We start from the raw sequence: 55,579 nt of genomic DNA on the forward strand, positions 1-55,579 counted from the left end.
AAGCATGAACTGGATTTGAAAATAAAAGAGAGCATACTGGTGGTTAACCTGCTTTGGGTGTTGCTGGGCGTTGCCGGAGCCATACCGCTGTTTCTTTATACAAATGTGTCGCTTGCCTCTTCGTTTTTTGAAGCTATCAGCGGATTTACAACAACGGGAGCAACAGTTTACAGCGATATAGAAGCTCTGCCCCATTTGATACTTTTTCACAGAAGTCTGATGCACTGGCTTGGAGGGCTTGGAGTCATTGTCTTGGGTGTCGGGCTTTTGTCGGTTATCAATCCTACAGGAAGCCTCTCTCTTTTTAAAGCCGAATCAACAGGAATTTCTCTTGAAAAACTGACACCAAAAATAAAAGATACAGCGCTGCGTCTGTGGATAGTATATGCGCTGCTGACACTGGTTGACATGCTGCTTTTGAAGTTTTTCGGTATGAGTTGGTTTGATGCACTCAACCATGCTTTTTCGACAGTTTCCACGGGAGGGTTTTCTACAAAAAATGATTCTCTGGGCTCCTTTGGCAATGACGGCATTATTTGGACAACGACAATTTTTATGATGCTTGCAGGGATAAACTTTTTAGCCCATTTAAAGCTTTATTTCAGGGATGTCAGCGGGTACAAAACAGAAGAGGTCAGATGGTATTTAATAATTTTTTTACTGCTGAGTCTTGCTTTGAGTCTTGTACATGTAGATATCAGCGGAGACTCTTTTTATGATGCCCTCAAACACTCATCTTTTACGATTGCTTCTGTTATGACAACAACAGGATTTGCAACGATAGATTACGGCTCCTGGTCGCATTTGGCTATAGCGATTATATTTTTAGGGCTTTTGATGGGAGGCAATGCCGGCTCAACGGCAGGGGGTATTAAAATCATCCGGCATGTAATTATTTTTAAAACACTCTCTGCGGAGCTTAAAAGAATACTGCATCCAAATATGATTATTTCTGTTTTTATCGACGGGCTCAAGCAAAAAGAGCGGATTTTGTCTTCAACCTTTGGTTTTTTTACGCTTTTTATGATTACTGTAGCCGTTGTAACCGTCTATATATATGCCCGGGGGTACGATGCCATGACTGCAGTTTCTGGTGCATTTGCCATAGTGGGCAATATTGGTCCCGGATTCTCTATGGTAGGCCCTGCAGATAACTTTTCTTTTTTCTCTGATTTTGATAAAATCTTTCTCTCAGTCGCTATGATTATAGGCAGACTGGAGTGTTATACTGTTTTTGTCCTGCTAAGCAGTTCTTTTTGGAAAAAATTCTAATACAATCTTAATAAAAAGTGTTATAATCTCTCTAAAGACTTTAAAGTAGAAAAACTTATGATACAAAAACATATAACAGAACAGACAGCTATTTTTTTCAGTGTTACAAAATGGGTTTTTCTCTCATCAATTATCGGTATAATGATTGGGGCGACAGTTACAGGCTTTTTAAAAATCTTAGCCTATAGTGAAACAGGCCGTTCTTTTTTGCCGTTTGAATACTACTACACACTTCCTTTTGCCCTTGTTCTGACTGTATGGCTGGTGAAAACCTTTGCCCCGAGTGCAGAAGGGCACGGGACGGAAAAAGTTATCTCCGCAATTCATAAAGATAACGGAAAAATAGATGTTTCTGTCATTCCCGTAAAAACACTTGCGACCGTTTTAAGTATTTTTGCAGGGGCTTCTGTCGGAAAAGAGGGTCCTGGCGCGCAGATTGGTGCAGGGGTTGCCTCTTTTGTTTCAACACTTCTGAAGTTTCACAAACAAGACAGAAAAAAGCTTGTTGTATGCGGGATCAGTGCCGGTTTTGCCACAGTCTTCGGTACCCCGATAGCCGGAGCAATTTTCGGTGTTGAGGTGTTGATTATCGGTGTCATTATGTATGATGTGCTTTTGCCTTCGTTTATCGCAGGTTTTGCCGCTTTTACAACAGCCCAGTTCCTGGGTATAGAATATACCTATTATGATCTCCATTTTTTTCAGGATATCTCTTTGGATATCTGGCTGATAGCCAAAGTGGTCATTGCCGGACTCTTTTTCGGTTTTGTCTCTGATGTGGTGATAACAACAATCTCCTACAGCCATACATATGTCAAAAGCATCAAAATAAATACCTACATCAAAGCTTTTGCGGGCGGTAGTTTGATAGTCGCGCTGACCTTGATTTTCGGTGAGCAGTATATAGGTTTGGGAATGAGTACAATTGCAGATGTTCTCAACCCCCATACCGCTGCTTCGCAGGATATTCACTGGTATACATTTCTTTTAAAAACAGTATTTACTTCTCTTTCTCTTGCCGCAGGAGGAAGCGGAGGTGTCATTACGCCTATTTTTTACATCGGGGCAACAAGCGGGCATTTTCTCGGCTCCATCATCTCTCCCGAACATATTACGCTTTTTGCAGCTCTGGGCTTTGTAAGCGTTGTTTCGGCTACCACAAATACACCTATTGCCTCAACGATTATGGCCGTAGAACTCTTCGGGATAGATATTGCACACTATGCGGCCCTTGCTGCAGTGATCAGCTTCTTGATTTCAGGGCACAGAAGTATCTTCTCTTCACAGATTTTAGCCATGCGAAAATCTGAAATGCTGAGTGTGAAAATAGGGGAAGAGGTAGAAAACATAAGTATTTCGCTGGAAAAACACGAGATGGATAAAATAGAAAAATTTCGAAGAAGACTGAATAAAAAACATAAAAAGCGCTGAGTGTTTTGGAGGGATGATTTGTTTTACAAATCATCCGATCTTAATCGCAGACCTTTAATGTGAGAAACAGGGTAGGCAAAGGTAAGGCCTCTTCCATCTCCTGTGATATCGAGTTTTGTGATGATTTCTCTTATAATTTTGTCTACATTCTTTGTCTGGGTGATAAACATCAGGTTCGCATCAGTCGCACCCGCATGGAGTCTGTCGTAAAAATTTTCCATATGTTCAAGACCCATACCGTGTGCACTCATGATAGTTACCCCTCTTGCACCCGCATCTCTTGCTGCAATAAGTGCCTCTTCCTGTTTGTTTTTTGGAACGATTACATGTACCGCAGAAAAGCTCATAAGTGATGAGTGCAAAGTCTCTGTACCGTCTACTCTTATGGTTGAAAGCTCCATGTTGTGGACATCTTCAAGTGCATGGCGAATCTCTTCTATGTGTATTTCCTCTTTCTCTTTCTCCCCTTTAACTCCCATTTTCTCTGTAATAATTCCATAGAGCATAACAGTAAGCATAGGAAATAAAGAAGCAAAGGCAATGAGCCCGAAACCGTCTATAAGCGGGTCACGTCCGTCTATATTTGTCGCAAGTCCAAGTCCTAGTGCTGCAACAAGTGGGACAGTAACGGTTGACGTTGTGACTCCACCACTGTCATAGGCGATGGGAATAATGTACTTTGGTGCCAAAAAGGTGAGAATGATGACAAAAATATATCCGCTTATGATGTAGTAGACTATTTCACCGCCGGTAACGATTCTGTAAGCTCCGAGTGCAATGCCTATAGCAACGCCCAAGGCTACAAAAAGACGAAGCACAAAGTCATTGATTTTACCGTCGCTGACCTCTTTTGCTTTTCTTGCGATTGCGGTGAGAGCCGGTTCTGCCATTGTGGTAGAAAAACCGATGAAAAAACCGAAAGAGTAGATGATAAGGTTGTTGTCATAGCGGGTAAGCTCAAATGCCATTGTCTCGCCGACAGAAAAAAGACCCATCTCCAAACCGACTATAAAGGCATCAAGCCCTAAAATAACCAGTCCGAAACCTATCATTACATGTTTGAGATTCTCTATAGGTTTTTTTAGAATAATGTACTGAAAAAAGAGAATAATCGCCAAAATAGGTAAAACATCTGTGATGACACCAAGTAGCCCTTTTAAAACAGTTATGGCACTGAAATCCAGGTTAACCGTCTCAATCTCTTTGATAACAGCAGGCACCACAGTTGCCGAAGCATCTATAAACTGGTAGACAACGATACCGTAAAACTGCACAAATATCATAGGTGTGAGCGAAGCAAAGGCGATGAGCCCAAAGCCGTCAAGCACAGGATTGCGCCCTTTGATGGTGGAAGCCAGTCCTATACCAAGGGCGGCAACAAGCGGAACGGTAACAGTAGAGGTCGTTACCCCGCCCAAATCATAGGCAAGACCTACTATCTCTTTTGGGGCAAAAGCAGTTGCACTGACAACCAAAATATACCCTGCAATGATATAGTAGTGGATAGGATGCCCTTTAATGATGCGCCATACCCCTAAAACAATGGCAAAACCGACAGAAAAGGCAACAACGGTTCTAAGCACTGTAGCGTCAATGCGTCCCGCACTGATACTGGCAGCCTTGTCTGCGATGACGATGAGTGCTGGTTCGGCAATGGTTGTTCCAAAACCTATCATAAACCCGAAAATCAAAATCCAAAAGGTTGAACCTTTATGGGCAAATTCACTCGCAAGTCCCTCTCCGACAGGGAAAATTCCGACTTCAAGACCAAGCAAAAATACGGCAAGCCCCACACCGACGATGCCTAAACCTATGGCAGTGCTCAGCCAGTTTGGCGGGACACTCTGGATGATGGCAAGCTGGAAAAACATAATCACAAGTATGATTGGCAAAAGGTCACGAAAGGACTCTTTTAGAAGTTGTAAAAAAGTTGAAATGCTCAGCACGTAAATTTCTCCCACATTATTTTTTTGCAATAATATCGAAAAATATTATAAAACTGCTATAATTTTAAAATGAAAACATTATTTATAGGTGGCATTAAGAGTGGCAAATCCCGTAGTGCCGAAAATTACATAAAAAAACTCTCAGACAAAAAACCGGTCTATCTTGCAACGACAGAATTTATAGATGATGAAATGCAAGAACGCATAGCACAGCACCAACAGCAACGCAAGAGTGATTTCATCACAGTCGAAGAGGCGATAAATCTCAAAGAAAAAATAGCTCTGCAGGAGGGTGCGGTACTTGTTGAATGCCTGAGTATGTGGATAAACAATATGCTCTACCGTGAAAAAAGTTATGCACAGATGGAAGCGGAAGTGGCAAACATTTTGGAGTTAAAACAAGACATCGTGTTTGTTATCAATGATGTGAGTTGCGGCATTATTCCTGAAAATAAACTTGCCCGGCAGTTTGTAGACATCAGCGGAAAACTTTCTCAACTGGTGGCGCAAAAATGTGATGAAGTCTATCATGTTGTTGCCGGCATCAGTACACAGATAAAATGAGCAGGCTCTTCAAAGGCTTTGCCCTGGCTGTTTCAATGCTTAGCATTGTTCCTTTTTTCAAAGTGCATGATTTTTACAAAGGCATAAACGGTTACGCGGTGATGTTCTATCCGCTTGTCGGTTTTATACTCGGTTTGCTTTTGTATGGTACTTTTTTGTTACTTACTCCTTTTTTCCCGCCTTTACATGTAAGCATCATTCTCTTTTCCTTATGGGTTTTAGTGACGGGTGCATTGCATCTTGATGGTTTTGCAGACACTGTAGACGGCTTGTTTGTTCCCAAAGAAAAGGCTTTACATGTAATGAAAGACCCTTATAACGGCGGAATGGGTATGATTTTTACGGTAGTGTTTTTGCTGCTAAAAGCATCTTCTGTAGCGGCTTTGGATGCAATGTATCTTTTGCCTGTCTTGCTCTTATGCTTTCACGTTTTACGGCAGTTGTTGCAATCTGTCTTTACCCCTATCTTTCTGCAAACGGAATGGGAGCTTTGGCAAAAAAAGAGTTTTCGCAAAAACAGTTTTTCGTAAGTGCGGTATATGTTACAGGAATGAGCATACTCTTTCACAGTTTTGTTTTGCTGTTTGTTGCTTTGTTTGTGCTGTTTGTCTGCAAACATTTTTTTATAAAACGATACGGCGGTTTTACCGGTGATATTTACGGTTTTTGCATAGAAGTGACAGAGCTTGTGCTTTTAAATGTCATTATAGTCGGTTTGGTATGAAAATAACACTTGTGCGTCATGGTGAAGTAGAAGAGGCATATATCGGTAAATATAACGGACATAACGATATAGGACTTTCAAAAAAAGGGCATGAGGATGCCAAAAATCTGGCAAAAGCCTTTACATGTAAAGCCTTTGATTTGGTCTACTGTTCAGACCTCAGACGGGCAAAAGAAACACTTGCTACTTTTTCTCAGGCAAAAAATGCCGTATATACATCAAAACTGCGGGAAAAGTCATGGGGAAGAGATGAGGGAATGGGTTTTGATGAAATCAGGGCGCAGGGTATAGAATATGAAAACTTTGCACAGTGGATAAAAGCCCTTGACGGCGAGCCTTATGAAAAATACATGCAAAGAGTCAAAGCATTCTTTTTCAAAGAGTTGCCTGTGCAAAAGGGCGAGAATATTTTAGTGGTCACGCATGCGGGAGTCATTAGAACTTTAATGGCAATAGTACAAAATCTCTCACTCGAAGATGCCTTTGCAATTGCGCTTCCTTATGCATCATATACTGTTTATGATACAAAATTACAAACTTTTAGCACTATTAAAACTTAGCTTCGCTATAATACCGCTCTTACAACAAAGGACAGCTGGCCGAGTGGTCGAAGGCGCTCGCCTGGAACGCGGGTGTAGAGCAATCTACCTAGGGTTCGAATCCCTAGCTGTCCACCACCGAAACATCAAATGCAATCAAATAAAATACACAAAAGAGCCTAAAAAACGGACTTTTTAACACTTCACTATAAAATACGATTAAATGCAAATAAATAAAATTAAAGAATTTTAGGGAGCGTTTTAGGGATATTTTTCTATAATGCTAAAATGATTTGAAGTAATCTGAAAAAAGTTATCCCTAAAAAGGAAGTTATCCCTATGGCGAGAAAAGCAACACCATTAACAGATACACAAATAAGACAAGCTAAGCCAAAAGAAAAAGAGTACAAACTTTTTGACGGTGGAGGGCTTTACCTCTCCATAAGCCCTAAAGGTGGTAAATGGTGGAGAATGAAATATATGTTTGAAAAAAAAGAGCATAGAATAGCACTGGGAACTTATCCTAATGTATCGCTGCGTGAGGCAAGAAAACAAAGAGACACTTTAAAAGAGAAGATAGTTATAGGGATAGATCCAGCTGCTGAAAAAAAAGAGCGTAAAAAGCAAATCAAGCAAAATGAGGAAAAGAAACAAAACACATTTAAAAAAGTGGCACTTGAAAAATTGCAAAGGCAATTAGAAGAGGGCATAAGTGAGAGCCACTACAAGAGAACATTACGAGGCTTTATAAATGATACTTTTCCATTTATAGGCGATATGCTTATAGATGAGGTTGTAGAAGATGATATTTTAAACATCATAGAGACTATGCATAAAAGAGGGGTTAAAAACTCTATACAAAAGGTTTACAGCGCTATTAACAAAACTTTTAAGTATGCGGTAGCAAAAAGATATACTAGGCGTAACCCTTGCGTAGGTTTTGATTTAAGCGAGATTATTGGCAAGGTTGAGGTAACAAACTATGCAACATTTACAAATGATACAGATATTAAGAACCTCATCATAAGCACACAACAATACCAGGGCGAAATCTCAACAAAATATGCCCTTTTATGGTTACTTCATACGGCAGTGAGACCGACAAACGCAAGGCTTGCATTGTGGGAAGAGATAGATACAGTAAAAAAACAGTGGATAATCCCCGCTAAAAAGATGAAAACAAAAAATGAACTCATAGTGCCTTTATCTTATCAACTCTTAGACCTTTTAGAAGATATTAGACTTTATAACGGAGACAGTCCTTATCTGTTTCCAAGTATAAAAAGTAAAACAGTGCCGCTTAGTGACGGCGCATTATTAGGAGCTATTAGGCGAATGGGTTACACTAAAGAGGAATTTACACCTCACGGTGCAAGGAGTATGTTTAGCACAATAGCACATGAAAAAAGCCCATTTAATCACGAAGCAATCGAGACGCAATTAGCGCATAGTGTAGGGAGCAGTGTAAGCCAGGCATATAACCGTGCTAAGTATCTTGATGAGAGGGTGGAGCTAATGCAGTGGTGGAGTGATTATCTTGATGAGGTGCAAAAATGAAAGCAACAGACATCAAACGAGGGATAAAACAATACAAAGATTTAGAGGAAATAAAAAATAAAGAAGAATTTTTACATTGCTTTGTCTATGAATTGGCAATTAGAGACATTAAAGAACTATTGATTAAGCGAATTAACGAATTTTATTTGAATGGTAGTGAATTATGTTTACATGTAGATACGAGAGAAAATTTACTAAATGAACTAGCAAAAAGTGATGAATATAATTCATTAAAAATTGAAGTTGCAAAACTTGAAAATTTAACAGGAATAGGAAAGCTTGTAGTATATAATATTTTAAAATTAGAAGATGATTTAAGGTATTACAATGGTTTAAATTTAGTTGATTTGTATATTGATTATACTTTCTTTAACGATGACTTTAGAGAAAAATTCTATTCTATATCAAATACAAAAAAAGAAGATACACTGATTTTAAAAAAAGATTTATATGATGGAATTATGAAAAGTGAAGCATATTTTCATAGTGAATATATAAGAGTAAAAAAATTTTATCCAAAAATGAAAAATGAAAATTTTAGAGATATAACAACACACTACGCATTAAGATATAAAAGACCTATGTTTCACGGAACTATTTTAAGTAATAATAAAAAAGCAGACATCACAATTAATGCAGATTTGCCAAAAGATTTGATTATGAATGAAGTTGAGAAGCTTGTAGACATCATTAAAAACGATAGTAAAAATATTGATTCGAATAAGGATAAAGTTTTGCATGCATATAGTAGCTTGTATGAAAAAAATGTAAATATTGCTTACAAACAAAAAAGGCTATTGGTAGACCACCACAATCCTCTAAAAACTCAATTTTAATATTTGAGCGATAGAGTCATCCAAATCCCATCTATTGTTGATGAGTTGTTCTTGTATAGATTTTGCACCATTAAGGTGTAAAATATTCAAAATCATACTTCTAAGAATAGTCATTAAAAATGGATTTAAATGACAATTATGAGCATCTTCTAAAAGTGAATTATCTTTGTATTGATGCATGGTTTCCACTTTCCAATGGTGTAAAATTTTATTGTGAAAGAATTCTGCACTTTCATGAAAATTTGCAATACAGAATTGAATTCTAGTGCTATTAGTAATCTCGCCAGTTTTATGATTTGTTGACTCTACTTTTTTTATAACTTTTATTATTGAGCGAATATGAGTTATGCCATTATGATAAAAAGTAGTTGGTTGATATACAAACACCTTCCTATTAATCCATTCATTAGATTGTTGGACAGGTTTAGCCTTGTAAATATTTCCTGAATTCCACGAATTCAAAAAAATTAAAAGAAGACCACCTATACATCCCTAAAACAGGGAGGCTGTGTTGTAAAAGTGGGTGGCACAAACTTTAAGAGATATTTTTTTATAATACCTTTATGTATATCAGAAAAAAGAAAAATACAAGTGGTTCAATAAGTATCCAGATTATAAAAAAGATAAAGGGTAAATCTAAAGTAATTGAGAGTATAGGATGCTCAAAAGATCCAGATAAAATAGAAAGACTTTTAAAAAAAGCTCATAAACGAATAAAAGAGTTAGAGCCTACACTATTTGATAGTGTAAAGCAAGAGGAACAAAAACTAAAATTTTTGCCAATATCAAATGAACAAGTAATACCCATAGGTGATGAGTTATTTTTTGGTGCGATATTTGACAGGATTTTCAATAAAAAAACTATTTTTCAATCAGTTTATAAAGCAAATGATAAACATGAGCTTTTTAAAGCACTTGTTATCTCAAGAATACTCTACCCAGGCAGTAAACTTTATCTGAGTGATTATCTTTTTTATTTTAAAAAGAAAGAGATTAGTGATGAAGCGATATACCGATTGGTAGATAGTCTCTATAAAGATGAAGTAAAACAAAGAATTGAAGAAGCTGTATATAAAGATACACTTGCAAAAGTAGGTGGTAAAATAGCAGTATGCTTTTATGATGTAACAACTCTGTTTTTTGAAAGTGAAAGTGAAGATGATTTAAGACGCATAGGCTTTTCCAAAGAGGGCAAATTGGCTCGTCCTCAAATACAACTTGGACTATTTACAACCTTACAAGGCTATCCACTCTCCTATGAGGTGTATCACGGTAAAAAATATGAAGGGCACACACTTCTTGAAGCACTACTAAACTTTCAAAAGAAATTTAAACTTAAAAACAAACCTATTGTAGTAGCAGACAGAGGAATGCTCAATGATGCAAATATTGCTTTTTTAGAAAATAATGGATACAAATATATACTCGGTGCAAAAATTAAAATGTTACCAAGTGGTATCAAAGATAAAATTATAAATCTGACGTTTATTGATGATAACGTAACCCATGAAATAAATATCCACAAAACCATAACATAAAACAAGATAAACAAAAACATTCTCTTGATATATCCCAAAGGCTCATCCTGACATATTCATCACAAAGAGCGAAAAAAGACAAATACCTAAGAGAAAAAGCTTTAGATAAACTCAAAGCAAAAATAGAGTATTCAACAAACCTGACCAAAAACGATTTAAAACTCTCCCATTATGCAAAATATTTGGATATTGTAGATGACTGTAAGGTGGAGTTTAGACTCAATCATAATAAAGTTTTACAAGATAGTAAGCTTGATGGACTAAAAGGGTATTTAACAAACGATACTACACTTTCCCATAAAGATATAATAGAACATTACCAAAATCTCTGGCATATTGAAAAAGCTTTTAGAATCTCAAAAACAGATTTGCAAATACGACCAATACATCATAGGTTAGAACACCGTATAAAGGCTCATATCCTCATTAGCTTTGTAGCTTATGCCATATATAAAGAGTTTGAAATAAAAACAAGAGAGATTAAAAAAGAGTATCAAATATCATATAAAATTTTACGAGATTTAATTAAACATGTATTTGCTATAAAGTTCGATGATGGTGAGATATTTCCCATTAAGCTATCAGAAGTCCAGCAAAAGTTTTATGATGCTTTACATAGCTAAATTTTAAAATATTTTAAGGTTACTCAAAAGTGGGTGGCAAATCGTGGAAAACAGGAGTTGTTCTTGTATAGATTTTGCACCATTAAGGTGTAAAATATTCAAAATCATACTTCTAAGAATAGTCATTAAAAATGGATTTAAATGACAATTATGAGCATCTTCTAAAAGTGAATTATCTTTGTATTGATGCATGGTTTCCACTTTCCAATGGTGTAAAATTTTATTGTGAAAGAATTCTGCACTTTCATGAAAATTTGCAATACAGAATTGAATTCTAGTGCTATTAGTAATCTCGCCAGTTTTATGATTTGTTGACTCTACTTTTTTTATAACTTTTATTATTGAGCGAATATGAGTTATGCCATTATGATAAAAAGTAGTTGGTTGATATACAAACACCTTCCTATTAATCCATTCATTAGATTGTTGGACAGGTTTAGCCTTGTAAATATTTGTCGGTTTTATATCTCTTGAAATTTCATCTATTTTATCAAGTAAGGTTTTTTGATTATCTTTTACCTTGGCAATATATTTTGAACCACTATTTTCGATAGCATCAAGAGTTTTTTTGGGTATTCATTGCATCAAAAGTAAAGATAAATTCATCTCCCAATTCCCCTATCATAGCCTGAAGGGCAGGTATTTCATTCGACTTCTCTGCTATTTGTTGATGAGCAATTATTACCCCTATCTCAGATAAAACAGCACCAACTACTTCTATTGATCTCTTATCTTTGTATTTGCTGCCATTCATAACCTTGCCATCTACGCTCAGGTGCTTTCCTCTTGTATCGACATAGGTTCTTATCCATTTCCTAAAAACAACTTCAACTTCTTGGCTATCAACTTTCGCTAACACATCAGAAACCAAACTTTTCTTTGGTGTTAATATAAACTCTACACCTAATAATCTTTTAACTTGTTCTTTTTGAATATGCTTCTCTATCCAAATAGATATTTGCTTATAGTCAGTTGCTCCCATCAATCCAGCCAATACTGAAAGATATAAAATATGTTCTAGTCGGTGTCTTTTACCTTGAGGTTTCCGATAGTCTGTCACCTCTGAAAACAATTTTAAAAGTTGATTTGATTGGGCTTGATCTGCATACCCTCTTATAGAACGCTTTTTCGCTAATTTTTCTCTTGTTTTTGTTGCCATATGTAATCACTTTAGTTTTTTAGAGTTCAAGCAATTATTGTTCTTCTTTTAAATTCCTGTTTTTTTAGGATTGGGGTGTTGGTAGACGGACTTATTATCTATGATTATTTAGAATTAAGAAATAAAGAACGAGAAGACGAAAATATAAGAATTGAAGAAAAAAAGAGTGCAGAAATCAAATATATAAAAGGTTCAACAGAACTAACTACCAAGGAAAAAAAAGAACGGATTAAAGAGATAAATAGAGCTTATGCACAAATAACACGAAAAAAGATAAAAGAAGAGATAGCAAATGAACTAAATTATTCTATTGATACGGTTGAAGCATATTACAAGGCAACAGCCAAACTTATAAAAGATAAAAATTATTTAAAACTGCTAGAGGGCGAAGACAAAGAACTCCTGAAAAATTTCAAATAAAACTCTTAACATAAAACTTGATAAAAGAGAGGGTATAAAAAAACGCAAATTTTTGTACCCTAACTAACATACAAAATTAACATACAATTCAAACAAGATTAATCAAACACGCTAAAAACAAAATTTAAAGTGTGTTGCCACCCTTTGGCAAGGGCATACCATTTTGAGAGAATGGCTTCTAATAAGGAGTTTTCATTATGGAAAAAAGATATTATAGAGCGAAAGAAATCGCCGTGTATTTAGGTGTAACTATTACGACTGTATGGAACTACTCAAGCAAAGGGCTACTAACGCCTATCAAATTAACTTCTAATACGACAGTATTCGACATTGAAGAGGTTGAGAAGTTTATAGAAAGTAAAACAGCAAAGGTTGCGTAATGAGAAAAGCAACTTTACAGACGCTTAAAGCGTTATATGAGGGTATTGAGGTAAATGCAAGCAATAGTTTAAAGTTTGGTACTACAAGAATTACAAACGAGATAGCAACACTTAGAAATGAGCACAATATAAAAATTGAGACTCAAAAAGTGAAGCTTGATAGTAAGAAGTGGTACGGAAATTATAAGCTTGTTAGAAGTAGCGAAAATTTGCAAAATGTAAAAAGGCTTTTAAAAAGCCAAGATACAAATGAAGCTAAAGGGAGTAATTGACTCTTTGAACTTCATAAGCAGTGATTTAGAGAGTTATTTTGTAGATGATGATTATATCATAGAAGCAGTCAAAAGTACAGGCGTGTTTTATCCTGAAGTGTGGCAAGAGACATTTAAGAAACCGCTTACTAAAAACATAGTGGAAGCTAAAATCTTGCATACTTCATCAGGATTAACATTGCCAATAAAACGCTTTAGCCGAAGTCAGGCAAAGCAAACTTTAGAGTTTGCAGGGCTACACGGATATAATGAAAACTCTAAGCTTTTGCGGGTGTTGCTTATGAGCTTAAAGGATAAATTACAAAACGAAGATATAGCAAGAGTTGATATAGCGATAGATTTTCTAGGCAAGATACCAAACAAGGTTATAAAAAAACTTTGCGAGGACAGAAAGCCATTTAGATACTTTAACACTACTTACTACAAAAGCAAGAGTGAGAAAAAGCAAAACAATCGCTTAAATATCAAAACCTATAATAAATCACTCACTAAAAATGAGACAAAAAATATTCAAAGATTAGAGTTTAGTTTTTTAAGTAGTTACATACAGAAAACAAAGCTTAAAGATATAAGAAAACTTTATAAGAAAATGGAAAAAACAATCAAGCGATTTAGCGGCTTAAATGTGCAAATCCAATTCCTATAAGTTATATCATAAGTTTTTTTCGCAAAAACCTCAACAAAGCCCAAAATATAGGGCTTTAAAGAGGGTTAAAAACTGAACGCTAAAAAATGGGTGTTTTTTCACTTGATTGTGAGTGATTTTTTACAAAAAGAAAATGCAAATTTTGAGATTTATTTTTCAAAAAATAGCATTAGCAAGAGAAAGAAAAAATAAGGAAAAAATACAATGAAATTGATAGATATAGCCAGTGAATTTCAAGCCATTTATGAAATGGCAAGTGATACAGACGACATCGAGACAATAACAAAGCTTTACAATGAACTCAACGAAGATTTAGAAGTGAAAGCAGATAGTGTGAGAGTTGTATTAGCAAAGCTAAAAAGTGATAGTGATTATCTTACAAGTGAGATAAAGAGACTACAAGAGAGAAAAAAGAGCATTGAAAAAAATGCAGAAAATTTAAAATCTCTTTTGATGTGGACCTTACAAAAAGTTGGGATACCAAAGTTAAAGACTGCAAAGGCTACTTTTTACTTTGCTACTTCTAAAAGTTTACAAGTTAGTGATGAGGTTAAATTATCTTCATTACCTGATGAATATATCCAAATTGAATATAAGACAAATAAAAAAGCTTTAAAAGAAGCGATTGAAGCAGGCAAAGAGATACCAGGCGTAACTATTGTGGAAAATGAAACACTAAGGATTAGATAATGCAAACCTCAACAAGCAACGAGATAATAGAACTTGATCCAAACACGGGAGAAATAAACTTACCAGTACAAAGCGACAGTTTCGACACGATAAAGCAGGTAAAACTAAAAGCAAGTAATGTGATAAGTCATAACGACTTTGTAAAGATAAACGGCAGATATGAGCCGACAAAAGACGGACTTACAAAAATATTATCATCTTTGCCTATATCTTACAGTTGGAAGATATTAAGTGATGAAGTGTTAAGCCTGGACGGCGGAGCATACGCAAAGGTAAAAGGAGTATTAAGCATACACATAGGCGAAACTGTGCGAGATATTGAGGGTATGGGTGTTGTAGAGCGGAATGAATTTAGTAGCGGAATGAAGTACAGCTTGCACAATATGCTAGCAAAAGCAGAAACAAGAGCGTTAAAGCGTGCTATTGATGTAGCCTTTGGCAGCATAATAAATTGGTTTGTTAAAACACAGCTTGAAACACAGCCAACGACACAAAGGCAATAAATGCGACAGATAGAAAGCCAACATCAAAGAGCATTATTTGAATGGATACGCACAAAACAAGCAAGAGATAAACGCTACTCAAAAATCTTTGCAATTCCAAACGGTGGTAAGAGAGATATGAAAACAGCGGTTAATCTTAAGCGCGAGGGCGTTCTTAGTGGTGTATGGGATATATTTGTGCCTATTCCAAGTAAAGGGCTTTGTGGCTTATGGATTGAGATGAAAGCAGGCAAGAATAAACTCACAGATAATCAAAAGCAGTTTAGAGACGGGCTTGAATACTGCTATGGCTTTGCGGTGTGTTATACCTGGACGGAAGCAAAAGAGATTATAGAAAAGTGGTTAAAAAAAGGGAGCGGGTCCTTTGGAGCATAGGAAGCTATACGGGGCTATGTACTCGCGGAAACCGCGTAGTTTATAGCCTAAAAACTTGCTAAAGATTTGTGAGTTATGAAGCGCACGAAGTGCGATTATACACAAAGATATAAAAAAATGTAAAAAGGAAGTAAAAAAATGAAATTGATAAGCGGTGCGGAATGCGTGAGACGATTAAGACAAGCAGGAGTTTATAAAGGCAAAGAGAGTTATTTTTCTCAACTGGTGCAAAAGGGAGTTATCCCTTATCATCAAAAAGAAGCCTCTCCAAAAAAGTGGTATGTGTTAGATGAGGTAAAGCAAGCATTAAAAGATTGGGAAGACCCAAGCCGTGACGCACAACGAGAAGCGAACGAAGCCAAAAGGCGAGAATTGGCAATATCACAAAAGATAAATGAGCTTGAAAGTACACTTTTAGCAAATATTGAGAGCTTTAAGAGTGTAAAAACGCTCAACGCTGATGATTTTAACTTAGATGACTTAGAGGATATGACGCAAGAGGAGTTTAAGCAGGAGTTGAAAGAGATAAACTCTTCAAATATGCTTATCTCCGAAATGGCAACGGATTACTTTAGAGAGCTAAGCGAAAAAGGACATACGGGAAATACTTACCTTGTACTTGCCAGTGAAGCAGTGGAGTTTTTTCAAAAATGGTTAATGCTTGATGAGTCAATAGAAGAGTTTTACGGTGTTACAAAGAAGTGAGTACAACAAGAGAGGGAGCTACCCTCTCAATGTGCTAAAACAACTTAGTAAGATAACCAAGAAGTAACAGCAGAATGATTACCCTTAGAAGCATAACACTCCTTTATTTTAGCACTCCCACCCAACACTACCCACGATTTACCAAAAAATTAGGCAAAAAAAAAGCCCGACCTCAAAAAGAAGCCGAGCTTTACAGTGCTAAATCGGGAGCTACCCGAGAGTTATCATTCTGCTTGATTGAAATTATATCATAAAATATAAACAAATAGAAATAATATCAAGCGTCTTTACAGACATTAGCCCGAATAATCTCTTTTAACTCTTTGCACTCTTTGTTTTCTATGTAGAGGGTTAGCCAGGATTTTACCCAATAGGGAATACCTCTATCTTTATTGCTCCAATTATTAACGCCTTGCGTTGATGTACCTACAAGCTCACTAAACGATTTTTTAGTAAGTGAAGCTTTTTTTAGTAACGATTTAAACTCTTCATTATTCATTATGCACCTTTTTTATGTTTTATAATCAAAAGTATAACATAAATCACATAAATATAATCAAATAATTATACTTTAAGTTATTATTAATAATCATTAGATTATACTTTTAAAATAATAACTAATCAAATGATTAGAAAAAGGCTTAAAAAAATGAAAACACGACTCACACTAAACGACATCAAAGATGAAGTAAGCAAAGAGGAGCTTTTAGAGATTATCGGGTTATCTCTTGACGCTGGTATCTCTATCGAGGAAGCAATATCGGAATTTATCGAAGCAAATTACAACTTAGAGGAGGTAGCATAATGCAAGTATCAAGATACAAAGTTGATGAGATTATTAAATCAACTCACGGCAAGATTTTTAGTTGCGAGTTCATCAAAAAAGATGGAAGCATTAGAAAAATGGTAGCACGATTAGGAGTCGCCAAAAATCTAAAAGGGGGAAAGAACGGGGCAAGTGTAAAGAACAGCTTAATAACTGTTTGGGATATGGTAGCAGGTGGTTACAGAATGATTAACCTATCTACACTCACAGCTTTAAAAGTTGCGGGTGTTACTTATAAGGTGGTGTAAGATGAAAATAAAAGTATTTACATGTAACGGCTACAAGATAGTAAGTGTTTTAACATTTGATGATATTAAAAAAATATCTGAAAGGTTTGAAAGATGGGAGTATATAACATAACGATAGACATCACACAGCAGACAGCAGAGGCACTCATAGAGCTTGATAATAGATACTTCTTTGATTTATTCAAGCCTATAAGAGAGAACGAGGACGAGGAATACAAATACCGTGATGCTATTTACGAAATAGCACAAAAAATTAAATATGCAGGGAGAAAAAATGAGAGATATAAAAGCAATAGATAACGCAAATATGGCAAAAGTTTACATAAGAGGGGCGATAGTTCTCACGGACTTGTTAAAAAATAGCAGCGAATGGAACGAGGATTACATAAGAGACGCTTTTTTCTCTATTGAGAGCGTTTTAGATTTGGCAATAAATGAGCTTAATAATATTACACACGAAAAAGGGGTGCGAAATGGGTAAAAAGTTAAAAAAAGCTTACAAGAAATTAGCAAAATATGAGAGAGAAAAAGAGAGCCTTTTAGAAAATATAAAAAGACTACAAATTGGCTTAGAACTTGAAAAGAAATGGCTACGTGAGTGCAGAACAGCGTTACAAGATTTAAAAAACGCTCTTTTGTCTCCAAGTGCCACACAATGGTATGAGAGTAGAATTAACGCCCTGGAAGATATAATAAGAACTGGTGTATCAACTGCTACAAGTTACGGAAGTATGGCAGCACAAAACAGAGACTTATCAAAAGAGGTGCGTGAGCTTAGGTTAGCGGTTTATGGAACGATAAAACGAAAAAAGGACATGGAAAAATGATACAAAATAACGACAAGATAGAGTTTAACAAATGCGATTTATCAAAACCGATAACGCTTAAAGAGTTTAAAAAGGCAACGGGGCTAAGCAAAAAGCAGGTTAAGAAATCACTTGATGAGCTTTTAGAGAAAGGCTTTATCAAAGTATTTGCAGAGACAAAGAAAGGCACCCTTTATCTTTTAAACTACAACATACAAGGGGCGTGATATGGAACTGATAGAAAACTTTACAAAAGTGCCTAATGAATGCTTTTATGTAATGAGGTTTGTTAATGGCAGCACATATAAAATCTATTTTCTTATCGTAAGAAAAACATTTGGATATAACAAAAAGAGTGACGGCATTAGCATTTCTCAATTTGTAAAAGAAACCGGTGTAAGTCAAACGCAGGTTAAAAAGTCTATAAATGAGCTAAAAGAACTTAAACTTATCAGAGTATTAGGACAAACAAAAAAGGACGGCGGGAAGTCTTACAATAGATATTCTATCAACTTAAAAGCCATTGATACCCTAGGTCAGAAAGTGTCTAAGGGTAGGGCAGAAAGTGACCAAGGGGTAGGTCAGAAAGTGTCTATACAAAATACAATCAAACAAAAGAAGAGAGAGATAAAGGCGAAAAAAACTAATTTTTCCAAAACAGCTTTAACCCTTGCTGATATTTTTAGAGATGAAGACGAAAATCAAATCAATAAACATATAGAAAATTATTTAGATTATTTAGTGAGTGTTCAAGAGTATGTTAAAAATAAAAACGCTTTTAAAATAGCAGTGAAAAGAAAAATCAACAAAGGTGTAAATGAACAGTTAGAAGATTTAGAAGAGTGGTATTTGTCTATGATGTGTAAAAAGTTTGAGGAGCGTTACAAAGGTGAAACGATTATTTATAATTCGGAATTTTTAGAAGTACTTATGGTTTACCCGTACTTTAGAACGGAAGGCTTTAATAGAGATGATTATATTTTTATCGGCATTGGCACAAAAGAGCAGATAGAAACAGATGAGTACGCAACACTAAAAATGAGCAATTTCAAAGAACTTGAAATATTTTTAAAAAAAAGTAATTTATGAAAAGTAACAATATAAGCGATTTAAAGCCTTTTAAGCTTTTAGTTATGCTTAGGTATTAAAAAAGCTTTTTAATGGCTTCTATCTACTCTAAAATGATTAATATCGCATATTTTACTTAGTCACGTAAACAACAAATGAGAAAAATTAAAGAAATATATCAATTTTTACAAATATGCTACAATTTTGCAAAGGTAAAATAATGCTTGATTTTATAGAGAGAAATTATTTATTAGTTTCTTACTTTGTAGGTTTTTTTATTTGGGTAATAGATATAAAAATAATGAGCACAGATTTTTTAATATTTTTGGCACTCTCTCCATTGCTTGCAACTCTTACAGGAAGTATCGCTTTATTGGCAATGCTTTTAGCATTTTTTCCTATAATTTATGGCTATGAACTATTTAAAATGATATTTTGCAATTCAAGCAAAAGATTTTAGGGAGCGTTTTAGGGAGTGTTTTTTTAAATATCTCCTATAATTAAGTAAATAGCATATAGTTGTAATCCCTAGCTGGTCCACCATCTGTTTATACTGAAATCATTAAGCTTCTATATAATAACCAATCCCCTGATTGTTTTTGATAAGGTCAGTTTTTAGTTTGTTTCTCAGTCGCCATACCAAGGTTCGCAAATTGTTTTCCGTTATCAGCTCTTCTTTGTTCCATATATAGTTTGTGGCCTGTTCAAAGGTGACTACCTGTCCCATATTTATGAGCAGAAGTTTCAAAAAGAGACTCTCTTTTTTGGTCAGTTTGAGTTTTTGGTTTTGATAAAAAGTTTCTTTTGTTTTGAGGTTGAAATGGTAGCCAGTTCCAAACTCAATAATATTTTTATCCGTTTTTTTTGTTTTTTTATCTATTTTTTTTATTTCATAACCACGGGAGGCTATATAGTTTTCTATATCTACTATATCTGTATCATTTGCTTCAAATACCAGTACAACATTTTTACTCATAAGCTCCCCTGTTAATATTAAAAATAGCAACAGTATAACAATGAAGTGTAAAAGCTGTGTAAAATATTTCTTTTAATCAACTAATAATTATGATAAAATTTCATTATGATAACTCATTTTTTCAAAAAATATCTCAGTATTATCTTTATTATTGCAACTTTTATGGGTGTTTTTCATCATCATAATGATTTAAAACAGCATAATGACTGTAAAATCTGTACAGTGCAGTCAAGCCTGTCACATGCCGATACCCCTGTTGCCGTGGATTATCTTACAGAGTTAGAGATATTACGCGAATCTATCATCACTCCATTAATCTTGTTACATGTAAAGCAGATTTACACTACTCTTTATGCACGAGCCCCTCCAAAAATCTCCTAATTCAATACCATTAATCTAAACAGTTTTTTCGGAACCAGTATTTCAATGTACGCTGAGAGTGACAGGAATGTTGCAACAGTCGGCACTGCAGAAAAAAATTTAGTTTTTCTAAGTCATGCTTTAGCATAGAAAGTACCGATTCCGACATATTTTTAGGAACCCGTACTTTAGTGCGGGCGAGAGTGGCAGGAAAATAGCAATAGTCGGCACTAAAGTACCGATTCCGGGAGTTTGGGTTTTCTACTTTAAAGCTTGGATTTCAAAAAAACCATAAAATTACTACTAAAATATTGGAGAGACAATAATGAAAAGAACTATATATCTGTCTGCTCTTTTATGTTCATCTTTATTTGCAGATGCAGATTTGGATGCCTTGAAAAAGCAGGTACAAGAACAAAAAACAATTATGCAAAAATTAGAAACAAAACTGGATGTTTTGAGTAAAAAGCAGGCACAAATGCAAGTAGAACAAAAAAGTATGCAGGCAAGTACACCTGCTGTAAATACTTCTGCTTCTTTTTCTCAAAATGCCTATTTACCAGAAATCGCTTTGATTTTAAATATGTCGGCAGTGAGTCGGGATGTAAAAAACAGTGATTATGAAAATTTTCAGATACCGGGTCTTATAAATGATGATGGTATATCACCGGCGCCTTTGCCTTTTAACAAAAACAGAGGCTTTAACCTTAATTATGCAGAGATAGCCATGCACTCTGTAGTTGATCCCTATTTTCAGGCCTATGCATATTTTCATCTGCAGCCAAACGAGTTTGAAATAGGTGAGGCATACATTCTGACAACATCTCTGCCTTATGGGCTGAGAGTCAAAGCCGGAAAATTCAAAAGTGATTTTGGACGCATAAATGCAAAGCACCAACACTCCTGGCATTTTGATGCACAGCCTGTTATCTACGAAACACTTTTTGGTCCCGATGGCATCAGTGACCCTGGTGTGCAACTCCAATGGGTCGTTCCGACAGATACATATATTATGGCGGGTGCAGAAGCGATGCAGGGAACAAATGAGAAAAGTTTTGGCGATACCGAAGCAAATAATCTTTATGTCGGTTATATAAAATAAGTGTTGATGTGGGCGATGATTTGTCAATTCTTGGCGGTGTGAGTATTGCCCACGGGAAAAATACAACAGCAAATGCCACCGATGTTTATGGGGTTGATTTGACACTACGTGAGCAGTTGGGAAGCTACAGCGCAGTTGTCTGGCAAAGCGAATATCTTTACAGAAACAAAGATGTCGGCACAGGAACAGACAAACAGGCAGGGCTTTACAGTGAGCTGATTTATCAGTATAACAACAACTATTCAGCAGGTTTGCGTTATGACGCGATTACAAAAAATGAGACAGACCTCTCTTCTTATGCGGGTATTGACACGGATAATTTGGACAGGTATACAGCCGAACTTGAGTATAAACCATTCCCGATGTCACGCCTACGTCTCTCTTACACTTACGACAGAACAAAAATCATAGCCGGTGAGAGAAAAAACATCAGTGAAGTAATGCTTTCACTCAATCTTGCAGCAGGTGCGCATGGTGCGCACTCGTATTAGGAGAAAAATATGAAAACTATACTACTAACAGTTTTACTCACAAACTTTTTGTTTGCTACAGTCAAAATAGATACAACCTATACAACAGCCGGTGCAATTGCGCAAAAAATAGGAGGAGACTTGGTACATGTAACGGTTCTTGGAAGTTCAAAGTATGACCCGCATTTTATCGTGCCGAAACCTTCACTTATTGCAAAGCTCCGTCAGGCAGATCTGCTCATCATAAACGGAGCAGGTTTGGAGCTTGGCTGGCTGCCTCCGCTTTTGCGTGCGGCAAACAATGCCAAGATTCAAAACGGAGCCAAAGGCTTTTTGGATCTGTCTCACTATGTACATTTGATAAATGTACCGACAACCGTTTCACGCGCCTTTGGTGATGTTCATGCGCAGGGTAATCCCCACTATACAACAGATCCTTATGCTGTCCTGCCAATGGCAAAAGCCATAGCACAAAAGCTTTCGCAAATTGATCCACAGCATGCAGCGCAGTATGAAAAAAATTTGAAAAAGTTCACAAATGGCTGGCAAGATTATTTACAAAAGTTTGATGCAAATATGCATACATGTAAAGATAAAAAAGTGGTACAGTACCATCCGCTTTTTAACTACTTTTTACAGCGATATAACTATAAAATATATGGAACGATTGAACCGCTTCCCGGGATTGCTCCGAGTTCAAAACACACTTTGGAGTTGATCAATATCATGAGAGACAACGGTGTGAAAAAGATTTTGCAAGATGTCTATCATGAGAAAAAAACTGCAAAATTCATCGCAAGCAAGACAGGAGCGAAAGTACTTATAATCCCCCATGACTTAGGTGCGGATAGCAGTACAACACTCCAAGAATTTTATAACAACATAGCAAAGAAAGTATGTCAGTAATCGAATTGCTTTGGCCGGCTTTTGTGCTGGCTGTTGCTTTGGTATTTATTCACTCCATCTTCGGATTGGAGATTATCAAACGCGGGGTTATTTTTACCGACCTGGCGATAGGGCAGATTGCGGCTATCGGTATGGCTTTGAGTGTGGCTTTTATGGATGCGCAGTACCAAACGGCTATGACACTCTTTTTTGCACTTTTAGCGGCTGTAGTTATTACCTGGGCGACAAAAAAAGTGCAAAAAATAGAGGCGTTTATAGGGCTTTTGTATGCGCTTGGCATCTCTTCGATTATGCTTATACTGGCACAAAGTCCGGAGGGAACGGAACTCTTTTCCAAACTGAGTGCGGCAGATATTCTTTTTACTTCAAGCGAAGATTTGTATAAAAGTCTTATGCTTTACGGTGCTGTTTCGTTTGTTATGTTTGTTGTCTTTCCGAGAATGCAAGGTGTGAAAAAAGAGTTTCTGTTTTTTACGATGCTCGCGCTCACTGTGACCTCTTCCGTGCAGTCTGCCGGTGTTTTGGTTGTTTTTGCGCTGCTGATTGCACCTTCTTATGCAGGGCTTATGCAGAGGAAAACAAAACCTTTTGTTTTTGCCTGTTTGTTTGGCTCTTTGAGCATTGTCCTTGCTTTGCTTGGTTCGTATTATTTGGATTTGCCTACGGGGTATGCCATAATTTTTGTCACAGTTTTGTTTTCACTTGTTTTTGTTATTATTTCCAGTATAATGAGGGATAAAAAAATGAAAAGAGAGTAGATGAAGAGTAAAATATTAGTCGGTTTGCAGTTTTTTATCATATTTTTAATGATTTTGCCACTGGGGACGCCGACAAAACATCTGTCTGCCGGTTTAATGATTTTGATGCTGGGGATTATTACGGGTCTGTTGGCTGTAAAAGAGCACAAGCGGGGAAATTTCAATATTCGTCCCGACATCAAAGAGAACTGCGAACTGGTGACAAAGGGTATTTATGCGTATATAAGACATCCGATGTATCTCTCTGTGTTGCTGAGTATGCTAGGTGTAACTGTCATTTATTTTACATATTATGAATTTGTACTTTACAGTTTACTTTTGGTGACTCTGTTGGTAAAGCTGTTGTATGAAGAGAGTTTATGGCAGTGCCATAACCCTGCCTATGCCACATACATGCAAAAAACAAAAAGACTGATACCTTTTGTTTTTTAGAAAAAGGCTGCTGTAATGGATATCGCTTTACTTATAAAATCTCTGGCAGCTTTGAGCGGGGCACTTGGTCTTTTAATCCTTTTGTATCTCTATTTTTTTCATGCAAAAAAAACCAAAAAGAAAGGAGTCTTGAAAAAACATTTACATGTAAGAGAAGCAAAGCCTGACTTTAATACGCTGCTTGAAGTGATAAAAGATAAAAAAGCAACAACTTCAGAACTCAGAGAAGCTGTTGATCTGCTGTTGAAATATTATGGAAAAATTCCTAAAAAGTTGGGATTACGGGCCCATCCTGAATTTGAAAAATATTCAGAGTTGATTTTAAGAATCTGTCATCATCCGAATGTTACCAAAGATATCATCCTCAAGCTTGACAAAGAGCTACACAGGCGTAACCCTGAGTATGCCCTTGAACTGGATGACTCTTTGACAAAAGGTTTGGATACAAGAGGCTTTTAAACTTTATCTGCCTGTTGATTCTTTGACCGCAGAGAGAAGTTCTTCAAAGCCGACTTCACTTGCATGTTCGACCTCTTTGAATGTCTGCAGTGCTGCATCAAAATTCCCCTGCATATTCTCCTGTATCGCTTGTTTAAGTCCCTGATGCACTTTTTTGTGATGTTGTGTGATGCTTGAAAGGTGACTGTTACCTTTGAGCAGGGTATGGGCAACTTCTGAAAACCACCTGCCAAAACGGCAACTGTTTTCATCGGGAATATCAGTGCTTGTTTTATCAAGGATTGCTTCGTATCCCTTGATTTTGAGTGCAATATGGTCAATTTTTCCGTTACTGACATTAAACTCAGCTGTAAGATTTTGTGTTTTGTTCTTAATTTCATTGGAATTTTCTACGACTTTCTGGATATTTTCATTAAAAACATCGACTATTTCCATTACTTTGGATGTTTCATTCATAAAAGTATTGCCGATTTCTATAATAGAGTTGGAGTTTTGTTTGAGTCCGTTGATGTTAATTTCTACTTCCTGGGTTGCTTTTTGTGTACGTTCTGCAAGTTTTCTTACCTCATCGGCAACAACGGCAAAACCACGTCCGTGTTCACCTGCACGGGCTGCTTCTATGGCTGCGTTGAGTGCGAGCAGGTTGGTCTGGTCCGAAATATCTTTAATGAGATTGATGATTTCTGAGATAGACATAACACTGTCATTGAGTGCATTTGAGTCTTCCCCCAAGGTATTGGCATGTTCCTGAATTGTTTCTGTTGTAGATATGATTTCAGCAGTCTGTTCTTCAATATTGTGCATCCGCTCATTTGTTTGATCATTGAGCTCATTAATCTCTTCAAGTTGAATGAGATTGTCTTCGATGGTTCCCTGCAAAAAGTGTGTGCCGCTGCTGTAGCTTTCAATGATGAGTTTGACAAAAGCATCATTTTTCATCTCAGAAGTGCTCTCTTGGGTATTTTGCTGATTTTTCAGTTGTTGAATTTCATCATAAAGCCTGTTGTTTTCAGCCTCCATTGCTGCTATTTTCGCTTTATACTCATTTTCAAGTTTTTCAAGTTTTGCACTGCATCCAAACATATTTGATTCCTTTTACTTATTTCCTGTTATTTTAGCATAATCCGGGTTAAATTAAGACTCACACACTCTATCAAGTGGCAGTGTAATCATAAAACAGCTTCCCTTGTCAGTATTCTGCCAGGAAAGTTCGCCTCCAAGATGTTTTTCTACAATGATTTTGGACATGTATATGCCAAGACCTGTGCCGTTTTTGGATTTTGATGTGACATAGGGCTCTCCGAGTTTTTTGAGTATTTCCGGTTTTATGCCTCCGCCGTTGTCACAGATTTTAAAGGCTATCTCTTCTTCTTGTTTTGTGACATCTATGCTGATATGTCCGCCTTCTTTGGTGTTTTCTTTGATGGCATCCTTGGCATTGTTGAGGATATTTATGAGGACCTGCAACAGTTGGTTCTGATAGGTACAGAATTCAATATCGCTGTTTTTCGCAAAAGCGAGTGTGATGGCATTGTTCTCTAAAGATTTTTCAACAAGATGTGTGAGCTTTTTCAAAACAGTATCTGCGGTGACAAGCTCTTTCTTTTTGTCAGGCTGGAAAAAGTTTCTAAAATCATCTATGGTGTGCGAGAGGTATTGCGTCTGTCCGTTGAGTGTATGAATGAGTTCCTGCAGAGATTTTGCATCAACACTTCCCTGCAGTTCCAACTGTGCCTGAATATTGTTTGAAACCATGGAAATCACACTCAAAGGCTGTCTCCACTGGTGGGCTATCATGGAGAGCATATCTCCCATTGCCGCCTGACGGGACTGTGAAATCATCAGTTCGTCTTTTTTCTGTATATCGGTGATATCCACAATGGCTATGAGATACAGGGTTTCATTGCCGTTGTACTGATCGTCAAGTTTGACGGCATGCAAAATCCCGACTCGCTTCTCTTTTGATTTTGTGGTAATAGTCTGTTGCTGTCTGGGCTCTTTTAGAGGGTTTTTGTAGTATTGTCTAATGCTTTTCATGCTCTTTTCATCTTCATGAACAAACAGTTTTTTCAGCATTTTTTCGATTGTCGGAATCTCATGGAGAGAATAACCTGTATTTTCTTGAAGAATCTTATTGAGCATTAAAATCTCTCCGTTTGTATTGTAAAGCATCAAAGGAATGGGTGTAAACTTTATCATTTTTTCAAATCTGTTTTTTTCGACTTCGAGTTGGTACATTAAAAGCTTGAGTTGTGATATGTCCCGAATTATTTTGAGCAGATAAAGCGGTTTTTTTTGTTCGTCGACTAAAAGCACAACTGCCAGACTTACCCAAATGACAGTGCCGTTTTTATGGACATAACGCTTCTCGACATGGTATGATTTCTTTTCATTGTTTTGGAGTTGTTCAAGCATGTATCTGTCTGTATCTCTGTCCTGGGCAAAAGTGATGTCGGCGACATGCATATTTTTGAACTCCTGCTTTGTGTATCCCAGGAGTTTTGTGAGGTATTCATTGGTATCTATCAATCTTCCATCAAGTGAAACATGGGCTATGCCTATGTCTGCCTCTTCAAAAGTCAGCCTGTAAAGATGTTCCTGCTCGTAAAGCTTTTTTGTGAGTGTTTCCTGATTGGTTATGTCTATACCGGAGCTGATGATATTTACAATGGTGCTGTTTTTGTCTTTGATGCAGGTGTTTCGCCATGATACAGTGTGTTTGTTACCCTCTGCGTCCACTATTTGATTTGTATACTCCTTGACAGATTCTGCTTTTTGAGAGACAATTGCGTCAAAAATATTTTGCATCTTCGGCTGTTTTGATTTTGGCACAAAATGCTGAATGAAATTTTTGCCGAGTATCTTCTTTTTTGGCAGCCTGAGCAGTTTGGAACCACTGTTGTTTATCATCTGCACACTTCCGTGAAGATCCAAAATCAGCACTATCGTTTCTGTTGAGTTGAGATACAAATCGTTCATCTTGTGCTCATACTCAGCCTCTTGAAGCAATTTTTTCTTTTGTGTGATATCATGAAAAGAGAGCACAGCCCCGTTGACTTTTCCCTCTTCTATAATCGGATTCTGCAGTACTTCAACATCAAAAGGCGTGCCGTCTTTTTTGAAAAAAAGTTCCTCTTTGCGGACAGAAATCCCTTTGATAAGATGCATATGCAGCATGCACTCCTCAAGGGGGTAGTGGCTGCCGTCGGGTTTTGTATGGTGCCAGATTCTGTGGGCATTTTTCCCAAGTAGTTCGTCCTCTGTATAGCCCAGCATTGTAAGGGCGGCTTCATTGACAAAAGTGTGGCACCCCTGCAGGTCAAGCCCGATGATACCGTCATGCGTGGAATTCAAAATCAAAGAGAGCTGTCTTTGCATCTTCTGCTCATTTGCAATGGATACCTGCAACTCTTCATTGGAGCTTTGCAGCTCTTCGTTGGAAGTTTCGAGCTCTTCATTGGCACTTTGCAACTCTTCGTTGGCGCTCTGAAGCTCTTCGTTGAGCAGTTGCATATTCTCTTTGGAAAGCATCAGCTCATCCAAAAGAGCGTGATTGTCCTCCTGGAGTTCCTGCACCCGGTTTGAAAGGTTTTCTATCACATATGATTCGTTTGGCAAGACTATTTCTCTGGTGTTGAACTCCAAATTGTTGGCATTGAGTTCCTGAAAGTAGAGTAAAATAAAAACAGCATCCTGTTTGTTTGCAAAAGGAGTGGCAATGACTTTGACAAAAGTCTGTCTTTTTTCGCCGAGTTTGACTTCGATAAATTTTGTGCTCTGCACTTTTGCGCTTTTTGCAGTCTGATCAAGAATCTTTTTGACGCTGTACTGCAGCTCTTTTTTCAGGTTTTCGACAATATTCAAAGTCACAAAACCGTCATTAAGTTCTAAAAAAGGGTTATTCCCCTGTTTGTAGACAATGGTGAAATTTGTATCGACGATAATGCACTCCGAAGAAAAAAGTTCAAATACGCTATTTGTTATCTCTTCTTGTATGTTGATATCTTTGAGGGTGAATGTTTTGACTTCCGAGAGGTTCTGTTTGGCATGTGTATGTGTTGAAAAGTAGTGCGAAGAGATTTTTGGAGGATTCTCAAGCTGCTCTTTGATGTAAATCTTATGCTCCTGGTCGAGCGTTTTAAAATAGGCAACGCTCGTAAGTGTTGATTCTGAGGAGCCTAAAAACAAGAGACCTTTTTCTTTGAGCGCATAATGAAAGAGTACAAAAAGATCTTCCTGGACCTCAGGCAAAATATAGATAAGAAAATTTCTGCAGCTGATGATATCCTGGTTGATAAAAGGCGGGTCGCATAAAACATTGTGTTTTGTAAAAATAATCTGAGAACGAATAGCCTCTTTGACCTTGTAGGCTCCGTCTAAGGGGATAAAATACTCTTTGCGTATTTTCTTTGGAGTCTTTTGGAGTGCTTTTTTGGAGTAGATTCCTTTTTTTGCAACCTCAAGTGCTTTTTCGTCAATGTCTGTGGCAAAAATATGGACATCGAAATTTTTTTTGAGCTTTTGTTTGATTTGGTCAATGGTAACAGCCAGAGAGTAGGCCTCCTCTCCTGTAGAACAGGCAACAGACCAGACTCTCAGGTCATAGCTGTCGGGCTTGTCAGAGAGGTACTCTTCAAGATGCTGTCGGAGTGCCTCAAATGATTTTTCGTCTCTGAAAAACTCTGTAACCCCGATGAGGATGTTTTGATACAGTAGATGCAGCTCATCCGGATTGGCATTGATATAGTCAATATACTCTTCAAGCGTTGCACATTTATTTAAAAGCATCCGTTTGCTCAGCCGTCGCATAACAGTCTCTTTTTTATACTTTTCTATGTCAAGGGACTCTTTTTCTTTGAGAAGCTTTACAATCTTCATGAAAGGTCCGGGTGCGGTATGCACGATGTTTACAAGATTTTGGGCTATCTCTTTTACCTCAAATATATAGTCAATGAAACCGCTTGCAATCGCATGTTGCGGCATCTCCGGGTACTGGGCCTCTTTTGGAGACTGGGCGACGGTGATACCGCCGTGTTCTTTGATGGTTCTGACACCCGCAGTTCCGTCATGTCCTGTCCCGCTGATGACGATACCAAGGCAGTTTTCTTTTTTGTAACTGCTGAGCGATTTGAAAAGTGTATCGATAGAAGGCGTCGGAATATGGGGTGTATCGGGTGCTTTTTCAAGCAGCAGTCGGTGGCGTGTATAGATGAGGTTGTATCCCGGGGGAACAACATAGACATTGTTTGGCAAAAACTGCTGATCTTTTGTGATGAGAGAGACGGGCATAACCGTATATGCGGTCAATATTTCGGACAAGGCACTCTTTTTATGCGGGTCAAGATGCTGGGCAACTATATAGACATACTCCTGGTCTGTGGGCAGCAGAGGAAACAGCTCTTTTAAAGCCTGCAACCCTCCGGCACTCGCACCTATCCCGATAAATACAGAATTTTTCATATCTCCCTCCGTTATTTCTTAATATTAGCATAATTTTGATAAGATTAGCGTATGATAAATTTAAAAGCACTACAATCATTGGCAAGAAAATTTAAAGTTTTATATGTGGAAGATGATATGGCTGTGCAAACTGCACTCACGGAGTATCTGAAGAACTTTTTTGCAGATGTGACGACTGCCAAAGACGGGGTTGAGGGTTTGGAGCGTTATAAAAACGGGCAGTTTGACATCGTGATTACAGATTTATCCATGCCCAGGATGGACGGCATAGAGATGTTGCAAAAGATACGGGAGATAAATCCGCAGCAGGCACTCTTGATAACAACCGCACACAGCGGCTCTGACTACATGTCACAGGCCATTAAAATAGGGGTTGACGGGTATATAATCAAACCTTTTGATTATGAGCAGCTAAATTATGAACTCTACAAGGTCAGTGAAAAACTCGAAGTCATGCAGGAGAATGAAGCCTACAAAAAATCCCTGCAGCGCATGGTGGAGCAAAAAACAGCCGAGTTAAGCGCAATGATACAGTTTCAGCATGACAACTATGAAAAAACACTGCTGGCAATGGTCAAATTGATAGAAGAGAGAGATACTTATACGGCTGGTCATTCCCAAAGAGTTGCCAAATACTCCAAAATGATAGCCCAAAAGATGGGACTCTCCCAAAAAGAGTGCGAAAAAGTCTATCAGGCGGGAATTTTGCATGATATCGGCAAGATTGTCACACCGGATGTTGTCCTTTTGAAACCAAAAAAACTCAATGACTTGGAATACAAACTGATTCAGGAACATCCTCAGGTGGGCTACAGACTTTTGGCAAATATTCCTATGTATGCAGAGCTTGCGGACATAGTCCGTGACCATCATGAGCGATGTGACGGCAGCGGATATCCAAGAGGCATAAAAGCCAGTGAAATTGACAGACTGGCAAAAGTGATGATGATTGCTGACTGTTTTGATGCCATGACAACCAACAGAATATACAAAGGCAGAAAAACTCCCAAAGAAGCACTCGAGGAGATAGAACGTCTGAGTGGCGTGCAGTATGATGCGGATGCCGTCAAAGCAACACTAGAGGTGCTAAAAGATGTGGTTGTGGATAAAAATATAAACCAGTTGCCGCATACCGACATAGAAAAGGAGCGATTTGCCTATTTTTACAAGGACAGTCTGACAGATCTGTACAACCAGAGTTACCTTGATGTAATGTTGCTGCAAAACTCTTATGACAGAAAATACGCACAGCTGCATCTGTTGCGGTTGAAACATTTTTCACGTTTCAACAAAGAATCCGGATGGAAAGAGGGAGACACTGTTTTGGTGAAAATTGCCAAATCTTTGAAAGGATGTTTTGACCTCTCTATGGTTTTTAGAATTTTTGGCGATGATTTTGCCATACTTGATAACGGAGAGTGCAATATGAAAGAGATAGAGCAGAAAATCAATGCCATTCTAAGCAACACTATTATAAAATCAGACATACTGAATCTCACTCTTGACACCCAAAAGAGTATAAGCGTAGATGATTTGGAAAAACTTTGATGGATAGTCTTTTTGCGGAACCGGTACTAAGTACCAAAGCCATTAAGTGAAGAAAATTAATGCTTTCTCGGAATCGGTACTTTAGTGCCGACTGTCAGGCTGTAAAAGCCTAAATCTGCCTTTTGTTAAATCCGGAAGTTCCCATTTTCGCCTCTGAGTGAAACTCTTTTGCATAGGGCTTGAGGTATGTGGGGATTGCTCTGCCTTTTAGCTTCATCATATCCTGAAGCATATACTTTGCAATCTCCTCTTCAGCTATCTTCTTCTTTACATGTAAATAAGAAAAAAGCAGTTCCCCCTGTCTTTGCAGAGAGATTTTCCATGTAGAGTCTGTCTGTTCGTAAATCCAGAGACCAAAAGCATAAAAGTTTTCATAAACACTTTCATTTTGCCATAAGAGCGGGAGTGTTGTTTTGAAGTTGCCACTGTTGTAGTACAAATCCCAAAAGCGTGCAAAGCGTTTCATAATCTGTATATCTCTGAAGCTGAGTTTGTTGTTTTTTAAAATATCATAGGGCGGAATGTCACTGTAGACCATACCCTCTTCTTTGTCATGACGGCTGATGTGTGTGCCGGAGAGTTTTTTCAGGATGCCTATTTGAATTTCACAGCTGCTCATGCGCATTAATTCATCAAGATTGCGCCCGAAACTTTCTAGACTTTCACCAGGAAGCCCAACAATCAAGTCAAGATGGATATGCGCTGTCGTTTCATTTTCCAAAAAGTTTATATTGTCTTTTATTTTGTCAAGTTTTAACTGTCTTGAGATGTTGTTGGCAATCTCTGGGTTGAGGGTCTGAATGCCTATTTCAAGCTGCAAAGCTCCATGGGGAAAACGTTTGATTTTTTCTCGCAGAGATGCTGGAAAGTGGTCAGGAATAACTTCAAAATGGGCAAAATAAGGCGGTTCTTTCTCTAAAAAGAAATCAAGTATTTTGTTGGCTGCTTTCATATTGAGATTAAAAGTTCTGTCGACAAATTTGAAATTTCTTGCCCCTCTTTCCCAAAGTTTTTGAAATTCTTCCAGAACTGCATCAAGGTTAAAAGCGCGTACTTTTTCATCCATAGAGGAGAGACAAAATTCACATTCAAAGGGACAGCCCCGGGAGATTTCCACATAAATATAACGGTTTTTGATGTCCTCGTCTGTATAGTACATGTAAGGGAGCTGTATAGCTTTAAGATCGGGCAAGGTCATTTTGATGATTTTCTCAGTCGGCACTTTGTTTTGAATATTTTTACACAACCGGTAAAAAGCCAGATCTCCCTCTCCCTGAATGATATAGTCCGCAGCATCGAAATTGACACGAAAAGGGAGGTAGCTTACTTCTGGCCCGCCGAGAATTATGCGTGTTGTCGGGAAAACTTTTTTGAGGATATGAATCAGTTCGTGTACCTCTTTTGCATTCCAGATATAGACGCCTATGCCTATGATGTCAGGCTGGGGTAGAAGCAGTTTTTCTGCAATAGTCTGGATGGCATCATTGATGCTGAACTCAAGGATGGAAGTATCACTCTGCAGTTCCTGCATATTTGCATACAGATACCGCAGCCCTACCGCACTGTGTGTAAATCGTGAATTTAAAGTGGTGAGTATTATTTTCATCTGTTAAGAGAGATACTTTTTGATGTCAATTTGAACCTGTTGTGCTATCTGGATGCACTGTTGGGTAATCTTTTCATTTGCAAAAACAAACCATTTCTCTGTCTCACTTTTCATAAACAATTTTTCCTTTATAAATCTCATCTAAAAAGAGACCTTTTGCATCCTCTTTAATGGGAATAATATCTATAGGAATAATTTTTGAAATTTCACGTAATACTTTTCTGTATTTTAAAGAGAGGGTTAAAAAATTTTCATTTGAGTCTTGTATGACAGCAATATCAATATCATTTGGATTTTGGGAAGAGAGAAACGAACCAAAGAGTACAACACTGTCTATCTCTGAAAATTGAGAGAGTTTTGTTGTAATTGCATTTATGAAGGTTGTTTTTTTATTTTTTGTCAAGTACATAAGATATAGTAACATATTTTTTTTTGCAAAGGCTTAAAAGGAAAAACAGCCGAGAGTAAAAAAGGGGGAAAACTCGGCTGTTTTAAAAATTTATAGGAGTAAATATCTCTCTTATGAAAGGGGAAAAACATAATTGAGATATAGAATTATATTAATTATAAGTAAATGTTAGGTAAATAGCGTTTTTTTACCTTGTTTCATCGTACTCTTTTATCATGCGATCCAAGTCTTTGAAAAGCTCCATTGAAGCATCTTCCATTTTTTTGAAATTTTCTACTATGATTTTAGGATGGTCTGCTTTGAGAACACTGTGCTCTTTGACAAAAACCATGTTTTTAGCCACTGAATCATGCACAGTCGCATGTGGTGCATCCATTTTCTTAAAGGCAGTTGTATTTCCAAAGCGCTCTTGTCCTATGCCTAGGTACCACTGTCCCATTCTGCAGTGTTTGTGGTCAGGGAATTCTTTGCTTGCATCTTCATTGAGTACCGTTGAGTAGGCATTTGATTTAAATAAAATATGGTCAACCTTGACGAGTGTTGTAAAGAGACGGTTTTGAATGCCGATAGCTGTCGTGTGCGCTGCATTGGCAAGCTCATTGAGCTCTGTAAAGGTATTTTCAAATTCATGAATCACCTCGTTTGATTCCTGGGCGATATTTGTAATCTCATCAGAGTTTGTTCGCATATCATTGGCTTCTTGCTGAAGGGTTGATATGTTAATCTCTATTTCTGTGGTTGCTTTTTGTGTACGTTCGGCAAGTTTTCTTACCTCATCGGCAACGACGGCAAAACCGCGTCCGTGCTCACCCGCACGGGCTGCTTCTATGGCGGCATTGAGCGCTAAGAGATTGGTCTGGTCAGCGATGTCCTTGATGAGCCCGACAACTTCGGAAATATCCCGTGAGCGTCCTTCAAGATTGACAATTCCCTCATGTGATGAAGAGATAAGCTCTACAAGAGAGCCCAGTCTTTGGCCTATTTCAAGTACACTGTTGAGACTTCCCGAAGCTTTTTCTGCTGTTTGTTCGGAAACACTGACAATCTCTTCTGCCTCATCTGAAGAGATTGTCAAATCCGTCTGGATGATAGAAAGACCCTGTCCGATACCTCCGCCAAGCGTTGAAAACTCAGAAGAGAGTTCTGCCTGGAGTTTTCTTCTATAACCGCTTGCAATCGCCTCGATGGCTGTGTTGACCTGTGCAGCGGTAGTATGGAAAAGCCCCTGCAGTCCTTGCGGGTAGGTGTGTCTGTATGTTTTTCCAGAAGAAGCACACTCTATGGTTGTTGCGATATCACGCATGAATGCTTCCACCTGGTCAAGCATATCGTTGAGTGCCCAGGCGATTTTGGCATCATGGGAGTTGTCATTTGGAATGTGTGTGATGCGTCCTTCGAGTTTTCCCTGAGCAGCCTGTGCTAAAATCTCTTCGAGTTTGTCCATAACGGTAGAAGTTTTTGAAGTTGTTCCTCCCGGAATAAAGAGTGCCACAATCGCTATAAGTAAAACAAGCCCGCCTACAATGTAACTTGCACTCGACAGGCTGTAAACACCAACGCCCAAAAGCGTTACAAAAAGCAATAATGCCTGGTTATTTTTGAAGAGAGATGATATACTCATCATAGCTGACTCCTTCCTGATCTAGTAAATTTGTTAAAATTTTCATGCCGGCATCCATACCGCCGCTTCTTTCTGCCTGAAGCATCTGTGCATAGAGTGGTTTGATAGTTTCGAGCGCTTCAGGGTTTGGTTTTCTTCTGACAGAGTAGTAGCCTACAGTATTGCCGCGCTCATCCAAAGAGGGTGTGACATTGGCATAGACCCAGTAAGAGTTGTTGTTCTTTGTGCTGTTGATGACATAGGCAAAAATTTCCTCTTTTGCCTGAACTCTGTCCCATAAAAGTTTAAAAATTGTCTTTGGCATATCCGGGTGTCGGACAATATTGTGTGGTTTGCCGAGGAGTTCCTCCTCTGTATATTCTGCCAGGTCAATAAAAATCTTATTGACATAGGTCAGTCGACCTTTGGTGTCTGTTTTAGAGACAATAAAATCATTTTCGCCTAATGTTCGTTCCATTTTAGCCCTCTCCTTCATTTGTTGAAAATATTGTAGCATATCTTTATTGGATTATTGCTATAATTTGTGATAAGGAAGTTTATGTTCGCACTCTTGTCTCTTTTTTACTATTTTTATTTTTCTATTGTCGGCATATACATTATATTTTTGCCAAAAGTCCTCAGCGGGGTGGGCTATGATGCAAGTGAGATAGGCATTATTTTTGCGGCATCGCCTTTGGTGCGTTTTATACTGCCTTTTTTGTTTTTGCGTGGACTGACCCTTAATGCCACAGTATTTAAATTTTCATTATTTACAGTCATTGCAAGTACCCTCTCTTTTTATCTCTCGCTGGAGCATTTTTATGCACTTTTGCTCTCAAATATTTTTATGGGGCTGGGTATGAGTCTGATGCTGCCTTTTGTAGAGGTTATCTCTTTACATACTATCGGCAAGGAGCGTTACGGAAAAGTAAGGTTGTTTGGTTCTGTTGGGTTTATTGCCGTTGCTCTTGTGCTGGTTCGGTTTTTAAGTTCTGCCTATATTGCTTTGGACTTTTTATTTGTTTTGAGCCTTTTGACTGCCTTTGTCGCGTATAGAGTGCTGTGCCACGCACCCGATACCAGCTATGTAAAAGAGAAAAATATCTCTAATGATATAGATATCTTCAAAGACTGGCAACTCTGGGGCGGACTTGTTTTGGTGCAGATGAGTTTTGGCTCTTTTTATAACTTTTTTACGATTTATGAGACAGACCACGGCATTGGTTTGGATATGACAATCTATTTGTGGAGTTTTGGTGTGTTGATTGAAGTAGGGATGTTTTTCTTTCAAGGGGGCCTGCTGCAGGGAAATTTACTGAATCTGCTGCGTTTGACAGCACTGGCAACGGTGCTGCGATGGTTCTTGGTTTTTGCATTCCCTGAGCATTTGGCGATACTGTTTTTCTCCCAGGCTCTGCATGCTCTGAGTTTTGCCCTGTTTCATACGGCAGCCATCAGCTATCTGTTTCAGCGATACAGACACAAAAGTCTCTCTCAGCAGTTTTTTTCCGGCATTACCTACGGTTTTGGAGGACTCAGCGGTGCGCTTATTGCGGGATATGTGTATGAATACTATCCGAAGTACCTCTTCTTGACTTCAAGTCTGATGGCATTTGGAGCATTTTTGCTTTTTATGGTTGTGAGGCAGCACAAAGCGTAGCAGCTGTCCCAGCACTCTCAGCCCACCCTAAAGGATGGGTTCCTAAAAGCGGTGCCGATTGTCCTTTTTTATAGTTTCAACAAGTCTTGAAAGCTGATAGTAACGGTTCTGACAGGGGGAGTCTATCTCAAAAAGAAAAGGTCTGTATTTGAGATAATTTGCCCAGACTTTTTTGCTCTGCTCTTTGCGCCCTCGTTTGATAAGTTCAAAACTGACAGAGGCATTGATGAAGCCTTTGAGCAGTTTTACCTCTTTGTCTTTTTCAAAACGACGGGGAAACCAGGCTGCTTCAAGTGCTTCATGCGCATCGTAATAACGTTCTTCTTCGAGGCATTTTATAAATTCGTCGATATGCTTATGCATCGTTTTCATCCAGTAACATCATATTTTTTCTCCAGTATCCACGACCGCCTTTGAGGGAAATACAGTGGTGATTGGGAAATTTTTTTTTGTACTCTTTGAGCCGGTCAAGTGTCGCCTTGCCGGAATCGCAGTAAAAAACAAAGACACTTCCCTCCGGGTACTGTTTGAGCTCATAAGGGTTGTAGGTTAGTGTGTCTGCTTTTTCTATGGGTGACAAAATCGTGTCTACAAGGACAACATCCACACCCTCTTTTTCCAACTTCTTTTTATTTTGCAAAAACTCTTTTTGCGTCCATTCGTCTGGGTAATTCATAGGCTTATTATATAACAGCTCTTTTATAGTTTGTTGAAGCAGTAAGATTAGGCTTTTTTCGGAACCCGTACTTCAGTGCGGGCTGAGAGTGGCAGGGAAGTTGTAACAGTCGGCACTAAAGTACCGATTCCGAAAAAGCTGCACAGGCTCATCTGCAAAGACACCGGAATCGGTACTTTAGTGCCGACGGGTGTCATTTTTGTCTCGCTTGCTCTTTTGCGTTCTAAACTTGTGTTATAATCTTTCTATGGCAAGAAAAAATAAGAAAAACAGTAAAATTAACCAGAGAATTAGAAAATATTTTGATGATGACCCCTTTGATGTGGGGATAGAACGGGTAGAGAGTAAAACCCTCAGTGAGCTTTTTGCAACACTGGGCATATATGATATAGAGCATAATAAAACCCTGATGGTCAAAACACTTCGTATGATTTGGAGTGAAGCCGAAAGCAGTATGCGTCAGGATATTTTAAACTTTTTTGAGAGTGACGGACGGGTGTACAAATCAGATCGGCCAAAAAAAGAGCTCGTCTTTGACAGAGAAGATAAGATTAATGCGCTGCTCGAAGAACTGGATGTCAGCCAGGAAGAAGCAGTACGCCTGCGTGAGGCCTACTTACATGTAAGAAGTAAAAAAATAACCATAGAAAAAATGGAATCCTCTTTGCGTCATATCCGTTTTGAGATGAAAAAAGAGAAACTTGAGCGTGAACTTGAGGGGCTTTTTGATCTGGATGACTGTTTTGAGTTTAATGCCTCACTGAAGTACGAACTCTACGAACAGCATTTTCACAAGATTTTGACACTCAAAACAAAGCCCTATTCGTATGAGTACCTTGAAACAACGGATTTTGATGCGATTGTGCAAAAGATAGGGCAGGACAAAGTTGCAACGGTGCAGCAAAAACAGGAGAGTATTGATAGCTTTTTAGCCTCTTTGAAATATCCGCATGCCTATCTGAGTACCAAAGAGATTCTGGATGCGCTGCGTGCCTCGCCTCCAAAATCAAAAGTAAGCTATCCGCTTATTTCTCAAAAACTTTTAAAAAAGATTGTTAAGTCTAAAATAGATGCCGAGGGAGTAGAACTTCATGAAGAAGAGGTTCTGATTCATGTCAATGAACAGCTTTCTCTCCCCTACAGTGAGCAGAAAATCTCTTATAAACTGGAGTTACATGTAGAGCTTGAAGGACTTTTGGAAGAGATATGGAACGCGAAACGATTTAATTTTGATGCTATTTTGGCAGAGGTCAAAAAAGAGCACGAAGATGAATTTTTACTTACACTCGATGCTTTGGTAAAAGAGTGCGAAGAGTATGCCCAGCTTTTGCATTTCAGCCAAGAAGAGCTGCATGCGAGAGTCTATGGGTATCTTTTTGAACTGCTTGGGCAAAGCTTGAATATAACGCCAAAAATGCACAGAAAAATAACACGGCGTTTTTTGCACTCTATACATGACGAGCTGATTAAGAAACAGCGAGAGGCACTGCTTGCACGGACTATTCGTGATTTTAAAAACCTCTTTCCCATTGCGCGGAGTATGCAGAGAAAACTGATTTTACACATCGGTCCTACAAACAGCGGAAAAACCTATGAAGCGATGCAGCATCTCAAAGAGGCAGACACAGGCTACTATCTGGCACCTTTGCGGCTTCTGGCACTTGAAGGCTATGAAACACTCAAAGCAGAGGGGATTGAAAGCTCACTCATTACCGGTGAGGAACAGATTCTTGATGATGAGGCAACACACATCAGTTCAACGATAGAGATGATGAACTACGAGGTGGATGTGGATGTCTGTGTCATAGATGAGGTGCAGATGATAGATGACCGTGACCGTGGCTGGGCATGGGCAAATGCCATTATCGGTGCACCTGCAAAAGAGGTCATTATGACAGGTTCGCCAAATGTCAAAGAGGCGATTGTTGCTTTGGCGGAGTATCTGGGTGAAGAGCTCGAAATACGGGAGTTTGAACGCAAAAATCCTCTGGAGCTTCTGGAAAAACCGACACATCCAAAAGAGGTGGAGGCGGGCACGGCGATAATCGCTTTTAGCCGTAAAGATGTATTGCGGCTGAAGCAGAATTTTTCCAAAGATTTTGAGGTGAGTGTCGTCTATGGTAACCTCTCTCCTGAAGTCAGACGGGAAGAGGCACGGCGTTTTCGCGAAGGCGAAACACAGATTCTTGTTGCCACCGATGCCATAGCGATGGGGATGAATCTGCCCATAAAAACGGTGCTTTTTTCAAAAGCCGAAAAATTTGACGGGATTATCCAGCGCAACCTTTTTCCCTCGGAGGTACAGCAGATTGCAGGACGGGCAGGGCGTTACGGTCTGCATGAAAACGGCTATGTCGGGGCTTTGCACGGGGATGCTTTACATGTAGTCAGGAAAAACTTCAACAAACCGGCAAAAGAGATAAAAGTGCCCTTTAAAGTAATGGCAAATCTGGAGCATATAAAACTTGTCAGTACAATTTTGGAAGAAAACTCTTTGGAAGAAATTTTGCGCTTTTTTATCAAAAATATGGTCTTTGACGGTCCTTTTTATGCGGCTTCACTCGATGATATGCTGGAGGCTTCACGCATTGTTGACAGTTATGATTTGGACATTGCCACCAAGTATCATCTTGCCTGTGCACCCCTGACGCTCAAATCAGCCTATATCATCAGTACCTATGAGCGCTATATCAATGCTTTGGAGAAAAAAGAGCCGGTTTATTATCATGCGCCAAAACTGACAGGTTCGTATGCGCAAACCTCCGAAGAGCTGCTGCGCGCTGAAGATATGGTCAAAGAGATTTCGCTGTATCTGTGGCTGAGTTACCGTTTTAATGACTACTTTGTAGATGAAAACAAGGCAAGAGCCTACAGAGGTGTTTTGAACAAATATATAGAAGAGACACTCAGACAGACACAGCTGAATCAAAGCTGCAAGCTCTGTGGCACGGTTTTACCGGTAAATTCCAAGTACAGTATCTGCCAGAAGTGCTTTAAAAAGAACTACGTGCACAAAAGAGGGCACCGGCGTTTGCCGCGCTAAGGCTCTGGATGAAAACAAAATTCTGCCTGACTCCCTTTCCCTTTGCCTTCACTGCGAAGGGTCACATCACCGCCCAGAATCTGTGCCATCTTTTTGCTTAAAGAGAGCCCGAGTCCTGTCCCTTTGTGTGTTTTTTGCATCACATTTTCAACCTGTGTAAAATCACTGAAGAGTTGTTCCAAATCCTCTTTGTCTATCCCTATGCCGCTGTCTTGTACATGTACGCATACCTTTTCTTTGGTATTGTAAAGTTTTATCCTGACAAAACCCTCTTGTGTAAATTTAATAGCATTGGAGAGTAGATTGGTGATAATCTGCTGAAACATTTTCGGGTCAGTATGCACCGTTTGAAGAGTATACTCTTGCATATCAAGACTAAATTCCAAATTTTTCTCATCTGCAAGCGGTTTGAGCATCTCATAACTGCTTTTTACAACACTTTTGAGGTCAACATTCTCAATATGTGCTTCCATTTTTCCGGCTTCAATCTTGGCAATATCTAAAATATCGTTTATCATTCCGAGGAGATAATGTGCTGATGACTCTATATTTCCTACTGTTTCCTGTTGGTCCTGTGTCAAATCTTCATAGGCAATTAAAAACTGGGAAAAACCTATAATCGCATTCAGCGGTGTTCGGAGTTCATGAGACATATTTGAGATAAAAGCAGATTTAGCCTGTGATGCAGCCATTGTTCTGCGGATAAGGCGTATTCTGTCGAGTTGCAAGGCTATCATTGTTGCGATGGAGTTGTAAAAACGTTTTTCATTCTCATCCGAAAAACTTTCAAGAGCCAAAGTGATAGAGCCAAAATAGATTTTTTTGTTCTGTTCAAAATCTGTTACATATAAATCTATAGAGTTGTCTGTATGCACTTTTGAGAAAACAAGGTCATCTCTCTTGGTGATTTGTTGAATCAGCTTTATTGAAACCGCAATACACTCATCTTCACTCTGCGTTTGAATAATTTTATTAAAGACCTCAATAAGCTGTATAAAACGCTTGAGGCGCAGTTTGTTCTCTTCTTCGAGGTTTTTCAGTGCATTTGCTGTTGTTTGTACCATCTCATTAAATGAAGCAGTAAGCGTTGCTATTTCATCTTCGGATTCAATAGGTAAAGATGCTCTATAGTCTTGCTCCTGAGTGATTTTTTGTGTTGCTTTTGTCAGATTTTCAATTGGTGATACAATGCTTTTAGAGTATCGCAAGGCGATAACAACGACAAAAACTGTAATAAAGAGAGAAATGAGCAACATAAAGCGGACAAATTCATATAAAAATTTTAATGCTTCGGATTTGTCTACTCCATAAACAAGATAACTGTTTTTCAAGACACCATCAAACCGTTCATACACAATGACATATTTATCTGTAATAACACTCTCTTTTTCTTTTTTTAAATCTACTTTCAAAGCCTGCGTATCACCTACAATAATACCGGTTTTGCTGTTGATAATGTAGGAATGTATATTTTCCTGATGAGAAAGATATCTTGTGAGATTTTGCAGGTTATATTTCAAGACCAGATAGCCGAGTTTTTTTGTTCTGTCAAATGAGGAGAGAATCTGAGAACTGATGTAAAGATATTCTCCCTCAATAAAAGTGTTTTGAGAGAGTTTTTTATATTTTTCAAAAGAAGTCAAGAGGAGTTCATTATGTGAACTTGCAATAACAAGCCCATCATTGTTTACTACAAAGAGTGACAAATCAAGACTGAAATCTGTTGCTTTCTTGCTTAAAAGAATAGAGATACGTTTATCAATATCATCTGTAATAATATCGTCCATTAAATCCAAAGAGGCAATAAATTCAATCTCTTTTTTGAGATTGGTAATATGGTGTTTAATTAAGCCTTTTACATCATTCGCCCTGTAAAACTGCTCTTTAATCGTTTGGTTGACAATCTTTGTCTGGCTTAAAAATATGGTATAGACAAGCAAGATTGCAAACGGAAGCAGACCGACAAACAAAAAACTGACAAGCAGTTTGTTTCGTAAGGATTTTTTAAAAAAACTAATCATCCAGCAAAGATTCTCTTATGTGTAAAATATCTTCAATATTTTCTAAAAACAGGTGCACGATTTCAGGATGAAAATGCACACCACTTCCTTCTTTGATGATTTCAAGTGTCTTTTCTATGCTAAAAGGCTCTTTGTAGGGTCTCTTGCTCAAAAGTGCATCAAATACATCCACAACAGCTACAATCGCTCCACTCAAGGGGATTGCATCTCCCTGTAACTTTTTTGGATACCCTGTTCCGTTGTATTTTTCATGATGAGTCAGAGCAATTTCAGCTGCCAATACCAAAAGGGGTGTACTCTTTTGGGAGAGGATTTCATATCCTATCTGTGCATGTGTTTTCATTATTTCAAACTCATCATCATTTAATTTTCCCGGTTTTAGCAGTATATTGTCGGGGATGCCGACTTTTCCCATATCGTGCATCGGTGCAGCAAGACGCATCAGTTCAATCTCTTCTTGATTCCAGCCGATTTTTTTTGCCAAATAGGCAGATATTTCTCCAACACGTATCGTGTGCATAGAGGTTTCATTGTCTCGATACTCTGCCGTTTTTGCCAAAATATGAATAATCTCTTTTTCATTTTTCTTGTTTTGCAGTTCTCCCATTCTGACAGCATTCTTCACACGCAAAAGAAATTCTGTAATGTCGAATGGTTTTGTAATATACTCATTTGCACCAATTTTTAAACCCTTGGTTATTGCCTCTCTGTCTGAGAGTGCGGAGATAATAATCACAGGAATATGGGAAATATTTTCATCTTCTTTAATGATTTTAAGTGCTGTATAGCCATCCATGACAGGCATCATCAAATCTAAAAGCACTAAGTCGACTGCCTCTGTCTGCATAATGTCGAGTGCTTCCTGCCCGTTTTGTGCTTCTATAACTTCAAAACCCTCTTTCTTAAGAATTTTGGAAGCGACTTTTCTGTTCATCAATTCATCATCGCATAACAATACTTTTGCCATCAGTCACTCCATTTGTAAATAATTTTTAAATCTTTATCAGCTTTTGCTGCTTCAAGATACCCGATTGCTCCAAAAACTTTTTTCACAAAAGCATTTACTGCGGCTTCGGACTTAAGCGTTATTGGCGGTCTCTGTCCAAGATAGTGCTGTTTAATCCAGTAGGACTTTAGGCGTGAGTGCTTGATTTTTAATACTTTTTTTTCAAAACTTCTCCGCACAGAGTTTTGTGAACCAAGATTAATGGGTACCAGTTTTGTGTCACCATGATACTTGAGTTTTTTAAGATAGATCGCTTTTATTTTTCCAACAGAGATATTTGCAAATCCTTTTTGTACCACTACGGCATACTCTTTTGCCTCTACAACTGAAATGATAAAAATGATGAGGAACAGATATTTTTTCATCAAAACAGTACCGACCATGAAAATATAAACTGATTTTCATCATGTAGTGAATGAAACTGATACTCCGCCTTGAATGCCACCGGATAAAGCGGTCTGTATGTATACCCGACAATAGCTATGTTGTCTTGGCGATTTGTATCGGTTTGACTGTATGATTCTAAGCGGACAATTCCCAGATGCTTCTCATTAAAGCGATACCCTCCTTGCAAGTATCCCGCATATTTTGTTGTGAAGCCCTTGTTATTCCTCTGTGTGCCAAATTCACTTGTTATCTTATAGTGCTCTGCATCGTACTGCAGCGATGCAACCGCATAATACAAATGTGTGGAGGATGTATCTGAGACGACATTATCAAACATGCCGATGTTGAGTTTTACATTAAGATCATTGTGCGTATATGACACACCTGCTCCGTAATGTTCATCAGTTTTGTAGTTGTTGTAGTTTGCATCGAGATCGTCATTGTGCTGTAATATAACATCTATCTGCAGTTCGTCATCGCCATATCTGCTATAACTGCCATAGAGTCCTGTAGAGAATTTTGGAAAGAGGATGGATGTGCTTACAGGGTTGGAAGTTGTATCTCGAAGGACGTTTATAGGCAGTAGATTCCAAAAACCTATCGGTGAATTGTATTTTCCTCCGCGAAGCATAAAGTTTTCATTAAAAGTGTAGTCTATATAAAGCCGTTCCGTGTGCAGTCGTGTATTTCTCTCAATGGTATGTGTTGCATTAAAGTCTGTATAGGTATAAAACTCTTTATATTCCATCTCTGCGAGATAAGAAAATTTGTTATAGTTTCCGTAGGCAAGCAGAGCGATGTCATCTACTCTGTAACGATTGGTATTGCTTTTTTTTGTATAATCAGCAGAGAAGTAACCGCCAATGTACAAAGGGAGTGTACCGACTTGCACACCCTCTCCCAGAGTGTATTCATTCTCCTTGGTTTGGGAGTCTTGTGCAAGCAGAACAGTAAAGAAACATATAAATAAAAGAAATATTTTCAAGAGGATCCTTATGGAAAAATTTCACATGCTTTTATATCTAAATTTTTAAAATTTTCAAATAAAAGCTCTCCTTCATCAGTTACGGCAATTATAGCAACATCATACTCTTTTGACAAGTCTTTCAATTCATGGGCAGGGGTATTAAAGGCTATAGTCGCAACCGCATCCAAAAGTGTTGCCGTTATACCGTTTTTTAAAACTGTTAGACTGCTGTAGTAATGGTTTTGTGTAGCAGACTGACTGTCTAATATATGATGATTTTTTTTCGAGCCGATATAACGTTCATAATCTCCACTTGTAGAGATACTAAAAGGCGTGTTTTTTGTTTCGATGACACCAAGATATTTGTGTATGTCAAAAGGATTGGTAATGGCGACCCGGTAGTTTTTTCCCAGTGTAAGTATCTCACCCCCAGCATTGACAAGGATTTTTGTCGCTCCTTTGCTTTGTAGAAATAAAAATACTTTTTGAGCAATATACCCTTTGCCTATCCCCCCAAGATCCAGACGCATTCTTTTTTTTGCAAGAAATACTGTGTTGTCTTTTACATGTAACTGGCGGTAATCGACAAGATGTTTTGTTTTTTGAAGTTCTTGTTTGGCAGGTATCTTCTTATCTGTTTTCCCAAAACCGTAAAGCCCCTGTGTCAAAGCACCGATTGTGGGATCGAATTTTCCTTTTGAGCGTTGTGCGATTTTGAGTGCTTCTGAAAAAAGTTCACACTCCTCTTGGTTACATGTAACCGCTTCAATCCCTGCATTTTTATTGATTAGAGAAACAAGGGAATCCTCATTATAGGCAGAAAATCTCTCTTCAAAACGCTTGACACTCTCAAGCGCTTCAAAGAGAATTTTGCGAGAAACATTGGCCTCCATGATAAGCTCTGTGCTCATCACTTTGGCTTTTAATCCTCTTATGAAAAAACCCATTTTAATACTCAAACTCATAGGTGAGTGTGGTAAAAACAGCCTTTATGCTGTCCACGCCATACCAGTTTTTAATATAATCGTTTTTACTGGTTTGATAATAGTCAATGCTTGCTGTCACCTTGTCACCTTTACTTGTTTTATAAATGAACGGCAGTCCAATTGTATAGGAGTCAAAGGCACTCATACGGTAATCTATGGCAAAGTAAGGGTCATTGACACTGTAGCTGCCAAGAGCTTTGACAAAATTGGACTTTGTCTGCGTATAATAGCGCAATCTAAGGCCAGATGTAAAATGTGAACTGAAATCGTGCAACTCTTCTATATTGACTGTATGTGATTTTATATCCCAGTCATCTGTATAATACCGATAGGAAAAGTTCATTGCATTGTCTGGGTTAAGGAGATATACTCCCTTGAATGCAAATGCTTTTCCTGTTCGTGTTTGGGGATAGTTTTCAAACTTTGCAAAACCATCTTGCAGTACATAATGATACGGAGAAGATAAAAAACCTTCACTGTACATGTAAGAGAAAACGCCCTGAAGCGAAAATCCCGGTGTTATCAACTGATTGAGAGAGAGGTCAATTTTACCCTCTTTTCTATCATCTCTTGGCAATTCTCTGTCAAATACAGGGTACCAGTAATCAGACGATTGTGAAATACCGATTCCAAGTGCAGTATTTTGCTCGTTGAGTTGACGTACATAGTTTACAAAGACTGCTCTGCCGGTATAATCTGCCTCTTTTGAGTAATACGCTCCAAAGCTTAGCATATTTTTTCCGTCATCATATGTAGCCATGAGAGTCGGGGCATAGCGTACATCATCAAAAAGTACTCCTTCCGCACGTGATGCGCCTGTAACGGCATCTACTCTTTGTGAATTGGCACCGTTACTGATACTTGCTGCCGTAATTGTGTCAATTCTCATCTTAAATCCAAGCATCCACTGATGCGATACTTTTTTAAACAAAGAAAATGTCGGTGAATAAACCTGTACATCTGCATTGTCACTGTAGCTGTTTATTCCAAAACTCATACTGTCTTTCAGGCTCGATGCCAAAGAACTTATCTCAAGTGCAACAAGAGAAATCATCATCCATATAAAATATTTTAACGACATCCGCAACCCCCCTGAAAACTACTCTCTCCTCCGGCGCTCGCTTCACGGATAAGAAAGATATGTCCCTCCTGTTCGGCACGTTCGGCAACCGGAGAAAGGCTCATCTTGTCTTGCGCAAAAAACTCTTTCTCGTACGGCATAACCCGGACAAGTTTTTCACTGCAGCCTGTTATAAATAGCATTAAAAGCACTAAAAAAAGTATCTTCATCCCTATTTCCTTTCCAGCTCAGCTATCTTTTTCTCTAAATCCTTTATCATTGCTTTATCAAGGCTGCCTATGTAAACTGCCGCAATTTTTCCTTCCTTGTCAATCAGGAATGAAGATGGCAGTCCGGGACATCTATATGCCTTTGGCAAACTCTTTTTTACATCATACAGGGCAATGAGGTTTTTGTCTGGATCAACTCTGTTTAAAAACTCTTTTGCATTGTCATCTACACTGTCTATGCTTGCAGCAACAACTATAAAATCTTTTTTGTTGTGCCGTTTTTGCAAAGCAACAAAAAGAGGCATCTCCTCTTGGCATCCACTGCACCAGCTTGCCCAAAGATTGAGCAGTACCACCTTGCCTCTCATCTCACTGTTGCTTAGTACTTTTGCAGGCTTATAAAGCAGTGGCAGTGTATAGGCTACCTGCTTGTCTCCTTCTCTCGGTGCGGCAAAAAGAGTGAGGCATATCATTACTGTTAATATTACTTTTTTCATTATTTCTCTCCTTATTTACATAAATCAGCATTGATTGATGCATTCAAAAAATCGGTTGTTTTTCCGTTGTGACAGGTATTACACGATAAACGATTTGAAAAATTTTGTGGATTATCAATAGAGTATTCTCCGCCACTAAAATTATGTGATGCCTGTCGTGACTGTGCCATTGTACGTCCGGATACCCTTTCAATTATTCTTACTGTGTAAGAACCGTTGAGCGTAGCATTAAAAAGTCTGTCAAGTAGAAAAATATTACCTCTTCCATTATTTCCATTTGAATTTTCATCATAATAGCTGGCTGTCGAATACACAGTATTGAAGTTATTATCCAGAAATTCTACAGCCAGATCTGCATCACATACCTGGTTGAGGTCATCTATATCGGTGGTATTGTAACTTTTAAAAAGTGTCCCTCCAAAAACAAGATGTTTGTCTATCCCAAGATCAACATTGTGACATGCCAAACAATCGCGTCCCTGAAAATGCCAACCGCTTGCAGTGGTTGTATTTTCTTCTCCCCCGTCATCTTCACCGCATCCGTTTAAGAACAGTGTTACAGGGATTATTACTGCCATAATCCAGTATTTCATCAAGCCTCCTTTGTTTTTTGTTATTTTATGCATCAATTATGAAAAATTGATGAAGATTTTGTCCTCTATGGTAAATTTTTTTAAAGGAATTAATTAAATGATTAAATGGTGCCAAAGTAGATTGATGTTAGTATGAAAAGAAGTTCCCAAAGTAGTATAATCACTGTAGATGGAAGTTGTAGCACTCAAAAAGTGCTACTAAAATTTACTTGATACAGAATTTAAATGGTCTCGATATTTCATTCTTTTTCCTAATTATCAAGTGCACCGGCAGCAATCCAGTCACGAACTGTAGTATATTCTACAGAATCGATGTTGATAATGATGCCTCCTCCGTGTCCTGTGCTTCCGCTTCCTTTTTGTAAAAGAGAGGAGTTTGTAGGATTTGCGGTATCAACAAAAGGGGTAACCCCTGCATATGGCGTTGTGCTGTTTGTTATGGAGAAATTACCACTGTTTCCATGGCAGGAAGCACAGTTGTTATTTAATATTGGCAGCACATCATTGGCAAAAGAGATTGTTGGTAATGGCGATGTTGTTGTGTTTGTATCTACAATCACAGTTGTATTTGTATCCACAGGAAGCGGCACAGCTGTATTATTTGTATCTGCTGTAACAGGAGCCTGATACATAAACGATACGATTCTGCCAGGTGCGCCATTTGCTCCGTTGAGAGAGTGACAACTGTTACAATCGAGTCGGGAGTCATTGTGTGAGTTTGTGGCTGAGCGATTTACTACATTTCCGGCTCTGTCTAAAACTTCAACAGTATAATTTCCTAATCCTGCATTGACATTCGCATATACATTTCCTGTTCCGCGGGCCAAACGGTATGATTCAATAATACCGCTTTGGAGTACCAGGCGTAAGCTGTAGCCACTGGCGGCCTGGGATGCATTTGCATTTTCCCCATGAAGCAGCGTATAGACAGTGGCACCGGAACTAAAAGCATTTTCTCCGGCTTCATTGTTTTCATTATCCTCATTATCCTCATTGAGGGCAACAGCACCTGTAGTACTGTGACATTGCGCACAGCTTTGACCTTGATAATGCTGCGCGTCTTCTCCCTCATCTTCATAGTCTACATCCCCATGTTCAAGTTCATAATCATGTTTGAGATTTATAAGATGTGTTGTGAGCTGTGCTATTTCATCTTCACCAATCTCATTTTCAAGTTCTGTTTCTATATCTGAAAGTTCTGCTTCGTTTTCAATTTTTTGTACAGTGGTGCTTGTTGTTGCCAATGAGTCAACCAGGTCTTTTTCTTCCTGCTCTGTATCATGTGCATCATCTTGCATATATTTGTCATATTCTGCCAGAACATCGACATCTCTTATTACAGCTGTTGTGTTTAACTCGTTGAGATCATTAATATCTGCAGTTTTTGCGTACCTGTAAAGTGCATTTGAAATAGCTTCCACTTTCAAAGACTCGCTCGGAGTTTTTTCAAATACATCAGCCTGTGTCAGGTTTAAATCATTTAACATTGCATCCAATGCTGTTTGTGTCTGCGGATTTGTTTCAAGTGTTGTCAGGAGTGTTATCACATTCCCTTTGACTGTGGTTAAATTCATATCATTGACGACATCACCAAGGCTTACTTTCCCGTCTCTGTCAAGATCAATCACACCCTTACTCGCAACTATAGGGTAGGTCGGTTGTGAAGCAAAACTGTACTTTCCGTTTGCCAGCTCAGTTGCAACTTGCCCTGAGGCATCTACTACATCTGCTCCGATAATCGGTCCTCTCTCAACTGTAATTGTAGTTGCTCCTGCAACTGGTTGAGTTGTGTCCGTTGCCGTTGTGTTTGTTGAACTTCCACAGCCGCTTAATATTGCCATTGCTGCCGCAATGCTAAGAATAGAAATGTTTTTCATAATAAACTCCTTTAAAGTTTTGATAGTGCTACTTTAAAACAGTTTTATGAAAAAAAAATGAAGATTGAAAGATTTTATGAAGATTTTCCTATTTTGTATCCTACCCCACGGATACTTTTTATAAACTCTTTGTTTTGAAGCTTTTTTCGAATATTTTTTACATGTACATCAACAAGATTGCTGTGTTTGACAGAATAATTGCTTTTGTTGATATGCTCACTTAATTGATAGCGTGTTAAAACCTGATTTGGATTTTTCATCATCAACTCCAAAAGATCAAATTCCGCGGTCGTTAATTCTATTTTTTCTTTTCCGACAAATACCTCTCTGTTGCTTTCGAGCAAAGTGACATTGCCAATAGTAATTTCAGTTTTTTTGATACTGTTTTCACGACGCAACAAAGCACGCACTCTTGCCAAAAGCTCCACTGTTGAGTATGGTTTGCATAAATAATCATCAGCGCCACTATCTAAAACTGCAACTCTGTCATCCACTTCAGAGTTTGCCGAGAGCATAAAAACAGGTGTCTGAATGCCCATGTCACGTATTTCTTTTAAAAGTATCAAGCCGTCACCGTCACCAAGATTCCAGTCGAGAAGAATCAGTGCATAATGGTTTTCGTCAATCAACTGCTGGGCTTCTTTGTAGCCAAAAGCAACATCACAGTGATACCCTTCTGCTTTGAGAAATTTTGCAAGTTGTTTTGCAACAATCACATAATCTTCTACTATTAAAATATTCATGACCGGGAGTTTTTTTCCTTAGCTTTTGAATTCGTCGATTGTTTTCTGTAAAGAAGAGGCAACCTGTACGAGTTTTTGCAAATCAGCTTCTATACTGATGACACTTGTACCGTTTGCGGTGGAAAGGGTTTCTATCTTCTCTATATAGCGAATGATTTCTTGAATGTTCTGCGACATTTTTTCACTGTCGTCTTTTGATTTGTTTGCCATCTGTGAAGAGGTTTGCATCGCTTTGGAAGTTGTCGTGATTTTTTGTTCCACATCATCAGATATATGGACAAGAGCTTCTATGTTTTGCGCATTGACTGTCATCTTGTCACTGACGTCATTGATAGCCTGCACAATAGTGCTGACACTGATGTCTATCTCTGCCAAACTTTTTTGGGTGCGTTCTGCAAGTTTTCTGACTTCATCGGCAACCACGGCAAATCCGCGCCCGTGTTCTCCTGCGCGCGCAGCTTCTATGGCGGCATTAAGGGCTAAAAGATTTGTCTGTTCGGCTATCTCTTTGATAACATTGAGGACATTTTTGACCTGATCGGCATCATTTTTAAGGACTAAAAGTTCGCTTGAGAGTTCGTTTTCACTCTCTACAAAATGTTCTACTTCACTGTTAAGTTTTGCCAGAGAGCTGTGTGCCTCTTCGAGTTCTTTTTCGGCATTGAGAATCGTTTCCTGAGTAACAGTGGCTGCCTCTATGGTTTCATCTAAAATCTTTTGGATATCTTCTGTTTTTTGGCTTGTTTTGGAAACAATTTCTCTCTCCTGCTGTACCCCCTTGCGTATGACATGGGAAGAAATTTCTATTTCAGAGGCAATTTCATTGTTTTGTTCGCCGAGAGATTTTACCTCATTTACGGTAGATTGTATCATTTCTATAAAGTGATTGACTTCATTGGCAGTTTCACCAAACTCATTGCCTTTTTTGTAGGCAAGACGTTTGGTTAAATCTTTGTTCCCACGGACAAGGTCTGCAATCCTCTCTTTGAGATTGTTCAGCGGTGTAAAAATTTCACGGCTGAAAAAAATGAGAGCAACAATGCTAAAAGCGATACCTCCGATAATCAAAGAGATGATAAGCGTTGTGTTTGTCTGTGTAATCTCTTCATCGTTTTTGTCAAGAGATATTGTCAAATCCATTGCTCCAAGAGCATACCCGACTTCTGCATTGTAGTGACACTGGAGGCATCTTTTTTCGGCTGTCATTGGTTTTATCATGCGAATAATATGGTGCCCGTCTTCATTTTTTTCGATAATTTTTGTCTGTTTGTTTTGTAAAACTTCCTGTATAAGAGGGTCGGTCGTATATGTTTCATTTGGTGCATAAACTTCCATAACGGCTTTTGATTTTGCAATTTTCAAGTCTTCTATGCCGTCGATGCTTTTTGCACTCTCAAAGGCAGTTTGGACAACTTCGGGGTCACCCATCATCATACTTGTTGTCATCGTCTGAAAAATGGACTCACTCAGCATTTTTAGAGATTTTTTTGCAGTGCTATCGGAAAGACTGTGCAGTGTCGAGGAGAGATAATAGGACATTCCGATAAGTCCGAGAATACTTAGTGCGGCAATGGAGACAATTACTTTTGACTTTACTGATGAAAACATTAAAAAATCCTAAGAGTAAAAAATTTAAGTATTATAACGTAATAAAATGTTTGTATGATTACATACTGTAAATTAAATACTCAATCTGCTCCAAAAGTTCCTGATTTTGTATGCTGTTTTGTGCTGCATAAGCAAGGGCAGCACCTGCGCCAACGCCCTCTTTTGCTTCGCCCTCGTCATACTTTTTGAGTATGGGTATCTGGGTTTTTGCAAAACTGAATGTTGTATAGAGTGCATGGGGTGTATAGCTTAACTGCTCTAAAATATGGGCAATATCGGAATTCTTGTCCTTTGTGACCCACTGCGTGGTTGCAAGGGTAATGTTGTCATGTTTGACCCGCATCAAAACATCTTCTCTGAGTCTGTCGGCGATTAAGAGACAGGCTGCCATCTGTGTTCCACCTGCCAGAACTATTTCAAATCGCTTGGAAGCTTCAAGCAAAAATCCGGCACAAAAAAGAAGCATATTGTCACTGACAATGCCAAGTTTTTCAAAATTGTCCATGTCACTGTTGATGAGGCTGAGGGCTTTGTTGACTGTTTGCGTCTTGATGTTGCTCGGTACATGTAAGAAACTTGAGGAAAAATCATCTGCACAGTCATAGCCGAGTGCCAAGACGGAAGCGGTTGCTGTTGTTGTGCCTGCCGGGGTACTTTCTCCAAGGATGAGATAATTTCCTTTTAACTCATAAGCTTTTCCAAACTCCATACCTTTTAAAAACACCTCTTTTGCATCAATATTCGCCCCTGTGTCAATAGAGCCTGAGGGTTGGATATCAAACTGGTGCACAATGCAGTTTTGCGGCTGTTGGCTCAGACCCAAATCCAAAATCTCAATTGTACTAAAAGGAGTGAGATTATGTACCGCACGGGTAATAAGTGCAGGAGTAGGAACACCTGTGGGTGTTTCGGCAAGCTCACCCAAAGAGAAAACTTTTTCATGACTTATGTATTCGGCATCAAGAGTAGGAGTAAGAGGAATTAGACCCGGAATCCCGGCCTGGGTAATCCCGTCTATTTCACAGGTCTTTGTGACGCTTGCGGCAAGTAAAAAATCAGCTTTCCCCTCAGGAAGGGAGTCCACATCGTTTGTCAGTATATTATATGTTTGCATTATAAGAATCTTTTTTCTAATTGTAACAAAAATTACAAATATTTTCTTTTGTTTCAATATATTTTGGATAGTTTAAGTTTTTACTGTTAGAATAAAAACTTATTTTAATAAGAGGAGCATAGTTATATGTTGAAAAAAAGTGTTATTATAGCGTCGTTGATGGCGTTGGTTTTAGTTGGGTTTAGTGGTTGTAGTGCGATGAAGACAGCCGTAAAAAAGAGAAATCTTGATGTACAGACAAAAATGTCTGAAACTGTATTTTTGGAGCCTGTGGGTCCGGAAGAAAAGATTATCTACTTTGATATGAGAAATACTTCTGACAAGCAGGTTGATGTTAAGACTGCAATTGCTAACGAGTTTAGAGCCAAAGGCTATAAAATAACGAATGATCCAAAGAAAGCAAAATATATGCTCCAGGGGAATATTTTAAAAGTCGGTAAAAGTGACTTAAGAGAAGCACAGGCTATGATGGGTTCCAGTTTTGGTGCGGCGTTAACCGGGGGTGCTTTAGGTGCTGCAACATCATACTCATTAGGCGGTGGAGGACGTACGAGTGCTGCGATAGGATTAGCAGGTGCTGCACTTGGTTTTCTTGGAGATGCTTTGGTAGAAGATACAGTATATGTAATGGTAACTGATTTACAAATCCGTGAGAGACCACTTGAAGGTGAAGTTGTAACACAAACACAGCAGGCATCTTTGGCACAGGGAAGCTCTACAAAAGTACAGCAAGACATTAAAGGCGGCAAAGTAAAATGGAAAACGTACCGTACACGTATTATTTCAACTGCAAATAAAATGAATTTAAAATTTGACGAAGCACGTCCGGTTCTTGAAAAAGCGCTTGCTCGTTCAATTGCAGGTGTATTTTAACAAAATCAGAAAGAGCAGTTTATAAACTGTTCTTTCTACCCGTCTATAAGCTTTCTAGTCAATATCCACACCATCCCAGAATTCGTCATAATCCAAATTAGTCAGTGCATTTTCATCTGCAAGATTTTTTTCAAGCAGTTTTTTCTGCTGTTCTTCAAAATAGAATTCCAGGGCTTCATTGATAAGGGTACTCTCATCCTTTTTAAGGATTTGTGTAAATGTTTCCAGGTTTTGGAGGTTATAGTCGTTAATAGTTATTTTCATAAAATATTTTCACAACTCTTATTTTGTTTGGACAACTCTTTTGTTAAGAGGCTGTGTCGGTCTTTCGTTGTTTCTGTAGTATTTTCTTAAAGCATCGAGTTGTGATTTTGAGATGTTGACTGTATCTTTAAAAATATACCACTCTACACCTTCTGTACAAGGCGGTGTTGTAAAAGAGCCTTTGTAATGATAGTAGTGGTCGGTATCTTCTGGCAAGAGGTCATTTGGATTTATGGTGACTTTTGCTTTGGCATTGAGGATTTTTGTTAATGCAGGATTCTCTTCACCCACTTCAAACATTACAGCTATAACAGCTACCGACCCGTCTTTTGCCATATGGACAAAATGCGCGACTGCATTGTATCTTCTGCCGTCAATTGTGTGCTCGCTCATGCCGTGAAAATGAAACTGTTTTAACTTATAGTCTTTTCCGTGCAGTGAAATATAGCCTGCATCAACCGGGGTGACTTTAAGGGAGTGCCCATTGTCCACAACAGTGGAAACACCTTTGTAGTCTTCGGAAAGTTTGATTGTGTAGCTATGGTCCAGTTGCTGTGTTTTTTCTGTTTCTATATTGATGGGAGACTGTTCTTTGCCCTGTTTGCAGGTTTTACTGAAGTGTCCCCAGTCCTGAGGACCGTGTTTTGCATAGTCCCAATGTGCTTCAACACCGGCAAATGCCATTGTTGCACCTGCCATCAGTGCCAAAGTTGCTGTACTAAACTTTTTCATAAATTCGTTTCCTTATTTTATATATATT

Annotated in this window: 65 protein-coding genes, 1 tRNA gene and 2 pseudogenes (1 of these 68 running past the window's edge); 38 read left to right on the plus strand and 30 right to left on the minus strand. The window is 38.3% G+C overall.

Translation table 11 applies throughout. The annotated features are described in order from the left end of the window. Both FJR45_RS00255 and FJR45_RS00260 read left to right on the plus strand, forming a co-directional pair. Positions 1-1,272 carry the 3' portion of a TrkH family potassium uptake protein gene (locus FJR45_RS00255; RefSeq protein ID WP_193150833.1) on the plus strand. 171 nt of this gene lie to the left of the window's left edge, so only the last 1,272 of its 1,443 coding nucleotides appear in the window; its start codon lies beyond the left edge, outside the window; it ends in the stop codon at positions 1,270-1,272. 57 nt (positions 1,273-1,329) lie between these two features. Continuing rightward, positions 1,330-2,703 carry a chloride channel protein gene (locus FJR45_RS00260; RefSeq protein WP_193150834.1) on the plus strand — a complete coding sequence of 458 codons (1,374 nt, stop codon included), beginning with the start codon at positions 1,330-1,332 and terminating at the stop codon, positions 2,701-2,703. Positions 2,704-2,726: 23 nt separating this feature from the next. Here the strand turns inward: FJR45_RS00260 and FJR45_RS00265 are convergent, their stop codons facing one another. Continuing rightward, a complete protein-coding gene (locus tag FJR45_RS00265) occupies positions 2,727-4,649 on the minus strand; it encodes a DUF1538 domain-containing protein (RefSeq protein ID WP_193151856.1) in 1,923 nt (640 codons plus the stop codon). 69 nt (positions 4,650-4,718) lie between these two features. Here FJR45_RS00265 and FJR45_RS00270 point away from each other — a divergent pair, with 69 nt between their 5' ends. From FJR45_RS00270 to FJR45_RS00295, 6 genes and pseudogenes are all read left to right on the plus strand, one after another. Continuing rightward, complete coding sequence (locus FJR45_RS00270) at positions 4,719-5,213, plus strand: bifunctional adenosylcobinamide kinase/adenosylcobinamide-phosphate guanylyltransferase (protein WP_193150835.1); 495 nt, start codon at positions 4,719-4,721, stop codon at positions 5,211-5,213. 35 nt (positions 5,214-5,248) lie between these two features. Then, positions 5,249-5,937: pseudogene (locus FJR45_RS00275) on the plus strand (adenosylcobinamide-GDP ribazoletransferase). Further along, complete coding sequence (locus FJR45_RS00280) at positions 5,934-6,497, plus strand: histidine phosphatase family protein (RefSeq protein WP_193150836.1); 564 nt, start codon at positions 5,934-5,936, stop codon at positions 6,495-6,497. Before FJR45_RS00275 ends, FJR45_RS00280 begins: the two are co-directional and overlap by 4 nt. A 29-nt stretch (positions 6,498-6,526) precedes the next feature. After that, positions 6,527-6,614, plus strand: a tRNA-Ser gene (locus FJR45_RS00285). A 201-nt stretch (positions 6,615-6,815) separates the two neighbouring features. Continuing rightward, positions 6,816-8,033 (plus strand): tyrosine-type recombinase/integrase, encoded by a 1,218-nt coding sequence (locus FJR45_RS00290; protein ID WP_193150837.1) that lies wholly within the window; start codon positions 6,816-6,818, stop codon positions 8,031-8,033. Then, positions 8,030-8,869: a hypothetical protein gene (locus FJR45_RS00295; protein ID WP_193150838.1), complete on the plus strand. Its 840-nt coding sequence runs from the start codon at positions 8,030-8,032 to the stop codon at positions 8,867-8,869. Before FJR45_RS00290 ends, FJR45_RS00295 begins: the two co-directional genes overlap by 4 nt. On the opposite strand, the gene FJR45_RS00300 is transcribed toward FJR45_RS00295, so the two are convergent. After that, positions 8,852-9,256 carry a hypothetical protein gene (locus FJR45_RS00300; protein ID WP_193150255.1) on the minus strand — a complete coding sequence of 135 codons (405 nt, stop codon included), beginning with the start codon at positions 9,254-9,256 and terminating at the stop codon, positions 8,852-8,854. The genes FJR45_RS00295 and FJR45_RS00300 overlap by 18 nt on opposite strands. A 176-nt stretch (positions 9,257-9,432) precedes the next feature. On the opposite strand from FJR45_RS00300, the gene FJR45_RS00305 reads away from it, so the two are divergent. Beyond that, positions 9,433-10,407, plus strand: coding sequence for an IS1634 family transposase (locus FJR45_RS00305; RefSeq protein WP_193150839.1), 975 nt, complete (start codon positions 9,433-9,435; stop codon positions 10,405-10,407). Between the two features lie 47 nt (positions 10,408-10,454). Then, the gene (locus FJR45_RS12330) at positions 10,455-11,030 is read left to right on the plus strand and encodes an IS1634 family transposase (protein ID WP_264299333.1); all 576 of its coding nucleotides are present in this window, start codon (positions 10,455-10,457) and stop codon (positions 11,028-11,030) included. A 3-nt stretch (positions 11,031-11,033) separates the two neighbouring features. Here FJR45_RS12330 and FJR45_RS00315 read toward each other — a convergent pair whose 3' ends face one another. Both FJR45_RS00315 and FJR45_RS00320 read right to left on the minus strand, forming a co-directional pair. Then, complete coding sequence (locus FJR45_RS00315; RefSeq protein WP_347402232.1) at positions 11,034-11,606, minus strand: transposase; 573 nt, start codon at positions 11,604-11,606, stop codon at positions 11,034-11,036. After that, complete coding sequence (locus tag FJR45_RS00320; protein WP_193149934.1) at positions 11,587-12,189, minus strand: ISAs1 family transposase; 603 nt, start codon at positions 12,187-12,189, stop codon at positions 11,587-11,589. Before FJR45_RS00320 ends, FJR45_RS00315 begins: the two co-directional genes overlap by 20 nt. Before the next feature lie 75 nt (positions 12,190-12,264). Here FJR45_RS00320 and FJR45_RS00325 point away from each other — a divergent pair, with 75 nt between their 5' ends. The 8 genes from FJR45_RS00325 (at position 12,265) to FJR45_RS00360 (ending at position 16,180) form a co-directional block, all read left to right on the plus strand. Next, positions 12,265-12,609: a hypothetical protein gene (locus tag FJR45_RS00325; RefSeq protein ID WP_193150841.1), complete on the plus strand. Its 345-nt coding sequence runs from the start codon at positions 12,265-12,267 to the stop codon at positions 12,607-12,609. 197 nt (positions 12,610-12,806) lie between these two features. Then, entirely contained in the window at positions 12,807-12,989 is a 183-nt protein-coding gene (locus FJR45_RS00330) for a helix-turn-helix transcriptional regulator (RefSeq protein ID WP_193150842.1), read from the plus strand. Further along, positions 12,989-13,261: a hypothetical protein gene (locus FJR45_RS00335; RefSeq protein WP_193150843.1), complete on the plus strand. Its 273-nt coding sequence runs from the start codon at positions 12,989-12,991 to the stop codon at positions 13,259-13,261. The genes FJR45_RS00330 and FJR45_RS00335 overlap by 1 nt, the downstream gene beginning before the upstream one ends. A gap of 82 nt (positions 13,262-13,343) precedes the next feature. Next, positions 13,344-13,907, plus strand: coding sequence for a hypothetical protein (locus FJR45_RS00340; protein ID WP_193150844.1), 564 nt, complete (start codon positions 13,344-13,346; stop codon positions 13,905-13,907). 204 nt (positions 13,908-14,111) lie between these two features. Beyond that, positions 14,112-14,597: a siphovirus Gp157 family protein gene (locus tag FJR45_RS00345; RefSeq protein ID WP_193150845.1), complete on the plus strand. Its 486-nt coding sequence runs from the start codon at positions 14,112-14,114 to the stop codon at positions 14,595-14,597. Next, positions 14,597-15,100: a hypothetical protein gene (locus FJR45_RS00350; RefSeq protein ID WP_193150846.1), complete on the plus strand. Its 504-nt coding sequence runs from the start codon at positions 14,597-14,599 to the stop codon at positions 15,098-15,100. Before FJR45_RS00345 ends, FJR45_RS00350 begins: the two co-directional genes overlap by 1 nt. Beyond that, entirely contained in the window at positions 15,101-15,475 is a 375-nt protein-coding gene (locus FJR45_RS00355; RefSeq protein WP_193150847.1) for a VRR-NUC domain-containing protein, read from the plus strand. 138 nt (positions 15,476-15,613) lie between these two features. Next, positions 15,614-16,180 carry a hypothetical protein gene (locus FJR45_RS00360; protein WP_193150848.1) on the plus strand — a complete coding sequence of 189 codons (567 nt, stop codon included), beginning with the start codon at positions 15,614-15,616 and terminating at the stop codon, positions 16,178-16,180. A 277-nt stretch (positions 16,181-16,457) separates the two neighbouring features. Here FJR45_RS00360 and FJR45_RS00365 read toward each other — a convergent pair whose 3' ends face one another. Then, positions 16,458-16,679, minus strand: coding sequence for an XRE family transcriptional regulator (locus FJR45_RS00365; RefSeq protein WP_193150849.1), 222 nt, complete (start codon positions 16,677-16,679; stop codon positions 16,458-16,460). A gap of 150 nt (positions 16,680-16,829) precedes the next feature. Here FJR45_RS00365 and FJR45_RS00370 point away from each other — a divergent pair, with 150 nt between their 5' ends. The 8 genes from FJR45_RS00370 (at position 16,830) to FJR45_RS00405 (ending at position 19,588) form a co-directional block, all read left to right on the plus strand. Further along, positions 16,830-16,985: a hypothetical protein gene (locus tag FJR45_RS00370; RefSeq protein WP_193150850.1), complete on the plus strand. Its 156-nt coding sequence runs from the start codon at positions 16,830-16,832 to the stop codon at positions 16,983-16,985. Further along, entirely contained in the window at positions 16,985-17,254 is a 270-nt protein-coding gene (locus FJR45_RS00375; protein WP_193150851.1) for an SH3 beta-barrel fold-containing protein, read from the plus strand. Before FJR45_RS00370 ends, FJR45_RS00375 begins: the two co-directional genes overlap by 1 nt. Before the next feature lie 93 nt (positions 17,255-17,347). Next, the gene (locus FJR45_RS00380) at positions 17,348-17,554 is read left to right on the plus strand and encodes a hypothetical protein (RefSeq protein WP_193150852.1); all 207 of its coding nucleotides are present in this window, start codon (positions 17,348-17,350) and stop codon (positions 17,552-17,554) included. Continuing rightward, positions 17,529-17,735, plus strand: coding sequence for a hypothetical protein (locus FJR45_RS00385; RefSeq protein ID WP_193150853.1), 207 nt, complete (start codon positions 17,529-17,531; stop codon positions 17,733-17,735). The genes FJR45_RS00380 and FJR45_RS00385 overlap by 26 nt, the downstream gene beginning before the upstream one ends. Then, on the plus strand, positions 17,728-18,081 hold the full coding sequence (locus tag FJR45_RS00390) for a hypothetical protein (RefSeq protein WP_193150854.1): 354 nt from the start codon (positions 17,728-17,730) through the stop codon (positions 18,079-18,081). The genes FJR45_RS00385 and FJR45_RS00390 overlap by 8 nt, the downstream gene beginning before the upstream one ends. Next, positions 18,078-18,287, plus strand: a complete 210-nt coding sequence (locus FJR45_RS00395) for a hypothetical protein (protein ID WP_193150855.1) — start codon at positions 18,078-18,080, stop codon at positions 18,285-18,287. The genes FJR45_RS00390 and FJR45_RS00395 overlap by 4 nt, the downstream gene beginning before the upstream one ends. Position 18,288: 1 nt before the next feature. Next, complete coding sequence (locus FJR45_RS00400; RefSeq protein ID WP_193150856.1) at positions 18,289-19,149, plus strand: replication protein; 861 nt, start codon at positions 18,289-18,291, stop codon at positions 19,147-19,149. Positions 19,150-19,348: 199 nt separating this feature from the next. Beyond that, a complete protein-coding gene (locus FJR45_RS00405; protein ID WP_193150857.1) occupies positions 19,349-19,588 on the plus strand; it encodes a hypothetical protein in 240 nt (79 codons plus the stop codon). A gap of 102 nt (positions 19,589-19,690) precedes the next feature. Here the strand turns inward: FJR45_RS00405 and FJR45_RS00410 are convergent, their stop codons facing one another. Then, the gene (locus FJR45_RS00410) at positions 19,691-20,104 is read right to left on the minus strand and encodes a helix-turn-helix domain-containing protein (protein WP_193150858.1); all 414 of its coding nucleotides are present in this window, start codon (positions 20,102-20,104) and stop codon (positions 19,691-19,693) included. A 105-nt stretch (positions 20,105-20,209) separates the two neighbouring features. Here FJR45_RS00410 and FJR45_RS00415 point away from each other — a divergent pair, with 105 nt between their 5' ends. From FJR45_RS00415 to FJR45_RS00440, 7 genes are all read left to right on the plus strand, one after another. Further along, positions 20,210-20,485 (plus strand): hypothetical protein, encoded by a 276-nt coding sequence (locus tag FJR45_RS00415; protein ID WP_193150859.1) that lies wholly within the window; start codon positions 20,210-20,212, stop codon positions 20,483-20,485. A gap of 304 nt (positions 20,486-20,789) precedes the next feature. Beyond that, positions 20,790-21,566 carry a hypothetical protein gene (locus tag FJR45_RS12335; protein ID WP_226966439.1) on the plus strand — a complete coding sequence of 259 codons (777 nt, stop codon included), beginning with the start codon at positions 20,790-20,792 and terminating at the stop codon, positions 21,564-21,566. Between the two features lie 8 nt (positions 21,567-21,574). Beyond that, on the plus strand, positions 21,575-22,057 hold the full coding sequence (locus FJR45_RS12340; RefSeq protein WP_226966440.1) for a TonB-dependent receptor: 483 nt from the start codon (positions 21,575-21,577) through the stop codon (positions 22,055-22,057). 9 nt (positions 22,058-22,066) lie between these two features. Beyond that, positions 22,067-22,942, plus strand: coding sequence for a metal ABC transporter substrate-binding protein (locus tag FJR45_RS00425; RefSeq protein ID WP_193150860.1), 876 nt, complete (start codon positions 22,067-22,069; stop codon positions 22,940-22,942). Beyond that, a complete protein-coding gene (locus FJR45_RS00430) occupies positions 22,933-23,700 on the plus strand; it encodes a metal ABC transporter permease (protein ID WP_193150861.1) in 768 nt (255 codons plus the stop codon). The genes FJR45_RS00425 and FJR45_RS00430 overlap by 10 nt, the downstream gene beginning before the upstream one ends. Further along, entirely contained in the window at positions 23,701-24,132 is a 432-nt protein-coding gene (locus FJR45_RS00435; protein WP_193150862.1) for a methyltransferase family protein, read from the plus strand. It abuts the gene before it with no gap. A gap of 15 nt (positions 24,133-24,147) precedes the next feature. After that, entirely contained in the window at positions 24,148-24,591 is a 444-nt protein-coding gene (locus FJR45_RS00440; RefSeq protein WP_193150863.1) for a hypothetical protein, read from the plus strand. 3 nt (positions 24,592-24,594) lie between these two features. On the opposite strand, the gene FJR45_RS12640 is transcribed toward FJR45_RS00440, so the two are convergent. The 3 genes and pseudogenes from FJR45_RS12640 to FJR45_RS00450 all read right to left on the minus strand — a co-directional run bounded on the left by FJR45_RS12640 (position 24,595) and on the right by FJR45_RS00450 (position 30,051). After that, a complete protein-coding gene (locus FJR45_RS12640) occupies positions 24,595-24,912 on the minus strand; it encodes a CZB domain-containing protein (RefSeq protein WP_264299334.1) in 318 nt (105 codons plus the stop codon). Next, positions 24,901-25,674: pseudogene (locus FJR45_RS12570) on the minus strand (methyl-accepting chemotaxis protein); the annotation flags it as partial. The pseudogene FJR45_RS12570 and the gene FJR45_RS12640, both read right to left, overlap by 12 nt. 51 nt (positions 25,675-25,725) lie before the next feature. Next, complete coding sequence (locus FJR45_RS00450) at positions 25,726-30,051, minus strand: PAS domain S-box protein (protein WP_193150865.1); 4,326 nt, start codon at positions 30,049-30,051, stop codon at positions 25,726-25,728. Positions 30,052-30,102: 51 nt separating this feature from the next. On the opposite strand from FJR45_RS00450, the gene FJR45_RS00455 reads away from it, so the two are divergent. Beyond that, positions 30,103-31,599, plus strand: coding sequence for a GGDEF/HDGYP domain-containing response regulator (locus tag FJR45_RS00455; RefSeq protein ID WP_193150866.1), 1,497 nt, complete (start codon positions 30,103-30,105; stop codon positions 31,597-31,599). Positions 31,600-31,708: 109 nt separating this feature from the next. Here the strand turns inward: FJR45_RS00455 and FJR45_RS00460 are convergent, their stop codons facing one another. From FJR45_RS00460 to FJR45_RS00475, 4 genes are all read right to left on the minus strand, one after another. Continuing rightward, positions 31,709-33,205 carry a B12-binding domain-containing radical SAM protein gene (locus tag FJR45_RS00460; RefSeq protein ID WP_193150867.1) on the minus strand — a complete coding sequence of 499 codons (1,497 nt, stop codon included), beginning with the start codon at positions 33,203-33,205 and terminating at the stop codon, positions 31,709-31,711. A gap of 103 nt (positions 33,206-33,308) precedes the next feature. After that, positions 33,309-33,614 (minus strand): nucleotidyltransferase domain-containing protein, encoded by a 306-nt coding sequence (locus FJR45_RS00465; RefSeq protein ID WP_193150868.1) that lies wholly within the window; start codon positions 33,612-33,614, stop codon positions 33,309-33,311. 187 nt (positions 33,615-33,801) lie between these two features. Then, on the minus strand, positions 33,802-35,238 hold the full coding sequence (locus tag FJR45_RS12580) for a methyl-accepting chemotaxis protein (protein ID WP_193150869.1): 1,437 nt from the start codon (positions 35,236-35,238) through the stop codon (positions 33,802-33,804). Next, the gene (locus FJR45_RS00475; RefSeq protein ID WP_193150870.1) at positions 35,207-35,692 is read right to left on the minus strand and encodes a PAS domain-containing protein; all 486 of its coding nucleotides are present in this window, start codon (positions 35,690-35,692) and stop codon (positions 35,207-35,209) included. The genes FJR45_RS12580 and FJR45_RS00475 overlap by 32 nt, the downstream gene beginning before the upstream one ends. Positions 35,693-35,773: 81 nt before the next feature. Here FJR45_RS00475 and FJR45_RS00480 point away from each other — a divergent pair, with 81 nt between their 5' ends. After that, positions 35,774-36,874 carry an MFS transporter gene (locus FJR45_RS00480; protein ID WP_193150871.1) on the plus strand — a complete coding sequence of 367 codons (1,101 nt, stop codon included), beginning with the start codon at positions 35,774-35,776 and terminating at the stop codon, positions 36,872-36,874. Between the two features lie 42 nt (positions 36,875-36,916). Here the strand turns inward: FJR45_RS00480 and FJR45_RS00485 are convergent, their stop codons facing one another. Together FJR45_RS00485 and FJR45_RS00490 are read right to left on the minus strand one after the other, a co-directional pair. After that, positions 36,917-37,246: a DUF309 domain-containing protein gene (locus tag FJR45_RS00485; protein WP_193150872.1), complete on the minus strand. Its 330-nt coding sequence runs from the start codon at positions 37,244-37,246 to the stop codon at positions 36,917-36,919. Then, positions 37,230-37,550: a hypothetical protein gene (locus tag FJR45_RS00490; protein ID WP_193150873.1), complete on the minus strand. Its 321-nt coding sequence runs from the start codon at positions 37,548-37,550 to the stop codon at positions 37,230-37,232. Before FJR45_RS00490 ends, FJR45_RS00485 begins: the two co-directional genes overlap by 17 nt. A gap of 75 nt (positions 37,551-37,625) precedes the next feature. Here FJR45_RS00490 and FJR45_RS00495 point away from each other — a divergent pair, with 75 nt between their 5' ends. Beyond that, positions 37,626-37,790 carry a hypothetical protein gene (locus FJR45_RS00495; protein ID WP_193150874.1) on the plus strand — a complete coding sequence of 55 codons (165 nt, stop codon included), beginning with the start codon at positions 37,626-37,628 and terminating at the stop codon, positions 37,788-37,790. A gap of 7 nt (positions 37,791-37,797) precedes the next feature. After that, positions 37,798-40,593, plus strand: coding sequence for an SUV3 domain-containing protein (locus FJR45_RS00500; protein WP_193150875.1), 2,796 nt, complete (start codon positions 37,798-37,800; stop codon positions 40,591-40,593). On the opposite strand, the gene FJR45_RS00505 is transcribed toward FJR45_RS00500, so the two are convergent. From FJR45_RS00505 to FJR45_RS00565, 13 genes are all read right to left on the minus strand, one after another. Further along, positions 40,590-42,614: an ATP-binding protein gene (locus tag FJR45_RS00505; protein ID WP_193150876.1), complete on the minus strand. Its 2,025-nt coding sequence runs from the start codon at positions 42,612-42,614 to the stop codon at positions 40,590-40,592. The genes FJR45_RS00500 and FJR45_RS00505 overlap by 4 nt on opposite strands. Beyond that, positions 42,607-43,581, minus strand: a complete 975-nt coding sequence (locus tag FJR45_RS00510; RefSeq protein WP_193150877.1) for an HD-GYP domain-containing protein — start codon at positions 43,579-43,581, stop codon at positions 42,607-42,609. Before FJR45_RS00510 ends, FJR45_RS00505 begins: the two co-directional genes overlap by 8 nt. Then, complete coding sequence (locus FJR45_RS00515) at positions 43,581-43,985, minus strand: hypothetical protein (RefSeq protein ID WP_193150878.1); 405 nt, start codon at positions 43,983-43,985, stop codon at positions 43,581-43,583. The genes FJR45_RS00510 and FJR45_RS00515 overlap by 1 nt, the downstream gene beginning before the upstream one ends. Next, on the minus strand, positions 43,985-44,992 hold the full coding sequence (locus FJR45_RS00520; RefSeq protein ID WP_193150879.1) for a hypothetical protein: 1,008 nt from the start codon (positions 44,990-44,992) through the stop codon (positions 43,985-43,987). Before FJR45_RS00520 ends, FJR45_RS00515 begins: the two co-directional genes overlap by 1 nt. 8 nt (positions 44,993-45,000) lie before the next feature. Further along, the gene (locus FJR45_RS00525; RefSeq protein WP_193150880.1) at positions 45,001-45,921 is read right to left on the minus strand and encodes an FAD:protein FMN transferase; all 921 of its coding nucleotides are present in this window, start codon (positions 45,919-45,921) and stop codon (positions 45,001-45,003) included. A 1-nt stretch (position 45,922) separates the two neighbouring features. Then, positions 45,923-47,041: a DUF3570 domain-containing protein gene (locus FJR45_RS00530; protein WP_193150881.1), complete on the minus strand. Its 1,119-nt coding sequence runs from the start codon at positions 47,039-47,041 to the stop codon at positions 45,923-45,925. Next, positions 47,032-47,250 (minus strand): DUF4266 domain-containing protein, encoded by a 219-nt coding sequence (locus tag FJR45_RS00535; RefSeq protein WP_193150882.1) that lies wholly within the window; start codon positions 47,248-47,250, stop codon positions 47,032-47,034. The genes FJR45_RS00530 and FJR45_RS00535 overlap by 10 nt, the downstream gene beginning before the upstream one ends. 2 nt (positions 47,251-47,252) lie before the next feature. After that, positions 47,253-47,747: a TlpA family protein disulfide reductase gene (locus FJR45_RS00540; RefSeq protein ID WP_193150883.1), complete on the minus strand. Its 495-nt coding sequence runs from the start codon at positions 47,745-47,747 to the stop codon at positions 47,253-47,255. 11 nt (positions 47,748-47,758) lie between these two features. Next, on the minus strand, positions 47,759-48,340 hold the full coding sequence (locus FJR45_RS00545; protein WP_193150884.1) for a hypothetical protein: 582 nt from the start codon (positions 48,338-48,340) through the stop codon (positions 47,759-47,761). Between the two features lie 251 nt (positions 48,341-48,591). Beyond that, positions 48,592-50,217, minus strand: coding sequence for a hypothetical protein (locus FJR45_RS00550; RefSeq protein WP_193150885.1), 1,626 nt, complete (start codon positions 50,215-50,217; stop codon positions 48,592-48,594). A gap of 74 nt (positions 50,218-50,291) precedes the next feature. Then, a complete protein-coding gene (locus tag FJR45_RS00555) occupies positions 50,292-50,960 on the minus strand; it encodes a response regulator transcription factor (RefSeq protein WP_193150886.1) in 669 nt (222 codons plus the stop codon). An 18-nt stretch (positions 50,961-50,978) separates the two neighbouring features. Then, on the minus strand, positions 50,979-52,568 hold the full coding sequence (locus tag FJR45_RS00560; RefSeq protein ID WP_193150887.1) for a methyl-accepting chemotaxis protein: 1,590 nt from the start codon (positions 52,566-52,568) through the stop codon (positions 50,979-50,981). Positions 52,569-52,626: 58 nt separating this feature from the next. Next, on the minus strand, positions 52,627-53,682 hold the full coding sequence (locus FJR45_RS00565) for a nicotinate-nucleotide--dimethylbenzimidazole phosphoribosyltransferase (RefSeq protein WP_193150888.1): 1,056 nt from the start codon (positions 53,680-53,682) through the stop codon (positions 52,627-52,629). A gap of 126 nt (positions 53,683-53,808) precedes the next feature. Here FJR45_RS00565 and FJR45_RS00570 point away from each other — a divergent pair, with 126 nt between their 5' ends. Continuing rightward, complete coding sequence (locus tag FJR45_RS00570) at positions 53,809-54,555, plus strand: complement resistance protein TraT (RefSeq protein ID WP_193150889.1); 747 nt, start codon at positions 53,809-53,811, stop codon at positions 54,553-54,555. A gap of 54 nt (positions 54,556-54,609) precedes the next feature. Here FJR45_RS00570 and FJR45_RS00575 read toward each other — a convergent pair whose 3' ends face one another. Together FJR45_RS00575 and FJR45_RS00580 are read right to left on the minus strand one after the other, a co-directional pair. Continuing rightward, the gene (locus FJR45_RS00575; protein WP_193150890.1) at positions 54,610-54,819 is read right to left on the minus strand and encodes a hypothetical protein; all 210 of its coding nucleotides are present in this window, start codon (positions 54,817-54,819) and stop codon (positions 54,610-54,612) included. 18 nt (positions 54,820-54,837) lie between these two features. Next, positions 54,838-55,551, minus strand: a complete 714-nt coding sequence (locus tag FJR45_RS00580; RefSeq protein WP_193150891.1) for a carbonic anhydrase — start codon at positions 55,549-55,551, stop codon at positions 54,838-54,840. Between the last annotated feature and the right edge of the window lie 28 nt (positions 55,552-55,579).

Origin of the sequence: Sulfurimonas sediminis (assembly GCF_014905115.1) — a bacterium.
Taxonomy (GTDB): Bacteria; Campylobacterota; Campylobacteria; order Campylobacterales; family Sulfurimonadaceae; genus Sulfurimonas; species Sulfurimonas sediminis.

Bases quoted from the DNA above. Each gene is read 5' to 3' on its own strand.
- FJR45_RS00330 (WP_193150842.1), top strand. From the start codon at position 12,807: ATGGAAAAAAGATATTATAGAGCGAAAGAAATCGCCGTGTATTTAGGT.
- FJR45_RS00490 (WP_193150873.1), bottom strand. From the start codon at position 37,550: ATGAATTACCCAGACGAATGGACGCAAAAAGAGTTTTTGCAAAATAAA.
- FJR45_RS00400 (WP_193150856.1), top strand. From the start codon at position 18,289: ATGGAACTGATAGAAAACTTTACAAAAGTGCCTAATGAATGCTTTTAT.
- FJR45_RS00290 (WP_193150837.1), top strand. From the start codon at position 6,816: ATGGCGAGAAAAGCAACACCATTAACAGATACACAAATAAGACAAGCT.
- FJR45_RS00570 (WP_193150889.1), top strand. From the start codon at position 53,809: ATGTTGAAAAAAAGTGTTATTATAGCGTCGTTGATGGCGTTGGTTTTA.
- FJR45_RS00260 (WP_193150834.1), top strand. From the start codon at position 1,330: ATGATACAAAAACATATAACAGAACAGACAGCTATTTTTTTCAGTGTT.
- FJR45_RS00280 (WP_193150836.1), top strand. From the start codon at position 5,934: ATGAAAATAACACTTGTGCGTCATGGTGAAGTAGAAGAGGCATATATC.
- FJR45_RS00575 (WP_193150890.1), bottom strand. From the start codon at position 54,819: ATGAAAATAACTATTAACGACTATAACCTCCAAAACCTGGAAACATTT.
- FJR45_RS00360 (WP_193150848.1), top strand. From the start codon at position 15,614: ATGAAATTGATAAGCGGTGCGGAATGCGTGAGACGATTAAGACAAGCA.
- FJR45_RS12335 (WP_226966439.1), top strand. From the start codon at position 20,790: ATGAAAAGAACTATATATCTGTCTGCTCTTTTATGTTCATCTTTATTT.
- FJR45_RS00465 (WP_193150868.1), bottom strand. From the start codon at position 33,614: ATGTACTTGACAAAAAATAAAAAAACAACCTTCATAAATGCAATTACA.
- FJR45_RS00305 (WP_193150839.1), top strand. From the start codon at position 9,433: ATGTATATCAGAAAAAAGAAAAATACAAGTGGTTCAATAAGTATCCAG.
- FJR45_RS00560 (WP_193150887.1), bottom strand. From the start codon at position 52,568: ATGTTTTCATCAGTAAAGTCAAAAGTAATTGTCTCCATTGCCGCACTA.
- FJR45_RS00440 (WP_193150863.1), top strand. From the start codon at position 24,148: ATGGATATCGCTTTACTTATAAAATCTCTGGCAGCTTTGAGCGGGGCA.
- FJR45_RS00460 (WP_193150867.1), bottom strand. From the start codon at position 33,205: ATGAAAATAATACTCACCACTTTAAATTCACGATTTACACACAGTGCG.
- FJR45_RS00385 (WP_193150853.1), top strand. From the start codon at position 17,529: ATGAGAGATATAAAAGCAATAGATAACGCAAATATGGCAAAAGTTTAC.
- FJR45_RS00405 (WP_193150857.1), top strand. From the start codon at position 19,349: ATGCTTGATTTTATAGAGAGAAATTATTTATTAGTTTCTTACTTTGTA.
- FJR45_RS00380 (WP_193150852.1), top strand. From the start codon at position 17,348: ATGGGAGTATATAACATAACGATAGACATCACACAGCAGACAGCAGAG.
- FJR45_RS00335 (WP_193150843.1), top strand. From the start codon at position 12,989: ATGAGAAAAGCAACTTTACAGACGCTTAAAGCGTTATATGAGGGTATT.
- FJR45_RS00375 (WP_193150851.1), top strand. From the start codon at position 16,985: ATGCAAGTATCAAGATACAAAGTTGATGAGATTATTAAATCAACTCAC.
- FJR45_RS00525 (WP_193150880.1), bottom strand. From the start codon at position 45,921: ATGGGTTTTTTCATAAGAGGATTAAAAGCCAAAGTGATGAGCACAGAG.
- FJR45_RS00565 (WP_193150888.1), bottom strand. From the start codon at position 53,682: ATGCAAACATATAATATACTGACAAACGATGTGGACTCCCTTCCTGAG.
- FJR45_RS00270 (WP_193150835.1), top strand. From the start codon at position 4,719: ATGAAAACATTATTTATAGGTGGCATTAAGAGTGGCAAATCCCGTAGT.
- FJR45_RS00500 (WP_193150875.1), top strand. From the start codon at position 37,798: ATGGCAAGAAAAAATAAGAAAAACAGTAAAATTAACCAGAGAATTAGA.
- FJR45_RS00395 (WP_193150855.1), top strand. From the start codon at position 18,078: ATGATACAAAATAACGACAAGATAGAGTTTAACAAATGCGATTTATCA.
- FJR45_RS00580 (WP_193150891.1), bottom strand. From the start codon at position 55,551: ATGAAAAAGTTTAGTACAGCAACTTTGGCACTGATGGCAGGTGCAACA.
- FJR45_RS00530 (WP_193150881.1), bottom strand. From the start codon at position 47,041: ATGTCGTTAAAATATTTTATATGGATGATGATTTCTCTTGTTGCACTT.
- FJR45_RS00355 (WP_193150847.1), top strand. From the start codon at position 15,101: ATGCGACAGATAGAAAGCCAACATCAAAGAGCATTATTTGAATGGATA.
- FJR45_RS00485 (WP_193150872.1), bottom strand. From the start codon at position 37,246: ATGAAAACGATGCATAAGCATATCGACGAATTTATAAAATGCCTCGAA.
- FJR45_RS00475 (WP_193150870.1), bottom strand. From the start codon at position 35,692: ATGGAACGAACATTAGGCGAAAATGATTTTATTGTCTCTAAAACAGAC.
- FJR45_RS00435 (WP_193150862.1), top strand. From the start codon at position 23,701: ATGAAGAGTAAAATATTAGTCGGTTTGCAGTTTTTTATCATATTTTTA.
- FJR45_RS00415 (WP_193150859.1), top strand. From the start codon at position 20,210: ATGATAACTCATTTTTTCAAAAAATATCTCAGTATTATCTTTATTATT.
- FJR45_RS00430 (WP_193150861.1), top strand. From the start codon at position 22,933: ATGTCAGTAATCGAATTGCTTTGGCCGGCTTTTGTGCTGGCTGTTGCT.
- FJR45_RS00515 (WP_193150878.1), bottom strand. From the start codon at position 43,985: ATGAAAAAATATCTGTTCCTCATCATTTTTATCATTTCAGTTGTAGAG.
- FJR45_RS00455 (WP_193150866.1), top strand. From the start codon at position 30,103: ATGATAAATTTAAAAGCACTACAATCATTGGCAAGAAAATTTAAAGTT.
- FJR45_RS00370 (WP_193150850.1), top strand. From the start codon at position 16,830: ATGAAAACACGACTCACACTAAACGACATCAAAGATGAAGTAAGCAAA.
- FJR45_RS00425 (WP_193150860.1), top strand. From the start codon at position 22,067: ATGAAAACTATACTACTAACAGTTTTACTCACAAACTTTTTGTTTGCT.
- FJR45_RS00295 (WP_193150838.1), top strand. From the start codon at position 8,030: ATGAAAGCAACAGACATCAAACGAGGGATAAAACAATACAAAGATTTA.
- FJR45_RS00550 (WP_193150885.1), bottom strand. From the start codon at position 50,217: ATGAAAAACATTTCTATTCTTAGCATTGCGGCAGCAATGGCAATATTA.
- FJR45_RS12580 (WP_193150869.1), bottom strand. From the start codon at position 35,238: ATGATGAGTATATCATCTCTCTTCAAAAATAACCAGGCATTATTGCTT.
- FJR45_RS00540 (WP_193150883.1), bottom strand. From the start codon at position 47,747: ATGAAAAAAGTAATATTAACAGTAATGATATGCCTCACTCTTTTTGCC.
- FJR45_RS00480 (WP_193150871.1), top strand. From the start codon at position 35,774: ATGTTCGCACTCTTGTCTCTTTTTTACTATTTTTATTTTTCTATTGTC.
- FJR45_RS00365 (WP_193150849.1), bottom strand. From the start codon at position 16,679: ATGAATAATGAAGAGTTTAAATCGTTACTAAAAAAAGCTTCACTTACT.
- FJR45_RS00535 (WP_193150882.1), bottom strand. From the start codon at position 47,250: ATGAAGATACTTTTTTTAGTGCTTTTAATGCTATTTATAACAGGCTGC.
- FJR45_RS00410 (WP_193150858.1), bottom strand. From the start codon at position 20,104: ATGAGTAAAAATGTTGTACTGGTATTTGAAGCAAATGATACAGATATA.
- FJR45_RS00450 (WP_193150865.1), bottom strand. From the start codon at position 30,051: ATGAAAAATTCTGTATTTATCGGGATAGGTGCGAGTGCCGGAGGGTTG.
- FJR45_RS00510 (WP_193150877.1), bottom strand. From the start codon at position 43,581: ATGGCAAAAGTATTGTTATGCGATGATGAATTGATGAACAGAAAAGTC.
- FJR45_RS00345 (WP_193150845.1), top strand. From the start codon at position 14,112: ATGAAATTGATAGATATAGCCAGTGAATTTCAAGCCATTTATGAAATG.
- FJR45_RS00545 (WP_193150884.1), bottom strand. From the start codon at position 48,340: ATGAAATACTGGATTATGGCAGTAATAATCCCTGTAACACTGTTCTTA.
- FJR45_RS00350 (WP_193150846.1), top strand. From the start codon at position 14,597: ATGCAAACCTCAACAAGCAACGAGATAATAGAACTTGATCCAAACACG.
- FJR45_RS00320 (WP_193149934.1), bottom strand. From the start codon at position 12,189: ATGGCAACAAAAACAAGAGAAAAATTAGCGAAAAAGCGTTCTATAAGA.
- FJR45_RS00390 (WP_193150854.1), top strand. From the start codon at position 17,728: ATGGGTAAAAAGTTAAAAAAAGCTTACAAGAAATTAGCAAAATATGAG.
- FJR45_RS00555 (WP_193150886.1), bottom strand. From the start codon at position 50,960: ATGAATATTTTAATAGTAGAAGATTATGTGATTGTTGCAAAACAACTT.
- FJR45_RS00505 (WP_193150876.1), bottom strand. From the start codon at position 42,614: ATGATTAGTTTTTTTAAAAAATCCTTACGAAACAAACTGCTTGTCAGT.